The organism is Nostoc sp. DedQUE08 (genome assembly GCF_034530895.1).
GTDB lineage: Bacteria > Cyanobacteriota > Cyanobacteriia > Cyanobacteriales > Nostocaceae > Nostoc.
Genome location: NZ_JAVRCD010000013.1, coordinates 1 through 57,671, shown reverse-complemented (window position 1 = coordinate 57,671; position 57,671 = coordinate 1). Strand labels below are relative to the sequence as shown.

Annotated in this window: 46 protein-coding genes; 28 read left to right on the top strand and 18 right to left on the bottom strand. The window is 40.9% G+C overall.

Translation table 11 applies throughout. The annotated features are described in order from the left end of the window. Window positions 1-378 precede the first annotated feature (378 nt). Window positions 379-3,903 (top strand): plasmid replication protein, CyRepA1 family, encoded by a 3,525-nt coding sequence (locus RMY64_RS11300; protein ID WP_322700080.1) that lies wholly within the window; start codon window positions 379-381, stop codon window positions 3,901-3,903. A 195-nt stretch (window positions 3,904-4,098) separates the two neighbouring features. On the opposite strand, the gene RMY64_RS11295 is transcribed toward RMY64_RS11300, so the two are convergent. Continuing rightward, window positions 4,099-4,746 (bottom strand): tyrosine-type recombinase/integrase, encoded by a 648-nt coding sequence (locus tag RMY64_RS11295; RefSeq protein ID WP_416212140.1) that lies wholly within the window; start codon window positions 4,744-4,746, stop codon window positions 4,099-4,101. Between the two features lie 1,600 nt (window positions 4,747-6,346). On the opposite strand from RMY64_RS11295, the gene RMY64_RS11290 reads away from it, so the two are divergent. Further along, window positions 6,347-6,523, top strand: coding sequence for a hypothetical protein (locus RMY64_RS11290; RefSeq protein WP_322700078.1), 177 nt, complete (start codon window positions 6,347-6,349; stop codon window positions 6,521-6,523). Window positions 6,524-6,552: 29 nt separating this feature from the next. Here RMY64_RS11290 and RMY64_RS11285 read toward each other — a convergent pair whose 3' ends face one another. Continuing rightward, window positions 6,553-7,230, bottom strand: a complete 678-nt coding sequence (locus RMY64_RS11285; RefSeq protein ID WP_322700077.1) for a hypothetical protein — start codon at window positions 7,228-7,230, stop codon at window positions 6,553-6,555. An 803-nt stretch (window positions 7,231-8,033) separates the two neighbouring features. On the opposite strand from RMY64_RS11285, the gene RMY64_RS11280 reads away from it, so the two are divergent. From RMY64_RS11280 to RMY64_RS11220, 13 genes are all read left to right on the top strand, one after another. Further along, window positions 8,034-8,621 carry a hypothetical protein gene (locus RMY64_RS11280; RefSeq protein ID WP_322700076.1) on the top strand — a complete coding sequence of 196 codons (588 nt, stop codon included), beginning with the start codon at window positions 8,034-8,036 and terminating at the stop codon, window positions 8,619-8,621. 281 nt (window positions 8,622-8,902) lie between these two features. Further along, the gene (locus tag RMY64_RS11275) at window positions 8,903-9,226 is read left to right on the top strand and encodes a hypothetical protein (RefSeq protein ID WP_322700075.1); all 324 of its coding nucleotides are present in this window, start codon (window positions 8,903-8,905) and stop codon (window positions 9,224-9,226) included. Window positions 9,227-9,265: 39 nt separating this feature from the next. Then, entirely contained in the window at window positions 9,266-12,085 is a 2,820-nt protein-coding gene (locus RMY64_RS11270; protein ID WP_322700074.1) for a hypothetical protein, read from the top strand. After that, the gene (locus RMY64_RS11265) at window positions 12,086-12,796 is read left to right on the top strand and encodes a hypothetical protein (protein ID WP_322700073.1); all 711 of its coding nucleotides are present in this window, start codon (window positions 12,086-12,088) and stop codon (window positions 12,794-12,796) included. Between the two features lie 332 nt (window positions 12,797-13,128). Further along, window positions 13,129-14,232 carry a hypothetical protein gene (locus tag RMY64_RS11260; RefSeq protein ID WP_322700072.1) on the top strand — a complete coding sequence of 368 codons (1,104 nt, stop codon included), beginning with the start codon at window positions 13,129-13,131 and terminating at the stop codon, window positions 14,230-14,232. 147 nt (window positions 14,233-14,379) lie between these two features. Further along, window positions 14,380-15,171, top strand: a complete 792-nt coding sequence (locus RMY64_RS11255) for a hypothetical protein (protein WP_322700071.1) — start codon at window positions 14,380-14,382, stop codon at window positions 15,169-15,171. Further along, entirely contained in the window at window positions 15,168-16,727 is a 1,560-nt protein-coding gene (locus tag RMY64_RS11250) for a TrbI/VirB10 family protein (RefSeq protein ID WP_322700070.1), read from the top strand. Before RMY64_RS11255 ends, RMY64_RS11250 begins: the two co-directional genes overlap by 4 nt. Then, entirely contained in the window at window positions 16,724-17,458 is a 735-nt protein-coding gene (locus RMY64_RS11245) for a hypothetical protein (RefSeq protein ID WP_322700069.1), read from the top strand. The genes RMY64_RS11250 and RMY64_RS11245 overlap by 4 nt, the downstream gene beginning before the upstream one ends. A 17-nt stretch (window positions 17,459-17,475) precedes the next feature. Beyond that, on the top strand, window positions 17,476-18,666 hold the full coding sequence (locus RMY64_RS11240; RefSeq protein ID WP_322700068.1) for a hypothetical protein: 1,191 nt from the start codon (window positions 17,476-17,478) through the stop codon (window positions 18,664-18,666). Between the two features lie 149 nt (window positions 18,667-18,815). After that, window positions 18,816-20,591 (top strand): type IV secretory system conjugative DNA transfer family protein, encoded by a 1,776-nt coding sequence (locus RMY64_RS11235; protein WP_322700067.1) that lies wholly within the window; start codon window positions 18,816-18,818, stop codon window positions 20,589-20,591. 4 nt (window positions 20,592-20,595) lie between these two features. Then, complete coding sequence (locus RMY64_RS11230) at window positions 20,596-21,084, top strand: relaxase/mobilization nuclease domain-containing protein (RefSeq protein ID WP_322700066.1); 489 nt, start codon at window positions 20,596-20,598, stop codon at window positions 21,082-21,084. 47 nt (window positions 21,085-21,131) lie between these two features. Next, window positions 21,132-25,100: a DUF3854 domain-containing protein gene (locus RMY64_RS11225; protein WP_322700065.1), complete on the top strand. Its 3,969-nt coding sequence runs from the start codon at window positions 21,132-21,134 to the stop codon at window positions 25,098-25,100. Between the two features lie 5 nt (window positions 25,101-25,105). After that, the gene (locus RMY64_RS11220; RefSeq protein ID WP_322700064.1) at window positions 25,106-25,888 is read left to right on the top strand and encodes a hypothetical protein; all 783 of its coding nucleotides are present in this window, start codon (window positions 25,106-25,108) and stop codon (window positions 25,886-25,888) included. On the opposite strand, the gene RMY64_RS11215 is transcribed toward RMY64_RS11220, so the two are convergent. Both RMY64_RS11215 and RMY64_RS11210 read right to left on the bottom strand, forming a co-directional pair. Further along, window positions 25,885-26,127, bottom strand: a complete 243-nt coding sequence (locus RMY64_RS11215) for a hypothetical protein (protein WP_322700063.1) — start codon at window positions 26,125-26,127, stop codon at window positions 25,885-25,887. The two genes, RMY64_RS11220 and RMY64_RS11215, sit on opposite strands and share 4 nt — an antisense overlap. Before the next feature lie 166 nt (window positions 26,128-26,293). Continuing rightward, window positions 26,294-27,064 (bottom strand): sensor histidine kinase, encoded by a 771-nt coding sequence (locus RMY64_RS11210; protein ID WP_322700062.1) that lies wholly within the window; start codon window positions 27,062-27,064, stop codon window positions 26,294-26,296. Between the two features lie 257 nt (window positions 27,065-27,321). Here RMY64_RS11210 and RMY64_RS11205 point away from each other — a divergent pair, with 257 nt between their 5' ends. Next, window positions 27,322-27,975 (top strand): response regulator transcription factor, encoded by a 654-nt coding sequence (locus tag RMY64_RS11205; RefSeq protein ID WP_322700061.1) that lies wholly within the window; start codon window positions 27,322-27,324, stop codon window positions 27,973-27,975. Window positions 27,976-27,979: 4 nt separating this feature from the next. On the opposite strand, the gene RMY64_RS11200 is transcribed toward RMY64_RS11205, so the two are convergent. The 7 genes from RMY64_RS11200 to mobV all read right to left on the bottom strand — a co-directional run bounded on the left by RMY64_RS11200 (window position 27,980) and on the right by mobV (window position 35,272). Next, window positions 27,980-28,573: a DUF6753 family protein gene (locus RMY64_RS11200; RefSeq protein WP_190936547.1), complete on the bottom strand. Its 594-nt coding sequence runs from the start codon at window positions 28,571-28,573 to the stop codon at window positions 27,980-27,982. Window positions 28,574-28,790: 217 nt separating this feature from the next. Beyond that, window positions 28,791-29,489, bottom strand: coding sequence for a hypothetical protein (locus tag RMY64_RS11195; protein WP_322700060.1), 699 nt, complete (start codon window positions 29,487-29,489; stop codon window positions 28,791-28,793). Between the two features lie 8 nt (window positions 29,490-29,497). Next, the gene (locus RMY64_RS11190; protein WP_322700059.1) at window positions 29,498-30,598 is read right to left on the bottom strand and encodes a hypothetical protein; all 1,101 of its coding nucleotides are present in this window, start codon (window positions 30,596-30,598) and stop codon (window positions 29,498-29,500) included. A gap of 238 nt (window positions 30,599-30,836) precedes the next feature. Continuing rightward, the gene (locus tag RMY64_RS11185; RefSeq protein ID WP_322700058.1) at window positions 30,837-31,163 is read right to left on the bottom strand and encodes a hypothetical protein; all 327 of its coding nucleotides are present in this window, start codon (window positions 31,161-31,163) and stop codon (window positions 30,837-30,839) included. 100 nt (window positions 31,164-31,263) lie between these two features. Further along, the gene (locus tag RMY64_RS11180) at window positions 31,264-31,833 is read right to left on the bottom strand and encodes a DUF192 domain-containing protein (protein WP_322700057.1); all 570 of its coding nucleotides are present in this window, start codon (window positions 31,831-31,833) and stop codon (window positions 31,264-31,266) included. Beyond that, the gene (locus tag RMY64_RS11175) at window positions 31,830-33,458 is read right to left on the bottom strand and encodes an ATP-binding protein (protein WP_322700056.1); all 1,629 of its coding nucleotides are present in this window, start codon (window positions 33,456-33,458) and stop codon (window positions 31,830-31,832) included. Before RMY64_RS11175 ends, RMY64_RS11180 begins: the two co-directional genes overlap by 4 nt. A 107-nt stretch (window positions 33,459-33,565) precedes the next feature. Beyond that, window positions 33,566-35,272 carry a MobV family relaxase gene (mobV, locus tag RMY64_RS11170; protein WP_322700055.1) on the bottom strand — a complete coding sequence of 569 codons (1,707 nt, stop codon included), beginning with the start codon at window positions 35,270-35,272 and terminating at the stop codon, window positions 33,566-33,568. Window positions 35,273-36,359: 1,087 nt separating this feature from the next. Between mobV and RMY64_RS11165 the strand changes: the two genes are divergently transcribed. The 4 genes from RMY64_RS11165 (at window position 36,360) to RMY64_RS11150 (ending at window position 39,468) form a co-directional block, all read left to right on the top strand. Then, window positions 36,360-36,851 carry a hypothetical protein gene (locus RMY64_RS11165; protein WP_322700054.1) on the top strand — a complete coding sequence of 164 codons (492 nt, stop codon included), beginning with the start codon at window positions 36,360-36,362 and terminating at the stop codon, window positions 36,849-36,851. 12 nt (window positions 36,852-36,863) lie between these two features. Continuing rightward, complete coding sequence (locus RMY64_RS11160; protein ID WP_322700053.1) at window positions 36,864-38,093, top strand: ParM/StbA family protein; 1,230 nt, start codon at window positions 36,864-36,866, stop codon at window positions 38,091-38,093. A 391-nt stretch (window positions 38,094-38,484) separates the two neighbouring features. Beyond that, a complete protein-coding gene (locus RMY64_RS11155) occupies window positions 38,485-38,895 on the top strand; it encodes a hypothetical protein (RefSeq protein ID WP_322700052.1) in 411 nt (136 codons plus the stop codon). 198 nt (window positions 38,896-39,093) lie between these two features. Beyond that, complete coding sequence (locus tag RMY64_RS11150; RefSeq protein ID WP_322700051.1) at window positions 39,094-39,468, top strand: hypothetical protein; 375 nt, start codon at window positions 39,094-39,096, stop codon at window positions 39,466-39,468. A gap of 155 nt (window positions 39,469-39,623) precedes the next feature. On the opposite strand, the gene RMY64_RS11145 is transcribed toward RMY64_RS11150, so the two are convergent. Beyond that, a complete protein-coding gene (locus RMY64_RS11145; RefSeq protein ID WP_322700050.1) occupies window positions 39,624-40,154 on the bottom strand; it encodes a hypothetical protein in 531 nt (176 codons plus the stop codon). 47 nt (window positions 40,155-40,201) lie between these two features. On the opposite strand from RMY64_RS11145, the gene RMY64_RS11140 reads away from it, so the two are divergent. Next, window positions 40,202-44,986 (top strand): hypothetical protein, encoded by a 4,785-nt coding sequence (locus RMY64_RS11140; RefSeq protein ID WP_322700049.1) that lies wholly within the window; start codon window positions 40,202-40,204, stop codon window positions 44,984-44,986. An 82-nt stretch (window positions 44,987-45,068) separates the two neighbouring features. After that, window positions 45,069-45,698 (top strand): Uma2 family endonuclease, encoded by a 630-nt coding sequence (locus RMY64_RS11135; protein ID WP_322691395.1) that lies wholly within the window; start codon window positions 45,069-45,071, stop codon window positions 45,696-45,698. Window positions 45,699-45,878: 180 nt separating this feature from the next. On the opposite strand, the gene RMY64_RS11130 is transcribed toward RMY64_RS11135, so the two are convergent. Further along, window positions 45,879-46,796, bottom strand: a complete 918-nt coding sequence (locus tag RMY64_RS11130) for a LysR family transcriptional regulator (protein ID WP_229474989.1) — start codon at window positions 46,794-46,796, stop codon at window positions 45,879-45,881. 84 nt (window positions 46,797-46,880) lie between these two features. Between RMY64_RS11130 and RMY64_RS11125 the strand changes: the two genes are divergently transcribed. Further along, window positions 46,881-47,243, top strand: a complete 363-nt coding sequence (locus RMY64_RS11125; RefSeq protein ID WP_322700048.1) for an SDR family NAD(P)-dependent oxidoreductase — start codon at window positions 46,881-46,883, stop codon at window positions 47,241-47,243. A 22-nt stretch (window positions 47,244-47,265) separates the two neighbouring features. Then, a complete protein-coding gene (locus tag RMY64_RS11120; RefSeq protein WP_322691393.1) occupies window positions 47,266-47,925 on the top strand; it encodes an NADPH-dependent F420 reductase in 660 nt (219 codons plus the stop codon). 522 nt (window positions 47,926-48,447) lie between these two features. Here RMY64_RS11120 and RMY64_RS11115 read toward each other — a convergent pair. The 3 genes from RMY64_RS11115 to RMY64_RS11105 form a co-directional block, all read right to left on the bottom strand. Then, window positions 48,448-48,738: a hypothetical protein gene (locus RMY64_RS11115; RefSeq protein WP_322700047.1), complete on the bottom strand. Its 291-nt coding sequence runs from the start codon at window positions 48,736-48,738 to the stop codon at window positions 48,448-48,450. Window positions 48,739-48,746: 8 nt separating this feature from the next. Beyond that, complete coding sequence (locus RMY64_RS11110) at window positions 48,747-49,706, bottom strand: ParM/StbA family protein (RefSeq protein ID WP_322700046.1); 960 nt, start codon at window positions 49,704-49,706, stop codon at window positions 48,747-48,749. Window positions 49,707-50,376: 670 nt separating this feature from the next. Then, the gene (locus tag RMY64_RS11105) at window positions 50,377-51,207 is read right to left on the bottom strand and encodes an RRXRR domain-containing protein (protein WP_416212139.1); all 831 of its coding nucleotides are present in this window, start codon (window positions 51,205-51,207) and stop codon (window positions 50,377-50,379) included. A 344-nt stretch (window positions 51,208-51,551) separates the two neighbouring features. On the opposite strand from RMY64_RS11105, the gene RMY64_RS11100 reads away from it, so the two are divergent. Further along, window positions 51,552-51,767: a hypothetical protein gene (locus RMY64_RS11100; RefSeq protein ID WP_322700130.1), complete on the top strand. Its 216-nt coding sequence runs from the start codon at window positions 51,552-51,554 to the stop codon at window positions 51,765-51,767. A 63-nt stretch (window positions 51,768-51,830) separates the two neighbouring features. Here the strand turns inward: RMY64_RS11100 and RMY64_RS11095 are convergent, their stop codons facing one another. Further along, window positions 51,831-52,784, bottom strand: coding sequence for a ParB/RepB/Spo0J family partition protein (locus RMY64_RS11095; RefSeq protein ID WP_322700044.1), 954 nt, complete (start codon window positions 52,782-52,784; stop codon window positions 51,831-51,833). Further along, a complete protein-coding gene (locus tag RMY64_RS11090) occupies window positions 52,781-53,536 on the bottom strand; it encodes a ParA family protein (protein ID WP_322700043.1) in 756 nt (251 codons plus the stop codon). Before RMY64_RS11090 ends, RMY64_RS11095 begins: the two co-directional genes overlap by 4 nt. A 313-nt stretch (window positions 53,537-53,849) precedes the next feature. Between RMY64_RS11090 and RMY64_RS11085 the strand changes: the two genes are divergently transcribed. From RMY64_RS11085 to RMY64_RS11075, 3 genes are all read left to right on the top strand, one after another. Further along, window positions 53,850-56,099: an ATP-dependent RecD-like DNA helicase gene (locus RMY64_RS11085; RefSeq protein WP_322700042.1), complete on the top strand. Its 2,250-nt coding sequence runs from the start codon at window positions 53,850-53,852 to the stop codon at window positions 56,097-56,099. A 199-nt stretch (window positions 56,100-56,298) separates the two neighbouring features. Further along, a complete protein-coding gene (locus RMY64_RS11080) occupies window positions 56,299-57,249 on the top strand; it encodes an RpoD/SigA family RNA polymerase sigma factor (RefSeq protein ID WP_322700041.1) in 951 nt (316 codons plus the stop codon). Between the two features lie 86 nt (window positions 57,250-57,335). Next, complete coding sequence (locus tag RMY64_RS11075) at window positions 57,336-57,584, top strand: hypothetical protein (protein ID WP_322700040.1); 249 nt, start codon at window positions 57,336-57,338, stop codon at window positions 57,582-57,584. Window positions 57,585-57,671: the final 87 nt, after the last annotated feature.

Sequence of the window (57,671 nt, the reverse complement as noted above, 5' to 3'; positions counted from 1 at the left end):
TGGCAATTTTTGTTGTTGAAATTCATAAGTTTCTGTAAAGTTAAGTTTGATTAAGAAATATCCCGAATTTTGTAGCAAAAAATAGTAGCAGCGTGAATAACAGTTATCAGTTGGAATTCACAGTCCTTGATAATTGTCAACTGTTGACTGATAACTGATACAACCCCCTCTGAGCTTGTCAACCAAGTTATCAGGGGAAAATATCATGACAAACAGAGAACACCCCAAGAGCGCAGTGTTAAAGCGCATGGGGTCGAGTACAACTTTCGTATGGCAATTTTGTGCTGTGACGAAGGGAAATTTTCGGAATATCCAGGCTAGAGCAAGAGTTTCGCAGCTTGAAAGAGTTCTCCCCAAAAAATTCCTTGGAGAGAACCGATGAACGCAGCGACAACTGAATATCCAAACAATCTCACGGCAGCGGAATACCATGAGTTGTTAGCTGGTAGCGCCATTCATCCGGCGTTGATTAAGCGCAACTTCTTTCACGTTGAGGGAGAATCAGTTTATGATTTCCTGTTCATATCTGATAAAATCCCACGCAAGAATGCGGGTCGGGTAACAGATGGATACATAAAAATGTATCAGCATCTATTACTAGGTGGGACGTGGATTCAGTCACTTGACCCCTTTAAAAACTGGCAACCAATGGAGTGGGGGCGGATTAAGCCCAACTTCCCTCGCATTGATTGGCAAAAAGGGAAACCCGTCAAATACGAGTCACCCCCCAAAACCCCCAACCGCGTTACCTACTTTGATGTCGCTAACCCCATCTGGGACAAAGTTGCAAAGCGTTATTTAATTAAGCGCTATCATTCGCTTTTAGCATTGCGCTTGCTGGATAAGCTTAATCCGCTAATATTTTGGGAGTGGATAAAGCAACATCCAGAGATTCCAATTATCTTATGCGAGGGCGAGAAAAAAGCCGCTTGCTTGCTTAGTTTAGGGTTTGTAGCGATCGCACTTCCGGGAATTTGGAACGGGCGGGTCGGAAGACGGGATTTTGATGAACGATTGCATCCTGACTTAGTACCGATGGCTCAGGCGGGACGCAAGTTCATTATTTTATTCGACTACGAAACTTCTTCTAAAACTAGGTGGTCGGTGTTTCAAGCCACTGTTCGCACTGCAAAAGCAATCGAATCGGCTGGTTGTGAATGTGAAGTTGCATTACTGCCGGGGACAGAAAAAGGCGTTGATGATTTTGTGGTTGGTCGCGGTGAAAATGCTGATGCTCTACTGACTGCGATCGTAGACGATGCCAAATCACTTGCCGATTACCAGCGCTCGTATCGGGCGAAAAAATGGGGACTAAGTAAGTACAAACCAGATGTCACTATTAATATCAAGTATCTCTCTGAGGCTTTGTGCATTCCTGAACTTGAAGAAAAATGCTTGAGAGTGCCTGAGCTTTATGAGCTTGAAAAGGAACAACTTTTCACGCCATCTATAAAAGGACATCCTCCAAACAAGGAGTCTACCGATTCTGGCGGAGTTGATTCATCCAAATCGAAGAAATCCCCTACCTTCAATTTCCCAAAATCAGGACTAGTCGTACTCTGGAGCGATATGGGCACTGGTAAAACCCAACTCATGCGCTGGTGGCGTGACCAAAACCCCGACGCGCGGTTCCTCAACAATGGGCATCGGGTTAACTTGCTGAAAAATCTTGCCGAACGACTCAAAACTGCCATGTACTCCGACTTGGGTTACACAGGTTTAGCCCAGGCCCAAGCCCTTAGTATTACTATTGACAGTTTGCATAAGCTGAATACCCAGTCTCTCACCTACGGCTGCATATTTATAGATGAAGCCTGCCAATACCTCACCCACCTACTACACAGTAATACTTGCAAACAACATCGCGCCGCCATCTTGGAGGTACTGGAATATATAGTATACAACGCGCCGTTAGTGGTGATTGCCGATGCACACATGGATGATTTAACGGTAAACTTCTTTCTTGCAATGCGACCAAAAGGTGAAGTACCTTACATCATTAAAAACGAATGGCGAAACGGTTCACGCACAATTTATTGGTACGAGGGGGATAATTCAAGCGCCATAGTCGCCCAAATCTCGGCAGCGCTGATGCTTGGTGAGAAAGTCATGGTTGCAAGTGACAGTAAGCGTTTCATCAAAAAACTCGACAAATCCTTTACTATCAAGTACGAAAAGGCAGGAGAAGGGGTGCATGGTAAAGGGGAAGGGGTAAAGGAAGAATTAACAGATTCCTCCACCCTTTCCCCCTTACCCCTTACCCCTTGCCCAGTCCGTAGGACTTCATACCGCATTTGGTCGGTTCATTCCGATAATTCTGGCAGTGATGAGAATGTCGCTTTCATCAAAGATATCACCAACGCCGTCAAAAACTTTGATGCCTTGTTCACCTCTCCCAGTCTCGGTACTGGGGTTGATATTTCTGAGTATCATTTTGATTTAGTGTTCGGTGTGTTTCACGGCGTTTCCCAAACTGCTACCGAATGTGCCCAACAGCTTTACCGTTATCGTCCAAAAGTCCCGTTTCATATTTGGGTGGCCCCGCGTCCTCCCTTTGGCTACCAAGATACAAACGCATCCAAGATTAAAGAGCGCTTGCTCCAAACCAATGAAATGACCGCTTTTCTGTTGCGGATTGACCGTCAAACAGGCAAACGCGGAGCAGAGAAAGATTGGGCGCTTGAGGCTTACTGCCAAATTATGGCTAACCGCCACTATTCTCTTAATAATCTGCGTGATGATTTGCGATCGCTCCTCACCGAAATGGGCAATACCTTTATATATGTGGGCAGTGATTCAGATCCTCAATCTCTTGAAAGTCTTAAAGCAGCAGCACAAGCTTTAGATAGTGCCCACAATTCGGCTGTTGCCAAGGCCAAGAATATTACTTTGAGCGAGTACCGTGCCCGTCAGAGCAAAGATTACCTTGACCCTAATGAAATTTTTGAATGTGAAAAGTTCCGCATTTCTGATTCTTACGGCATCGAAGTAACCGAATCACTCGTAGAAATGGATAAAGGTGGTCGCTTAATTAGAGCAATTGCTGGACTTGAGGCCATTTTAGCCCCACCCGAAGAATCTTTTACTGACCCCAAAACTGGGCGAAGTTATCCCACGCCACCAACAATTGTCACCCAAAAAGACCGCGCCGAACGGGACAATTTACCTTTGTGTATCGACTGGGGTAATTATTCCGCACGGTGGCTGGCTAGATTTAACCTGGGGCTGCATCAGATTCTCTTAAGTTTAATGAAGGGTGATGAAGTTACCGCCGACGATTCCACCTTGCTCAAGATGACGGCGATCGCCAAAAATTGTGCTGCTCACGTCAAAGCAATTCTTGGGTTTACTATTCCCCTAGACTGTAAACCTATTTGGTTGCTAGCGACTCTTATAGAACAGCTAGGGTTAAAACTGACTTTCCGTAAGCAGGGTAAACGGGGTCAACAGGTGAAACTTTTCTCTTTATCTAAAGAGGAATTAGAATTTGCAATGCATGTAATTGCTCATCGCGTGGAAAAGCGTAATCAAAAAGAAAATCGAACCTATTATGCCCCCCAAACTCCTGCTGTGTATAGTGTAAACCCCAATCAGCAGCCCGTATCCACACCCCCCCCTGATGCTATAGGGAACTCCCATTGCCAGGGAGAGGATACTACCGAATTTGAGTCGCCTCCGACCGATCGCATTACGCTACTCCATTGTGTGGAAATGCTACGCTCTGGCATTAAGCAGGGGGTGGAGACGATTAAGGGCATCCTTAAGCGATGGGTTGAGGATTTGCGCTGGGATACGGTGCTGGAACTTGAAGCGATCGCTCCTGATGAATTGCGACTTGTCGAGGCTCAAATCCCGGAATTTTACGCCTTGCTGAATGAAGAGGTGTTGCCTGTGGAAGGATAAAGTCGGCGATGTCGAAGGTGGGCAAAGCCTTGACTCAGCTACGTAAATAAAGAGCAATCTGTGCCTCATTTTTATCATTGGCTATGGCTTGAGGTGTTGCCGATAAAATTGTCAATGGCTTTTTGGGAAAAATCACTTTAAGCTTTATTAGTGAATGATCCTGTCTAGATCAACTAAATCATATTTCCTGATCTATCACTCCGATGATAACTTCGTGTTATCCGCATTTTGCATGTCTTGATTGTTGCTGCTAATTGATGGCGGTGATAGCATCGATAACGCCGCGATCGCACCCCGGACTTGGGATGGTTCCACCTCCAAATAATTTTGCAGTTGCTCCAAATTGCGATGTCCACTGATTTCTTGGATGACTCTCAGAGGGATTTGGGCATTGCTCATGAAAGTAAGTGCAGTTCTGCGGCAACTGTGTGTGCTTGCTCCTTCGATGTCCGCACGTTCGCAAGCTTGTCGGAAGATCAGGCTTGCATATTCTGAGTGCAAGTGACCGCGCCCCCATCGACCAGGAAACAAAAAACCGTCACGGGAGTTTGTCGGTTTGTAAGTAGCTAAGAAGTTCCTTAGTTCTGACAAAATCGGAATGCTGCGGGTAGCTAACTTTCCCTTTGTATTCCCTTTACGGATGATCAGCTCTGCTCTGATCCGTCCCTTGCTGTTATAAACATCTTTAATTTTTAGGGTAACTGCCTCATTGACGCGGCAACCCGTGTACAGCATCACGCCTATTAGGGTTCTGTCTCGCTCTGTGGTTAACCCCAAAGTAAACAGACGCTGGATTTCTTCTGCCGACAAAACCTTTGCCTTCCCGTGACGGTCAATTTTCACAGCCCCGAACCCCCGATAGTTAATCATTATCGCCGATGCTCCCGTCCCAGGATTTATTTCGATGAAAAAAGTGTGGAACTGTACTGCAATGTGTACTAGTTTCTCTACCGTTTCCGTTTCCCTTTCCCTGTTCACGGACAAAGTGAAAATTGTGGCAGTTTGTCAGCAACAGAATACCCCCGTCACCTGTAGCCAGAACTGTGTACTAATGCTGTACTATTCCCCTGCCATTTAAGCGCACTGGAGAAAAAGCCGATTGCCATTTGGGACTGCCATCGCTCGTGCTGCACAAGCAATAATCACCTTTACATGATGCGGTCTAGTGATTATCAAGACAAGTGATGCGCTGACTCAATCACTTTTCGTTTCAGTTTACCTAGTAGTTCGCCAAGTGAACTTGGCGGGGTAAAGGGTAAAGGGGAAGGTGGGGCCCCCTCTGGGGATAAGGGGCGGGGGGAAAGGTTTCAAATCCCTTACCCCTTACCCTTTCCCCAGCCATCACGCAGCATTTTTGGGTTGGCAGACTACTAGACACTACCTTTGTTCGATGCAGGCTGGGATCTTTTTTTTGTGGTTCCCCCTAAAAATACACCTCTAAAAGAAAAACCTAAAATAGGTGAAAAAAATAAACTAATAATGACTTTATAGTTAATAAGTGATGTATTAGGTCAAAGAGTATACTCTAGCATTTGAGTATACAAATATTACAGGTGTAGGTTTGGGTTAAAGAAAATGGGCAAAGGTGCTTATATTAAGAAACTTGTACAAAATTCTTCCCTGCTTCTGTTGCTTTCATGCCAAATCAAGCTTATCGGAATAGCCCGTTTTTTAATCGCTATCACGCCATAAAACTATAGAGTCATTTTTAGTTTATTTTTGAGAGTGGTGTGATTGCTTATAAAAAATTCTTCAAGAAATGGGTAAAACTTGCGTGCCAAAAACTCAAACTGTTCTGCAATTGATTCCGAACTTGTCCTGAATCAATTTTCAGGGTGAACGCCAAGATGCTCCCTGATGGCCGAAGGGACTTTAGCTGATTGCGAGTTAGTTTATGAGGTCGTAAATTATACAGTTAAAAATACAACTTTAACATCGAACGAAATCCCCGTGCTGTATCATGATGCTTGTCTAGGTAAATAAATATGTTGTTGTTAGGCTTATTTAGCCTGTTTACCTAGATGAGTATAATGCAGAAAGCTTTACTGCATAGCGATGCCTACAGTAATTATAATTGCGTAAAGCAAAGTACTTTAAATTACAAAAAATACAGTAATACAGAGGGCATAAGGGAAGGCACAGACATCGTATGGCATGGTGTTCTGCAAATTCCCGCTCCTTTTAACACCCTCGATCTTGGCTCATATAAAGGATTAGTTTTTCAGAATCATAATTAAGTTTTTGCCGACCAATGGTCGGCAAATTGCGATTTTCATAGAGCGATCAGCTACGCTCTTGCGGTTATGCCATCCCTTAGTATAAGCATGAAGTAATCAATGACTGCAAAAATTAAGTATAAAAAACTACAAAATTTTGCGAAATAACTGATGTGCGTGAGCAAAACTATTTACTGGCTGAACTAACTTAGAAACGGCGATCGCTGTTGACTGCGCTGCTCACATCAAAAATTTTGGGTTTCACTGTTTCCTCTGACCCCAAACCGATTTGGCTGGTGGTGCTGCAATGGGAAGCGATCGCTGCGCTGGACTATGCTGGACTATTTAGATATCTGTGGCTGGTGGTGCTGGAATGGGAAGTAATTGCGGAGGTTGAATTGTGATCTCTCTAACAACTAGTGCCTGATTTTTACTACGATTGCGTTTTCTTCCATTCGTCTACTGTTAAGCAAGTTTTCCCAGTGGGTATTAATCCTGTAGTTGCTGACACACCAAAATTTTTCAGCGCATAATTTTCTACTTCTGCATCCTTAAAAGCCTGTTCCACGACCTTTTGCTTCTCTTCTTTTGACAAAACTTCAACTTTTACATTCTCTGGCGTAGGAGTAGTGCCTGTTTTCTTGAGCATGAAATTTTTCACATTGTACAAGCCTTCTTCTCGCGGCTTCCCTAAATTTAAGCACCCTCTTGATTTGACGAATAATCCTGTAGTCCAAAAATTTCTTACAAAGTCCTGTTTGTTAACAAATTGGACTCCATTCGCTCCCCACACATAGACAGGCTGGAAATATCCCTTAGTTGGAGGGATTTTGGTTTCGTTGCACCTTGTTCCGTTTTTGTACGGAGCGTTCCCGTCTCCGCATACCTTCCAAGTTATTCTATATAAGTTAGGTGTCTCTTCTACATATTGCCTTATTTGCTCCTGTACTTCCTTATCTTTTTGGCTTTGCTCATCATCACTTGCCGCCGCATAAGCCTGTTTTAAGTCATTCTCTGCCTGAGCAACCTTGTCCGCATTAGACTGGCAAGCTCCTAAGTATAGTCCTACACCTATTGAAACAAGTGCTGCCAATATTTTTCTTTTATTCATAAATACTCCAACAAATGATGCGTGAAAATTAATTCCCAATTTCCTTGCTTGACCAAATATCTACTTCTAACAAATGCTGAAGTACAAGCTGCAAGTATTATCAAAACAGAATTCAGGAGTCAGTTGTCAGGAGTCAGTATGAATTGTGTACGAGTGGCGAATGAATAAATGGGTTTAAAACCCCCACAAAACTAGAATTTTTGGTGGTCTTAAATCAATGGTGGGTCTGAATCCCCCATACTCTTTATTCTGACTCCTGACTCCTGAATTCTGAATTCTTATTCAAACATATTTGTTCTATACATGCAATCAAGTTTTAACAGTTTTTAGTTATGATGCAAAACATAGTGAGGTATCGAAGGTAAAGTTCAATTTATGGAGAGCAGGGATACTTAAACAAGTCGGAAGTCGGAATGGGCTAACGCCCCGCTCCGCTAACGGAAGTACAGTTTTGTAACGGGGATTTTAATTAGGCTCTTAACTTAAACCCCCAAACTTTATTAAAGCTAATTTTGACGTTTTACACCATAAAAATAGTCAATAGTCAATCCCCCATATTTGGCACTTACTGAAGATGTTGCACAAAGATTTATACTAATTAATGATTAAGGATGTGAGTATATCAAGCACAAAGACTGATAATACAAGAAAGAGATTTTTATCTACGTAGATGATTGCTGTTAGAAATGTTTATACAGTACTACAGTTCTGTTTTTTTCCGTACCAGAGTACGTGGATTTTGGGGTTGACTTATTTAAGAATGTGCCTATCCCTCAAGAGATCGTTCAGGAGAACGAAAGCAGATGCGTACTGACTACGGATACCCAGATTTTGCTGCTTCACCAATAGGAACACTTTTACCTGACCCAAAGGATGACAGGGCGAAAAAAGGCACACTCACACTCATGGGTGTGACTGGTGTGTTGATGATAGCAGAGATGTCCGTCCACAATATATTGATGGGTGGATTTATGATTGCGTCTGCCATCATCATTGCCTTGCCGAAACAGTCACAAGCATTATTTACTAACTTCGATAAAGTACAACGAAAGTATGGAGTTAATCTCTATGCTGTGTTGTTTGCGCTGTTAGCAGTAATTTGCCTAATTGATTTTGCGGCGGCTCCAGCTAATGCTCAGTTCTTCAATAATGCTCAAACTTGGATGACCACCACTTTTGGTAATGCCGGCAATGGACAAACAGCAGCAGTTATCGCGCTTTTTTTCAATGTATTGAGAGCTTTATTCCTATTATATGTTGGGATCAGTCTAGTTAGGATTATTCAATCTGCACGGAATGATGAAGACTGGCAGACACTAGCAAGAACTCCATTAATCATAGTTATGGCAGTTTTTGTTGGAGATTTAATTACTGGCTTGATTGTTCAGTAAAAAAGCTTTTTCAGTTATCAGTTATTGATAAATACGTATTTGCATTAATAGCTGATAACGAAGGCAGGAGGCAGAGGGCAGAAGGAAGGTTCGCCTCAGTTGGAGATTCAAACCCCTCTTGATTTGGAGCCACCAAAAACTCTAGTTTTGTACGGGTCTTAAACCCTTGCTCATTCTAATCGTGCAGACAGATCGGACAATCAGAGAAGGAATAAATTCCTTCTGCCTCCTGCCTCCTGCCCTCTGCCTTCTTTTGATAACTTTTTATTAAATCAATAAGTATGTCAACGAAACATGATTTTCGGACAGTAAATAGGATTTTAGGAGAAAGACCAAGGCTAGGGCCATTCCCTGCTGACCAAATATTTGCCTGGACATTAATAGCAGTAGTCAATGTATTTATCTTTAATTATCTACTGAAAACAAGTTGGCTAGGTACAGGATTAAGTATTGCTTGGGGATGGGCAACATGGTGGACAATTTCTACAAATAAAGACTTTTTCGGTAAGTTCGTCAGCGTTCCTCGGATTAGTAGGGGATATATGAGATTTCAATCAATACAACAGAATTCGGAAGTCGGAAGTCAGAAGTCGTCAGAAAAATAAGTTCTAAGCTCTAGTTAAATTTCAGTGATTGGTAAAGTTATGCCAAATTCTTCTAAGAAAGTTAAAGATAAATTAGGTAAAGTCGCATTAGAAAAGGAGCAGATTAGTGTTGTGAAAATGCTCACTCCCTTTGAAGATATTATCCATTTAGCGGGTATTTGCGACCTAAACTTAGGAGGTAGGCAGGGCGTAGGCGCATTAATTCTCAAAAAAGGTGAAAACATTCAAATCAAATTCTGCTTTGATTGTTTAGGGATTCATCCAAATTTAGAATCATCGCAAATGCTACCGATCTTTGAGGGCATAGAAGCGGGACTAAAAGAAATTCCCGAAGGCGAAAGTCTTACAATACACTTAGGGTCTTTTACCTCGGATTATTATAGACAAAAGGAACTATCTTCTTTAGAGTCAACTTGCTCTCAAGATCAGTTAAAGCTATTGATTCGCAGTGAAAGATTGCGAGTTAAAGAATTAACTCAAAGTGGTACTAGAAAAAATAAGTTTCTCAGATTGTGGTGTACGTACACTGTTATTGATGACGATGAACGTTCTGATGATTTTATCGAATCGATTATCAGAAAATTAGAAAAAGGTTGGTTTTCTTTTACTGGGGAAATTCATGCCCATAATAATACCAGAATTGAAAATATCCTCCAAAATTCCTTTAGCAATGGTTTTTTGCAATGGTCAGCCATACTAAGTAATAAAATGAAACTTGGTATTAGGGTGCTGAGTGCCCAAGAAATATGGGAAATAAATTGGCAGCAATTAAATCTGTCATCGCCACCAGCAATTCCTAATCCTCTAAAGATAGATTCTGCCGATGGACTAGTAGAAACTCAAACTAGTGATTTTCATATCCGCCACCATCTGTTAGAGAATGAGGAGTCTATGCCATTCTTTGATAGGAAATGGGTAAAAATCCAAAATAAATATATTGGGGCGCTCAACTTCAGCCAAAAGCCAGGGGGGTGGTATGACGAACAAGCCCAACTGCGATATCTATGGGAATTAATCTCTAGAGATAGTATTTCTGATACAGAAATTATTTGTCAGGTAACAAAGGCAAATCAAACTATCTCTAAAACTAACTTACAAAGGATCACCAAGCAATCAATTACCAGCACTTCTTTATCTACAGGAAAAGGGAACATTGATGTCAAGTCAGGCATGAATATTGAAGAAGCGGTAGAGGCGCAGAAGACAATATATAAAGGTAGTGTAGTAGTGCATACCGCAGTTGCTTTTCTCGTCCACCGCCCAACCCCACGGGAATTAGACGAAGCTTGCCGATATCTTGCCAGCTATTTCTTGCGTCCGGCGGTAGTTGACCGGGAGATTGAATACGCCTGGAAGACATGGTTGCAGTGTTGCCCATTTGTTTGGGAGCCGTTGTTAACCAAGCCTTTTAACCGCCGACTGCCATATTTTAGTTCGGAAGCACCAGGGCTGATGCCATTGATCAGGACTGCTACAGGCGATCGCGCTGGCTTTGAGTTAATTGCAGAAGAAGGCGGCACACCAGTACATTTAGACTTGTACCAAAACCACAAGAATTTGGCAGTCTTCGGCGCAACTCGTTCAGGTAAATCTGTTCTGGTGGCAGGTATTCTTACCCCGGCACTTGCACAAGATATTCCGGTAGTGGCACTAGACTATCCCAAGCCAGATGGGACATCCACTTTCACCGACTACACCAATCTGCTGGGTGAAGATGGGGCATACTTTGACATCTCCAAAGAATCAAACAATCTTTTTGAACTACCTGATTTGCGCTCTCTAGATGCAGAACGTCAAAATGAGCGATTGAACGATTTTAAGGAATTTCTGAAATCAGTGCTGATTACAATGGTGATGGGGACGAGCATGATTGGTGTGAGCCCAACGATTACCACCAATATTGAGTCAATCATTGCTTTAGCTTTGAAAACATTTTTTAATGATGATGAAATTAAATCACGCTACAAGTCAGCAATACATTTTGGATTTGGGACTCAATATTGGAACGAGACTCCGACACTCAAAGATTTTTATAATTTTTGTTCTCCAGCTTTCATACAATTAGATTCTATTGCTAGTAAGAGTCAAGAGATTTCCGAAGCCTTAGAGCAAATCAGGCTGAGAATAAATTATTGGTTAAGTACCAGGGTAGGACAATCAATCTCACGCCCATCCAGTTTTAGAACTAATGCCAAATTGTTAGTATTCGCTTTACGTAATTTATCGAGTGAAGCTGATGCTGCCATACTCGCTCTTAGTGCTTATGCTGCTGCATTACGTCGCGCATTATCATCAAAAGCTTCGATCTTCTTCCTTGATGAAGCACCAATCTTATTCCAATTTGATGCGATGGCTTCGTTGATTGGGCGATTGTGTGCCAATGGTGCGAAGTCTGGTATCCGCGTCATCATCTCTGCCCAAGAACCAGAGACTATATATCAGAGCGCATCTGCACAGAAGATATTTGCCAATATTACTACACGTTTAGTAGGCAGGATTCAATCATCAGCCGTTGACCCGTTCATTGTTCGCTTTAAATATCCTACCGAGATCATCAGGGTCAACAGTACAGAAGCTTTTTATCCAAAAAAGTCGGGGATTTACTCACAATGGTTGCTTGATGATAACGGCAAACTCACATTCTGTCGCTATTATCCTGCGTATTGTTTATTAGCCTCAGTTGCTAATAATCCAAACGAACAAGAATTACGCAGTTTGTTTCTCAAGCACTATCAAGATAATCCTCTACTTGGGTTAGTCAAATTTAGTGAGGATTATATCAGAATGATTCGGGGGGAAGAGTTATCAGAATTAGCGAAGAATTTACTTTCAAAATCACATACAAGACAGGTAGCTTAAATGAATTTGCGGACAATTGGGGTAATACTTTCTGCTACAGTTGGCAGTTTATTGATAGCAGCACCTAGCTATGGCGTCAGCATCAACGATTTTTTTAGTTCTATCGTATCGGATCTTCAAGGAGAAGTTTCGGAAATTCAAGCATGGGCCAAGGGTGAGATTAACAGTGCTTGGGGTGACATCAAAGAAAATGCGTCAGCTGCAATTGATAGTTCTATTGGACAATTGGGTGCGCCTGACCCAATTGCTTCGGCTGAACAATTGAAAAATACGCTCAAGGATGATTATTCTTATCCTGTCGCCCAAGAAAAAGCACAGAAGCTAGAGCGTGAATTGACGCTTGGCTCGATTGCCAGCGTGATTGGAAAAAAAGGACAGCAGCAAACTCAAGAGAAAATTGATACTACTGCACAAATCGCTAAACTTGCAAAAGGTATTGCTGATGAGGCGCAGAATATGGACGCTTCTCAGAATGTTCTCAAAGCGATGGCTGCTCAAAACGGCTTAATTGTGTCAATGTTGGCACAGCAGCGTACTGATTCTTTATTAGCCCGACAGGACAATGCTTACTCTAACTTGATGCTAACGCAAGTAGCGGAGCATCTTGATTCCCAAAGGCAAAAGGAGAACTCCCAAGAAGATGGCAGATTGTCTCTAGTGCATGAAGTCGTACTTAATGCACGGTTAAATGCGACATCTGCTGACGACTAAAGGTTTATGAAGAAGAATTCAGAACTCAGGAGCAAAGCAGGAGTTGCTCCGCCAAGGCGTCAGAATTGAGCATTAATTCTGTACGAGTGGTTGATAAAAGGGTGTAGGGGGTAGGGTGTAGGGTGTAGGGGAAACAAGCCACCCACAAGGGGTGGGGTCTTAACCTACCTTCGGATACAAGGATTTTTTCGCCCACGTTCGCGCAGCGTCTCGTAGAGAGGGGCGAGGTTTTAAACCTATCTTCGGGGCTATTTTTTCACTACACCCCATACCCCACACCCTACACCCGCCCCGAAGGGTTGATAAATATTGGTCAAAAAAGGATATTAACTATGTACTATTTACTAGCCAAATTAGATGGTGGCGATTTAGCTGATTTAGCAAAAGAAAATTCAGCTTCAGTAGCGAAAGGATTTGACGAATTGTGGGTTAATACTCTTGATGGAGGCGTATACTGGGCAGTTTGTGACGTTGGTGCTTTATTCGCTATAGCAACACTAACTTTCTTTGTCGTTGAATGGACAAAAAAAATGATGGCGGGGGAAGAACAAAGAGCTTATACAGATTTTATTTGGCCGTTAATAGTAATTGTTTTGCTATCTAATAACGGAAAAGTTTTAGGTAATTCAACATTAGGAATTAGGAACTATATTAATAATGTAAACAATATAGTTCTTAGTAAGGCGGCGGCAGGAATTGATCTCAAGAAAGCATACGAAAGTGCATTAGGCACTGAAGCTGCACGTAGCGCTATCGGACTAGCTGTTAGTAAGTGCAAAAATTCATCCTTAAGTCAACAAGAGCAGATCAACTGTTTAACAAAAGCGAAGGAAGATTTAACGAAGACATATCCCGATAAATTTAATAAAAATAATGGGGTATTTTCTTGGTTTATCGATGCGATTGATGGCGCTATCGATTCTTACAAGGACGTAGCTCAAGGAAAAGCTACAGTTACAGATGTAATTATGTCTCCCATTAATGCCTTTGTCGGGTCGGCGATAACAGACGTAATTACTATCATTTTAGTCGGGATGAATGGGGCTTATCAATGGGGAATTGAACTGACTATGCTCGTAACAGCACTGCTGGGGCCTGTAGCTGTTGGTGGTTCTCTGCTACCTTACGGAGCTAAATCAATCTACAGTTGGTTAGTCGGATATTTCAGTATAGGTTTTGGCAAGCTCTGCTTCAATATCATTGTTGGCTTCGCTGGGCAATTAGTCGCTGATTCTAAATCTTATCAGCCAATGTTCTTCCTATTTACAATTGGTATAATTGCGCCATTCTTAGCTACAGGTTTAGCGGCTGGTGGTGGCATTTCTGTTTTAGTTCAAATTAATAAAGCTGCTGAAACTTATAGTTCAATTGCCATTGAGGTTGCTAAAGGTGTTGCTACTAAAGGTGGTAGTTTAGTCGGAAAATTAGCTAAATAAAACGTAAGAATTCAGCACTCAGGATTCAGAAGCCAGAATTTAAAAGCAATGAGTGCATAACTCTTCCATTGATTGAAAAGAATTCACTCTTCTTCTCCAACATTCTGATTCCTGAATTCTGACTCCTGAATTCTGACAATAAAACCTATGCTGAATCAAAAAAGTAAAACTCAACCCAGAGAACCATTGCAACTACTTAGTTACAACAAATACGTGACAACACGAGTAGGAATAATCTCTTTAGTTGGGTTTTCAATGGCGGGATTTTCCCTCTTATTACAATTTCTCAATTATGGGGCAATCAGCATACTAAATCAAAAGCAATTAGCCTTGGTACAATTATCATCAGGTGAGACGATTTCCGCTAGGGCAGTAGACCCAGAGCAACGCTCTGATGAAGTTATTAGAAAGTTTATTTCTGATACCTTCATTAAGATGTTTAATTGGGATGGGATAGTACAAGTTTTCAATGAAAAAGGCGAACCTATTACTAAACAAGATACTGGGGTAGAAGTAGGCAAGATTAATAATAAATCTAATAGTCGAGTCACAAGTAAAGCTTATGATGCTGCCTTTGCTTTGAGTGAAAATGGAGGATTTAGAGCCGCATTTCTGAAAAAATTAGCCTCAATTACTCCCACGGGCATATTCAATGGTGATACGCAAGTATCTTTAATCCCTAGATTTATTTCACAGCCACGGCAACTCAGAGATGGAAAATGGGAAATAGATTTTATTGGGACGCTCGTAACTTTTGAACGTAGTGATAATTCCGGCAAAGGGATTACTTTTAATAAAACCATTACACTTTCATCAATTTCTAATCCAGAGTATATCCCAGCTAATACTAGCGAATTAGCTAAGAAAATCTATACCACCCGGAGAGCCGGATTAGAAATTACCGAAATTGTCGATTTAGATTTGGGCAAAAGAAAATGAGTAAAGAGAATAATAAAAATGGGTCTGTATCGACTTTAGAGGATTTGCTTGAAATAGATGATGTTAATAAAACTAATGGTAAAAAAGCACCAGAACCGGAAAGTTTATTAGTAGCGACTAAGCACACATTTGTCACTTCTCCTTGGTCAAGACTAGCAATAATTGCTGTGCCTTTTGGAGTTGGGTTTTTAGCGATATTTTTGATGCTCAATGGCGTTTTCAATCCCGCACCAGCACCAAAGATTGCTCAAAAGCCAGGGGAAACTATTACTGCTACAGAACAAACACAAGATGATGAGGGGGATGGTGATGCGCGTGCAAAACTTGCTTTGTCGGATCAAGAAGATGAGTTAGGTCGCATTAACAAAAATAAATTTGACCAACCAGCGCCAGTACCAGTTTCAGTAGACCAAAAAGTTGTGCCATCTAACCCACCATCTCCACGACCTGCGCCATATCCGGTTCAAAATACACAATCACGTCGCGTAACTCAGACTGCACCACAACCTAGAAGAACCTACACTCAGCCACCAACACGCACGAGTTTTTCTCCAAGATCCTCTATATCTGCACGGACAGTAACGCCCCTAGATCCTCTTGAACAATTGAACAAACTCCGAGGCATCGGTTCTTACGGCAAAATCGCATACACCGAAATTAGCACCAGCAAACAATCTTCATTAGATCCGGATCTTTCTCAAGCTCAAGCAATTCAAAATCAACCGAATGAACAAACAGATACAAATAATTTTGACCAAACCACGCCGCAAAACTCAAGCGAATCGATTGAAAAGATCCGCCCCAAGTGGCAAGCGACTTCTAAAGTTAACAAGATTACTTTAGTTAACAATTATTTACCTCAAGAAAGCCAAATTCTCCAAGGTAAACAAACTCGTTATTTGACAGTTGGCACTTTTGCTAGTGGTGTGATTGTTACCCCATTAGTTCAAACCACAGTTAATAATTCAGGGCAGACACAGACACAAACACCAACCTCTAATAATATTAAGTCTATTGCTCTCCTGCAAGAGGATTTACGCGATAACTATGGGCAAGTGGCAATCCCTTCGGGAACAATGTTTGCAGTCGAGTTAGCTTCAGTTGATGGCGGCAGTTATGCGATCGCTTCTGTTCGGGGCATCATCAAAGATAATACAGAATATCCGATTTCTGCGGGTGCGATTTCCGTGACAGGAGTTGGTGGTAGACCCCTAATAGCTCGGAGATTCCAAGACAGGGGTGGCGAGATTGCACGAAATGACTTGTTTGGCGGTGCTGTGTCTGCACTCTCGAAGGTTGGGGAGATTATGAACCAACCGGATAGTGAAGAAGAAATTTCTGATGAATCCACAGGTAGAATTCGTAGACGTAGTAGTGGCAATCAGCGCAATCTCACTGGTGCGTTCATGTCAGGGTTTTTTGGTCAAGTTAGTCAAAATCTTAGTCAACGCAATCAACTTGCTACTAAAGAAATTACTTCTCGCCCTAATACTTGGTTTATTCCACAGGGAACCAAAGTAACCTTTAATGTAAATCGCTCTTTGGAGTTGCCATGAAAAGCGTAATTAAGATAGTTACAAGCGGCACTCTAGCGTTGGCTCTGGCGCTGACTCCAATATCCACAATTGCCGCCCCAGTTGTGCGTACCATCTTTCAATCAATGGCTAGTGGGGAGCAGGCCAAACTACAAACTATCAACGTTTGGAATGGTCACGGTGTAGCAATTTCATTTTACGAGATTGGCGAAACTATCAAAAAAGTCTGGTTAGACGACCCATCGCAAATTCTGCTTGACACAGATGGTTGCTTATCGGGACTGGATCAGAATTGCTCTAGCCCCGGTGCAGGGCTGATTCATCTGCGGCGGATCTTGAGAGTAAACATTCCTGGAATACCGCAAACATCTACCACTTTGTTAACAGTAGTTACGCAGTCATCCTCTGGTGAACGCAAGACTTACAGTTTTCGGCTAGCAACAAGTAATGGCACTCCTAAATATAGTCAAGTGGCGATCAAGGCTGATGTGCCACGAGAACAAACAGTCCCGAAGCCTCAATTGCAATCATTAGTTAAAACACAGCAAACAATTAACCAAATTCGAGGCGGGATTGTTATAGCTATTAAAAGTGGATGGATTCTTCAGCAAGATGAACTACACCAGCGCTTGCAAAAGTTAATCGGTTATTTACAAGCAGGTGATGACATTTCTACTGCTGCTAATAAGGCTTATATCTCTCAAGAGTTAGTTAATAAATTAATTGCTTTGAACAAGACTTCTGATAATTGAACACAAGGTAATGGCTTATGAAATCATCTTTTCGCCTCAATGATAACGCCTTACGTTACTTAATCTTTTTTAGTTTAGTAGGTAGCTTATTGATTCATAGTTTCATAAGATATGGGCTATTGAACTCTTTTGTAGGCTTTTTGCTGCCCAAGGCTTCAGCACAAGTACCCGTTATCAATTCTCCTAATGGGTTTACTCCTGATTGGTCGCGTTTGAAATTCAGCGACATGATTATTTCTGTAAGTAGCAGTGTTACCTACCCAGGCACAAGAGGTACAGAAACTAGAACTTGGACGGCAGGACAAAGCATTAGCGAGTTTATGGAACTGGGAGATTTTGAAACACCTCAATTAGCAATAGAAAATTTAAATCTCTCAACCGTAGCTTCAGTACAAGGAATCAATTTAAGTAGGTTAACATTAGATGATTTTCAATTAACAAGATGGCAAACTTTACCATCTTTAACCGAAGCGATTCCTGGCTTAGGTAATAGAAATGTTACAAGTGTTAAACCTGTGAGCGATTTTTTGAGAAGATTTGGAATTACTGGGGGCACAATAGGTAACGCCAGCCGAGATTCTCGTTTACGTGACGTTCCATTAGGAAGAGTAATAAATTTAAAAAATTACTCACTAACATCTATTTCCGACATTGAAAACACATCTATTAATAGATTTGAGAATTGGCAAGACTCCAAAATTAATGGAGTACCTGGACTATCAACTTTGACATGGGATAACCTACCAGGACTGCGAACACTTGACCTTTCATTTGTTGCCAAAGTTGATCTGCCATTGGGAGATATTGAAGCTAACCGTACCCGTTCCATATCTGGTAGCTACCAAGATGGCTTTAATGTTCCCTGTCTACAAAATAATTGCGCTCATACGGAAATGTCAGGCATTGGTAAGACTACTGGAACACAGTGGATATCTGGGAAATTCCAAAAAGTTAATGGTGGATTTGGTATTTTAAAAGCTCTTAATGATGGTAAAGAGCCTACTGGTCGAAACCCCTTTGGCTCCAGCTTTAAGCAAGTTGTTTGGAATATTGATGAAGGCAGTGGAAAGGTGGAGACTACTATGTTTTTCCGCATCTGTAAAACTATACCCTTCATTGGTCGCACTTGCAGTCCATACTTTATAGGGCCTGTACCTTTTATTGAGTACCAGGAGAAAGACCCTATCGTTCTTGGTCAACCAGAATAGGGTGTAGGGTGTAGGGTGTTGGGTGTAGGGAAGACGGTATTGGTGGGGGCAAGTGACCCACTGGTTATTGAGACTAATTCTTCCCCTAGACCCCACACCCCACACCCTGCCCCTTTGGGGCTTGGTCAACCTAATTCTCTACCTTAAATATGAGCAAATCTTTCAAAGTAAATAGCGCTAATCCTCAAGGATTTCGATTTGAGCAATTACAAAATCATAATGACGCAATTGGCAAATACACTCATCATTTATTTACCCCCAATGGGCTAACAGTTTTGTCTTTACTTGGTGCTTATATTTTGATGAGGGTATTTTTTGGTGATGGTAACAAGAAGAAAATTGCTACCTCTTATTGGGGTGGAGCTAAAGAAACTGCAACTGCTCAGAAAAAAGCCATCTTGCAAATCGTCAATCCCCAATGTGATAGTGCGGCACTTTACATTGGTAAGCATCAGGGAAAAGGTGGTGGCACTACTTTCTATATACCTGATGTGCAAAGAGGTACGGCAGTTATCGGCGCTCCCGGTAGTGGAAAAACATTCAGCGCCATTAACCCGATGATTTACTCGGCAATTGATCAGGAATTTCCATGTATAGTTTATGACTTCAAATACCCATCTCAAGCGAAAGTTGCTGCCTATGCTAAATATAAGGGCTATGATGTTCATATCTTTGCACCGGGATTCCCTGAATCTGAAGTCTGCAATCCTTTAGATTTTCTCCGGGATAGTAGTGATGCCGAATCATCCCGACAAATTTCAACCGTCATCAATAAGAATTTTCGACTTTTGGGCAATTCAACTGAAGATGGGTTCTTTGGCCCTTCGGGGGATCAGCTGACTCAGGCAATTCTAATGTTAGCTAAAGAGTTCGGTCAATTCGCAGATGTTATGACTTGCGCCGCGATCCTTTCTAGCGAACAAATGGTCAAACGCCTGATGGCTGCTTCTCTCAATCCTTGGGTGAAAATTGCTTTTGGGCAACTGTTCAGTTCTGCTGCATCTGAAAAAACTGTTGCCGGGATTGTTGCAACTGCCAGTATTATGTTTACGCGATTCATGGCGAAAAACACATTAGGATGCTTCATCGGTAAGACAACTTTACCTTTGGAAATTAAAGGAAAGCAGATGATTATTTTCGGGTTGGACAGAGAACGCCGGGATGCAGTAGGGCCTCTCATGACCAGCATTTTACACATGACCATCGCCCGTAACATTGCCAAAAAGCGACTTGATCCACTCATCGTTGCACTGGATGAATTACCCTCGATTTACTTACCTGACCTGTATAGATGGCTCAACGAATCTCGTTCTGAGGGCTTCTGTGGTATTATCGGCTTCCAAAATATGGGGCAGCTTGAGAAGAACTACGGTAAAGATATCGCTAAGGCTATCCTTGGCGCTTGCAGCACTAAGTTTATATTCAATCCTGGTGAGAACGAGTCGGCGCAATTATTCTCCAACTTCTTGGGTGATGAAGAGATTAAGTACAAGCAAAAAAGCCGTTCTACTGGGGGTAAAAATAATAGCACGAGCATCAGCGACCAAGAGAAAACGAGAAAGCTTTTTGAATCGGCTCAATTTCTGAAGTTAATTGCTGGTAAATGCGTTTTCATTAACCCTACTTATGCTAATAAAAAGGAAGGTTCAGTTCCACTGTTGAAAACTATTAAAATTTCTCAGACTCTCAAAAATATTGAGAAATACAATCAACTTAAATGGGCGAGAATTGTTAGTTTACTAGCTAGAAGAAGTACGCAGAAATTTCCCTCACAGCAAGATTTAGCTTTACGAGTTAAGCAAGTTGAGTTACGCTTTCCCATTCCCCAAAATCCTCAAGCTGTTTCTAGTAATCCCGGTCTGACATCAAAAAATGTTGGCAGTATGGTTAATCAAGACCAAGTTCCTTCTGATATCGGGTTTTAATATTATGAAAATGACTATTGAGGAATTGAAGATTGATAATTTTGAATTAATTAAAACTTTATCTCAACAGTATATTCTCGCTAATGGTAGTTTCATTGACATTAATCTGACTCCAACTCAAATCATTGATGATTTTAATACTTTGTCTGGAACTAGACCAAGACTTAAAAGTTTGGGAATATATATTGTTATTAGTTTAAAAAATATTTATATTAACCTAAATCAACAACTATGTATTCAAATTGTTAATCAATATATTCACGGTATTGGCTGGCATGATTTGCAGTACATTTGTTTTTTTGATATTAATCCAAGTAATGTTTACATTCATATTGTTTTTAATCGGGTTACTCCAAAAGGTAAGCTCATTGATATCAAATACTTGGGGGCTAACTGGCAACAATATGAGGTTTTACGTCAATCTTGTTCTCGGATATTAGAAAACCCTGCTAATAATAAATATTTGCAGATCCGCTGCAACTGTTGCTCTTAAACAAGAGTACAGCACAAGGCACAGTATATAAATAACTAACAAAAAATATGTTTGATGAACGACATTTGCAACTCACTTCTGCTTACGCTAGAGCTAGTCAGCATTTTATTAGAGCTTTTATTTATCCTTTAGGAGAGTTTATTTATAAATCAATCGAATCAGCTATTGATCTAAAATGTCGAATCGAAATAGGAGAAGAAACTTATTTTCTTACTCCTGACGAGGATGGTGGGTGGAAATGGTCTAAAAATAACTTTGAAGGTGTAACAGATGAGTCAATAGAACAAGTAGAAGAGATGATGGCATATTTATTGCCTAAACTTCTCCCCGGTAGTAATGATATAACACCATCTAATTTCCCTCCAGATCCTGATTTACCTCCAGTTTTACCCAACCCGAATTTTCCCAAAAACCTTCCTCCTTCGGGTACAGTTGTTGACTTTTTAAATATACAAGTTGAAAGCAATAACACTCTGGAATATCAATATTTTACAAACAGAAATGATTACGTCACGGATGCAAGTGAAATCAAAGATATGTCATTTGTGGGGATTGTAGATAATTCCTCCATTTTAGAAGAAGATGTTGTGCAAACGAATGACATTCGTGAAGACTATGAGCAGAGTGAAGTGATTAATTCTCATGAAATTGGCGATAAGCATTTAACAGTAGAGTTGATTAGCGACCAGAAAATCCCAATCAGTAGTGAAAAACTTAACCCACAAAATACTCAACATATCCCTCATCACCCAGAACATATTGATCCGCAACATTGGCACGAACTCGTAGTAGGCAGCGCGATCGCACCAGATATTGCACATCTCAACTTCTCTAGTCTTCATTTTAGCTATGTCGGTGGCGAACATGAAGCTTGGGAACGACTCATGATCAGCGACAAACTCTCACGTACAAATACAGGTAGCCTCTCTATTAGGCTTTTAGAACTCTATTCCCACCTAGATGCAGGTGGCTGGTGGTGTAATTCAGGAGTAGATCCGCGCACATTTGCTAATCTTACCCCTGGTGAGCAACCTCAAGTTAAAGAATGGGGATGCTATAAGCCAAACCGCCCCAGACCCAAAACCGTAAAAAAAGATGGGTTCACTGTTGCGGTTGAAGGCAAATTCATTAAATATGAGCATCCACCATCGGTAGAATTGAGTATTTTCCTGCTAGATGTCCCAGGCGTAATTGCCCAAAATATTTACTCAAAAGCTGGAGTAAACCCCAGCGATAGCGATCGCAGCAGTGGTTTTTGGTATTGTGTGTGCAAACACAATATCCCACTTGTCATTACAGAGGGTGCGAAGAAGGCGGCTAGTCTACTATCGCATGGTCACGCAGCCATCGGACTACCGGGAATTTCCTCCGGCTATCGCTCACCTAAAAACGAGTGGGGCAAGAAAATTGGTGATTCCTATCTGGCTGATGAGTTAGCTGTTTTCGCAACTTCGAGTAGAGAAATCAAAATCTGCTTTGATTATGAAACTAAGCCTGAAACTAAGCTCAATATCCAAAGAGATATTTGGAAAACAGGAAGCTTATTACAAGAATTTGGTGCTGTCGTTAAAGTAGTAACGCTGCCAGGGCCAGATAAGGGTGTAGATGATTTTATAGTCACGCAGGGAGGAGAAAGTTTTGAAAAGCTATCTGCCGGGGCTATAGCTCTAGAAGAATGGCATCAAAATCAACTTGATAGCTTACGTTTTACTATCAAGCTCAAAGATGGCACAGTCAAAACAATTGATGAGGAGGCAGGAGGCAGGAGGCAGGAGGCAGAAGGGAAGAATTTGGTGGGGGATTTAGACCCCCACTTTAGGAGTGCCACTGAATCAGAGATAACAGTTAGGGACTCAAACCCAAGCTCACTCCGGTCGCGGCAGGAGGCAGAAAGCAGTTTTCCTTCTGCCGACGCTCGCGGACTCGCTAACGCTGCGCTATCCTGCCCTCTGCCTCCTGCCTCCCTTGTTGATCAACAAAAAGGAGATTCTACTGTGACAGATGCTCCCGAATTAGAACCAAACATGAATGTATTTCACAAGAATCGTCGTCAACCATTTATTGACCCTGGTTCACAGATTATAGATATAAAAGTTATTGATTCAGACATTATTCATTTAGATGTTGCTCTTGAGCCAGCCCAGCCAACTGAAACTCCTGTAATTCCACAAAACACAAAAAGCATTACTTCCTGGGCTAAAAAAGAAAATGTTACAGTTTATGAGCCTAATTTTTTTAGAAAGCGCCTAGAAGCTAGCGAGAATAAACAAATAGCTTTTGCTGCTTATACTTTGTTAAAAAAATATGGTGTTGAGGCGAAAGATGAACAACAGCAGACCAGTGGCAAAATCTACCATGCTGATGCTTTTGTAATCAAGAATCATGGTGCTGATAAATACAGTATCTATCGTCGTCATGATGATGTAGAGTTAATGACTTTTCAAGCTGATAAATGGGGACACGTAGGCAATATTAAACTTTCCTACACAGAAATAGAGTCTGAACAAAAAATTTGGAGAGAAAAACAAAGTAAAGAAGGCAGGAGGCAGAAGGCAGAAGGCAGAAGGGAAGAAATTGACCCTAACTCTAACCCCGCTCAATTCTTGTCCACCAAACCAGAGATTAGGGTGGGGGACTCAGACCCATGTTCCCTCTGGTCACGGGCAGAGAGCGAAAACAGTATTCCTTCTGCCTCCTGCCCTCTGCCCTCTGCCTTTCTTGTTAACATTCTGCCTATTGAAAGGCAGGAGTTTTTGTTAGTGGCTGACTACCTGAAAGCTGGTAAAGAATTGCCCTCTGTTGATGAAGACCCTCGCAAAATAGCCTCTGTCGTTGGTTCAGTCTCTCCTAAAGGCACACACAATATTTTAGAAAGTTTCAAAGAAAACGAGGTATTAAAAATTCTCACACAAAGTATTACTAGCTTCGAGAAAGACGATTTAACCTTGGGCAATTACCGGATTCTTTTTCGGCAAACCAGTGACAATACATCTACTCTGCAATTACTCAAAACTGAACACAATGGTACAAATCGGGAAGCTGTTCGCTTTCAGTTTGAGAAAACTGACACTGGTATGACTCATCAAGTCCAAGCTTTGGCTATCACTGAAGCTGATTTGGAGAAGTTAAGACTGTTGGCTCAAAAACTGCATATTAATTACAAAGCATTATTTGGCAACCCGACAGATACCCGTGACATTGATTTGCCTGTTCATCCCGAAATTACCCGTAATTTAGACGAGGAGCAATCATATCAATCTACTCAATCTACGCCTAACGTACCAGATCGCAAGACACAATCAAACCCACAAGGAGCAAGCTCTAATTCTCCAAAACAAGACAACGCTGTGCTACCACTACATCCAGTTTTGAAACAATATTGGGAGCAGTTAGAAAAAGATGGTTCAAGTCATGAGACTGTAGCGCAAGGACATTTAGAATTTCAATCTAAAATTCAGCAAACTGGAAAATTAACTGTTGGTGAACAGCGTGAACTCTACCAGCAGATTCAAAATCTTGCCTGGAGCGAGATAAATCACTTTCGGCGTACTGATATTGTACTTCCACCATTAGCTCACATTGTTAATGATTTGCGATCGCAGGTTCAAAAAGAAGCACAGCCACAGTTTTCTTCTGACCCAAAGCGTGATACACCCGTGTCTCTCCATCCTGACATCGCCTCTCATTGGCACGATTTAGAAACGAATAAAACTTGGTCTAGTGTTGCCAATCAGTACAACAACCCTTTACGGGAAAAACTTGTCACTACTGGCAAGCTGACTATTGGAGAGCAACGTGAACTTTACCAGAAAATTCTCCTTCAAAGTCAATTCGAGCAGCAGAACATTGGGCAAACGAACATCTCACTTCCTCCTTTGAGTGATATTATTCAGGATTTGCTCAATACTCGTAGCCAGATTATTAACAATACTTATACGCCCAAGGTTGAAGTACATTCCCAAAAAGCTCACACTCCACAACGACCTACTACTAATTCACAGGAATTAGAATTGTAATACTTATGCAATCTAGCTCAGTAGCCGAAACCATCACTATCATCAACCGCAACAGTGGCTTTTCTGACAACCAATTGGCCTACAGACTGGCGCTGATGATGGAGAAACACCCACCTTCACCGTCAATAACCCCCGCACTAGACCCCACACAGCGCGAAAATATTATTGGTGAGGTGAGAAATACTTTATCTGTGTCCCGAAATGCTCAAAGTACTGAAGATTACAGGCAATCCCTTAAGGAAAAATACTACCAAGAGTACGCCCAAAAATTTGGTTTAAATAAATCTGAGGAAACACCTGATACAGATAACTCAACAAGAGTTGAAGATTTAATCAATGAAAAGAAAAAGACATTCTTACAGCAGATATTAGAAACTAAAGGGCGCAAACTGCCTTTTGTTGACAGTCAACAGTCAAAATCGGTTGAAACTGAAAATAATCAGGTTATTAAAAAGTCTCTTATTCCTGCACTAATGAATATTATCGTTACAAAGGGACAAGATACTATTGGCGGTCGAGTCTATGAAGGTATGGCTTATCAATTAAATTTGTTGATGAGAGAAGGTATGCAGCGTCTGACTGTTTGGCGCAAAAGTGATAATCAAAGTGCTTTTAGTGCTTATAAAGTAGATGATAAGGAAGAATACAAGGTAATACACAATCACCTTTCACCACAAGAAACACAAAAGCTGATCAACTTTGATATAAGAGTGCAACAGCAACAGCAACAGCGACCGCCACAGCAACAACAAAACGAGCGTTCTCCTGACGGCCCAGAGTTAGACTAAGTAAAATATCCGACAAACAACCCAAGAATATACGCACTTACTAAGACATATCGCTTAGTCACCCGCTCGAATTGTGACCAGGGTGAGATGATGACAGCTAATACTATGTAAAACAATGCTTGTAGAAAATCGTTGTATCCCAGTTTGATAATTGCCGCTATCATCAAAGCCACAAAAATTAGAAATTCCACTCCTGTTTCGATCCTGTCCCAAAGTTTCACATCATATAGGTAACGCATCTTGTAACCTCTTTTAGAAGTCGGAAGTCGGAAGTCAGAAGTCGGAAGTCAGAAATTAAACTCAAAACTTCCGACTTTCGATCTCACACTTCATACTTCTTCTTGTCTCACCATAATTCTGATCTTTCTCCATGATTAAAATTAGGAGCTTCAAACCTTTTTAAACTCAAAACTTCCGACTTCCGAACTCCGACTTCCGACTTGTTTTGGTGACGAATGGCAACATCCTACCATCAACCCCATAGATCCCGTCATCTTTGTAAGGAAATATAATGGTGAATTTAGTTCCTTGTCTAACTACCGAGTTTACGCTTATCGTCAAACCATGAGCATGAGCCACACATAAGGCGATGTACAGTCCTAATCCCATCCCTGATTGATGTAATAAATTGCTATTTGGCGCTCGCCATAATGGGATAAATATATTTGATAGTTGTTCTGCGGCAATTCCACAGCCAGTATCTTCAATCTCAATAATTAAATCATTTTCTTGATTGAGCAGCCTTAAAAAGATATCTCCGGCAAGAGTGTACTTAATAGCATTTGTCACCAGATTACACAGCATTCTGTCAATACTTATGCTGTCACCTCGTACTTGCGTTCCATGCTTGTATGATGATTGAGTTTCATAGTGGAGATTCAAGGAATGATACTGCGCTATTGGTTTGAATCGAGAATAATTATTTTGTAAAAAACTTAACATATCAAACGGCTGCGCTGTCACTGGATTTAGTTCAAAAAAAGCAGTTCTTTTAGATTGAATCAAACTCACCCCTCGCTCATGCGTTTGTTGTAAAGCTATCAGCAACGGTTTAATCTCTTCTAAAGACTGTCCATAAGCACCATCAATTATCTGATTCAAAACTAACGATGCTCCTTGATAGTTATTTGAAACATCGTGTAACAAACCTAATATGCTTAAAACTTCTTGTTGCATAACTATGTTTCCAATGACAGATGGTGATTTTGGCTACTTTTATCAATAAGTGCTAATTATGTCTACAAGATTTGAGAATACTTTTATTTTAGTTATAAAAAGAAATTATCCAATCCAACTTTAGTACTAAAGTTTATTTCATTTATCTGGAAAGATTTTTGATTACTTTTATTTTATATTACAGACATGAAAAGTAAAAGGCTTAACACCAACAACTATGCTATAAATATTGAGTCATCTTATAATCGAAGTGATCTATGATTCGATTAACGCTCATTGAGGATGAAGAACTCATTAGGTTGGGGATCACTACTGCTATCAATCAACAACCAGATATGGAAATGGTCGGCGTTGCTCGTACTGGTATTGAAGGGATTAATTTAGTTAAGGAATTAAATCCCGATGTGATTTTGGTGGATATTGGTTTACCCGACATATCGGGGCTAGAAGTGATCAAAGAGGTCAAAGTCAATAGCAAGACTAAAATTGTTGTCCTTTCTTCCCATTCTTCTCAAGGCACTGTTCAATCAGCTTTAAATGCCGGCGCTGATTCTTACATTCTCAAAAAGAATAATGTTCCTCTGATTTTAGAAGCAATTAAAACCACATTCTACGATAACAAGTCTTTTTTTGACCCTGATATTAGCCGAAATAATTTCTTCTTCCAGCAGAAAATTAAGGGTAAGACTTACCAAGATCATCTTAGTGCCACTGAAATGCAAATTATCTCTTTGATGGCAGATGGTTCTTCTAATAAGCTGATTGCCGAGCGGTTATTTATTACTGAAAGTACCGTTAAAGGCCATATTAACAAGATTTTTGCGAAGTTAGATGTCAAGGATCGCGTCAATGCTCTGATTGAAGCTAGTAAACTTGGATACATCGAACAAGATTACCTGAAGGTAGGTTAGCTACTTACTTACCTACTTGAATTAAACAATAGCCCTGGGTTTTACTCTGCTGTGTTTGACAGGCTTCAATTGCTGCTTGATTCTTCAAGATTATTTGATACATTTGCTTACCCTCTTGGGATTTTGCCCATTGGAGAATCTTTATCTCGTTACGTGAGACTACTACTGACTGATTCGTTCCTATATTTTGTACCAGATTCCATGTGGTCAGCGAACCCAGCAAGGTACTGCCAGCCGCGACTAATCCACACACAAGAGATACTGTCCCCAATCCCCAGCCTGCCTGCACTTTCATGCCTGTGCCGGTGGGCTTGCTTTTTTTGATCTCATCACGTACAGCATTTGACACAACTGTATAATGCATTGACTCGGCTTGTTTGCTTGTTTTCTCCAGTTTTTGGTCTATCAGTGCCGCCCATGCTTCTATCATTGCCTCCATTCTTGCCTGGAGGTCTATGATCGTTTCTTCATATCTGCCTAGTGTCGCCATCATCCTAAAAACTGGATCATCTGGTGTAATTCCTAGTTGATATGCCCCTTCAACTATGCGTTTTTGTTCTGATGGGGAGTAGCCTTGTAATGTGTCTTGTAGTGTCATAAGGTAGGGTGTAGGGGGTTGGGTGTAGGGTGTAGGGAAAATTAGTGGGGGAATGGCACGCTTGTTAAGCGTAAATCCCTGGTATTACTGGATGAAAGGGTGTGGGGTTGCAGGTATTGGGGAATCAAGAAAATATTCAACTCCTTGACGCAACTAAAATTTAATTATCTTAAACACTACACCCCACACCCTATACCCTACACCCTAATTTTGGTCATCAATCAAGCCCTAGATATTTAATAGCCAAATTGTTATTCATCACTGAATGATGAAACTTTTTAATCCACTGAAAAATGAAGCTTCTCCAAAATAAAATTATTGAGAAATCCTGGCAAACTTGTGAATATGGTTTATCAGCCTTTTCCATTGCTTGATAATGATTCCGATGTAGAGCCATTAATTCTACTTCTGTCCCTCCTATAATTAACAGCTTTTTCCGCATCTTCTCCTCATATTCTCTAAACTCTGGCGCAAAATGGTAATTTTTCACTACCACGTAGTTAGCGTTAGTGGTCGCGTTCTGGATGATTGCATTTAAGTAATATATACAGTCTTCCCTGTGAGAAATAGGTTGAAGAAATGTTAAATTCCAACCAAATTTTACTACAACCTCAAATAAGCTAGCACTCTCGATATATTGAATTACTTTTTCAATATCTTGTCCGGGCATATCAACAATCATCACATCTAAGTCATGATGATTTAAGTCATCTGCTATTGCATCAGCATCGTCATTTGATAAATTAAACTTCTTAATGGTTGCTATATGTTCATAAGCTTGAAATACAGGGAATGATTCTTGGTTATAAACCTTTATCCGTTTTCCTTGTTGGGCGAACATTTCTAGCAATAGCTTGATAACTGTAGACTTACCCACCCGCGCATCTCCTACAGTTATAATCATTCTTTTTGACATCTTTATTCCTATTCAGATAAAATCTTCTCTATGCCAAATAAATCTTTTTTTGGCTTTATTTGCCCTTTAAAATTGTTCAGCCAGCTTAAGACTCTACCAAATACAGATGGATATTCATCTTGTTCAAGTCCTTGTCTAAATGTCAAATTTTCCACATCTAAATAATCGTAGGATTTTTTCGCTAGTTTTGGCATATTTATACTTGTGAAATCATGCCCTGTTGCTTTTACTTGCTGTTCAATTACTTTTATTTCTTCGGAACTATTATAAAAAGTAAACTGTTCTGTCTCTCCATAAAACAAGTTTTTTACTATTACATAATCAACCCGATCGCCGCAGAAACTATATAGTTCTAGTAGTTGAGTTATACAATCAATTATTGTACTAATAACTATTACTATAGTTACCTGCATCTTACATTTATTATTTACTACATCTAAAAACCCCATCTCGGTTATTAAAATTTTTAAAGTTGGCAGAAATTGTGATGGCGTTTCTAGTAGTATCAAAGATTGTGAATCTCGATATTTCCCAGATTCTTTTGATTTGGGATAGACTAATTCTTTTAAATTATCTACAAATTCGTCTAATTTATCTGAATTAGATATATCTAAACGTTGAATATTTGCAGTTTTTTCATAAAATCTGATCAAGTGTGGATTAGAATTATCCGCGTCTAACCCAACAAATTTTACTGCATTATCTATGTAAGTTTGCGCTAAACCCCTGGCAAACGTTGACTTACCAACACCTCCTTTATCTCCTGTCACCATTACTAATTTTCTTAGCTTTTCTGGATTAGTTTTATTGTTGGTATTCTTATTATTCTTTTTGGATACTGGATTATTAGACTGTGTATTACCAGTGTTTTCTTTTGTCACGTTATTGAGTGCTAGACTGTCGGTATCTGTATTAATAATGTTCTGTTCTGCCACATTGTTGGGTGGTATATTGTCGGGCACTGGGCTGTCGGGATCTATATTACTAGTGTCTTTTTCTATCGCATTGTTGGGTGCTATATTGTTAAACTGTGTATTAGTAAAGGGTTGATCTGCCAGATTGTTGCTAGTATTTTGGTTATTATCGTTGGCTATCTTAATAGTCATCATTCTTCTTCCTTTTGATATTGACCGAGAAGATTGGAGATTGAATAGGGCAGATTGGAGATTGAATGTTTTTGGTACAAGCCCAGCAATAAAGTGGGCAGAATAAATCTAAAAGACGCTCCTACGTCGCTTTCCGTGTCGCTATCGTCAATTCTCTTATCTACAAGACGCTACGCACAGTCGCTCTAAGCGAAGCCATGCCGCAGGCTTTACGCTACGCTATCGGCAATTTGCAATTTTTTTACAGATACTGTTTTTGAAATATCGGTCGGATTGTAATTCGTACCCAATGCACAAATTTATTAATCAAGTCAGCTTTGACAATCGTCTTCAAGGTATTGATGGCTGTAAAATTTAAAGTTTTTATTTTTACTACCTCTTCTTCAATAACTACATAACGTTCTTGACTGTGAATATTCATCAGTACTATTTTTTCGTTATTTAATTCTGCTGCAACGACGTTGAACACATCTTCGGCAAATATCTCTAACCCTAGTGGGGTAGAGATTACTCGCACCGTGTTACCCAAAGGATGATCAAATTCCCAATATGTCCATACTCTTCCCATAAATAGATTGCCATATTTGATTCAACACACGAAGCTATTTAGGTACTGTTTTTTTCAGTACTATGGTTTCTTGATTTTTCAAAAATACGTTATACAATTACTAGCGATTATTTTTGATTCTCAAAGAATTGCCTCTGTCAACACTGATATTATTCTTAGGCAAAACTGATAACGGTTGGATGTTAAGCCGATCGCCAACCTTGATATTGGCAGTGCCTTTTACTAGCTCTAGCACTTGGGAGGCAACTTTCCCCTTGTAGATGGGACAAGGGGTTTTGTAACACGGTTGGGCATTGTAAACCGCAGTTGTCACCACATTGTCCTTAAGATAAAAGATGTCTAATGGAAAATTTACCTTGTACATCCAGAAAGGCACGTCGTAAATTTCTCTGCCCAGGTTGAATAACATCCCGTGGTCGCCGTTTAAGGATGCTCGAAATTTCAGCCCTTTCTCTAATTGCTCTGGTGTAGAGGCGACTGAGAGCTTAAATGTGCGATTGCCTTTCGTGAGAAGGTGCGTAACTGGTAAATCCTGGGGACGAGTTTGGACGTAACCGAGCGCCACAGTGCCAATGATAATTGATACTCCAGCTAGGGGGCCTAGTATGTTTAGTAACTTGGAAGCAGCAACGTATAAATCCTTTTCAGAATTAATTTTTAAAGTTTTCATGTTTCACCAAAAATATCAACGTTGCCGAGACTATATATAGATGAATCAATTGGACTAGATGGAAGGCCATGCAAAGCCGCAATGTTACGCATACTTTCAACTCGGTCAGCTTCGCGGATGGCCAGAGGATTCATACTCTGCCTTGCAGCCAACAATGCCGACAATGTAATCTCAAGTGATGGCAGTTCGCTAGCTGGTGCAACATCATCACCAAACATTTCACAGAAACTAAAGACGGCGGCACGTTCAACAATGGCTTGAATCTCCGCCCCCACACATCGCTGCGTGGCTTTGAGTAACCTTTTCCATTCTTGTTCACTGTAGCCATCGCCCCGATCACGGAAACGAGGATCGAAACGGGCTAAGTGAATCTTGAATATTTCGTGCCGTTCTCCATAATTGGGTAAATCCACCTTAAAAATCTCGTCAAAGCGTCCACTTCTGGTTAGCTCTGGTGGTAGCCATTGAATATTGTTAGCCGAAGCGATAATTAAAACCTCACTAGTACGTTCTTGCATCCAGGTCAAAAGCATACCAGCGAGGCGTTTAGATAAATCATCATCCCCGGCGAATCCCTTATCAAAGTCATCAAGGTATAAAATTACACGATTGATTCGGTCTACCAGTGCGAGTAAACTCTTGAGTTTATATTCAGCCAAATTACCGTAACTGCGGAAACTACTCCACTCTACTGAAATCAGAGGTAGCCCTAATTGTGCAGAACTTGCTTTAGCGGAGTAAGATTTTCCTGTTCCCGGTGGGCCGATTAGTAAAATCCCCTTGGGTAAACGAAGATTGTAAGCTTTAGCCAATGAGGATAGAAGGCGCTTATAAGTTTTAAACGCTTGCTGGATCAGTTCTAAACCACCAATGGGTGTGCTTGGAGGTTGGAGAAATTGAATATTATAAATCCGCTTGAACAGTTCGATTTTGTAAGCGGACAGTTTTTCTACTAACTCATCCGGTTTAATTTCACCAGGAGCGCTTGCCTGTCTGATTCCATAGTCAATGTCTGCCAAGTACATGCCTATTGAGGCGTTCGCCGTGGCATGAATATCGCCATGACTGTAATCCGGTAATACTTGGGATAAATAACTGCTTATTTCCTCTATAGCTGGCAGTTGTTGAATGACTGTCGGAACTTCGGGGGCAATGTCAGATGACACGGTGGCGTTTGACCCTAAGAGAATCGCTGTCTTATTAGTCTTATGATTGCAAAGCTTCAGGTTAATGAGGGCAGACTTAATCCACTCGGAAGTCAGGAAGAAATCGGGGTCAATGGTAGACTCTCCCAGCCAAGGGAATATACCTTCTAGTATCAGGATTCCTGATAAATCAGTAGTTTTCCAAAACCGCAGAATTTCAAAGTAATGTTCGTGCCTGTTTTTGGTGATCGCCTGATACTGGTTAACACTTTGTAAACTTAATACCTCCTCATTAGTAGATAACTGGTGTAGTTGGTCATCTTCCAGCGTCCACAGGTAACAGTTAATGTTGTATTGCTGGCATTCCAGGGCGAGATTTGTCAAAAGTTTGAGTCTTTCTTGTAATGGAGACTCGACAGCTATCAGCTTATTGTTAAGTTTGATTAGAGAGAATATTTGTTTTGTTAACTCATTATTCATTAGGGCTTTAGTTAAATTTCACCCCAATATTATTGATAGCTAAAACTCTTTCCTAGCTACTTTGGTACTGAAAAAATCGGTACTAGAGTAGCTTGACTTTTTTGCAACTATAGCTCTAATCCCTCGTGGTTTTGTTGTGAATAACGTTGTTGCAATTGATGGGAGAAATTAATTAACTGCGTATTCCAATCCCGACTTTCGCACTTGAGTTGAGTCGAGTGTGGCAGTAGTTCTTTAACAGCCCGTGCCACTGTTGATTGACTAAAAGCTACCTGTACATGAGTCACATTACGTAATCTTTCAACAGGTAAATTTGAAGTGTCATCTGCTGCCATGTAAACTGTTCTGTTTTCTGGTATTCCTTTAAAGAGATATTCCAGCATGGCTACTGAAATGGCATCAATGGGAGAAAAAGACAGCACGACAGTACTAGTTTGTTCGCTAGGCTTTTTCCCCAAAGTAAAGTAAAACCAGCTATCACGGCGAACTGTACCTAATTCATAACCAGAAAATTTATTGGTTGTACCTTCTAAGAAAGCCCCTTTGGTCTTTCCGTCGAGATCCCGCATCACAAACACAACATTTGCTTTTGAGTCGGCATAAACTAGCCCCTGGTTATGTAACATTTGTACGCAATCAGAAGGTATGCCTCGTTTCTGTTTGAGGTAATGTTCAACGACTGACCAATTAGCTTTATCTTCAACGGGTGGGGTGAATTGCGGTACTGGTTGAGTTTGGATAATATCAGCCGCAACTTTTTGAGCATGAGCGCTCGCTGCACGTTTTGCGCCGACTTCACCAAATCTCTCCCCTAACCATGCGATCGCTTGGACTTGGTTGCATTGATTAACGTGTTTCACTAAATCAATTGCATGATTACCTTCAAAATGAGAACCGGGAGCAAGGTCACTAAATTTAGAGCCATCTATATTAATGATGTGGCTTCCTCCTACCCATTCATTCCCTTTACGCCACAGCCCTAACTCCCAAGCAACATCATTTAAAGCTAAATCAGTTGACCACTCGATAAGCTTTTTTATTGATTGATTATCTTGTTCTAATTGTGCAATTTGTCGCCGTAACAGTTCATTTTCAAGTGAGAGAGCTTTGGCTGTAGCTTCCATCTCTTGCTTACGTTGATTCGCCCTGTCTCGGTCGGCAGCTTTGGCTAAAAGATGTTCTGCACTTAGCTCATCAACTTCTAAATCGCGCCCTTCCTCCACAATGCGGTAAAAATCCTTGATGTCCTGGTGCTTTGCTCTGCTTCCTTTAATGCCGCGCTCCAACCCAATTAACCGCATTGTCTGGTAGTAAGAATCTTGAAACTCATGAATTTTCTGCCGTCCGTCAAAGAAATAATTGCACCGTAGCTGTCCCTCATCATCCAAAGGCACAAAATAAGCGTGAATATGGGGTGTGGCTTCATCCAGGTGTAACTCGGCGCGGACAATGCGTGAACCATATTCATCCACTAACCACTGGTGAGTCGCTTCTAGCCATTCATCCAGTTTTTGGGGTTCATAGTAACCGGCTTGGGTGGGGCAGTCGGGACGGAAATAACTGGGCGATGCACTCAACAGTAACTCCACGCAGTACACCGCATCAGTGCGAATCTTCCGCTTCTGCTCCGAGTCCCCTATCTTGGCTAAGACTAAATCCTCTAGTCGTTCCTCTGGGTTGAGGCTACCGATGAACCGAATATTTTTTTGAGTGGGATCTGCATTAGGGGTTTCTCTTTCTCGTGCAGTGTGAGATGCACTCCCTGATATGTTACCCCGCTTTAATTTTTTTAATCGCGCGATCGCGTATGCCATTTTTTATCTACACTAAAATTTGGAAATACAAGTTTTTGGGCTAACTGACCCAGAAACAAATATTACTCAAGTTATTGCTGTTTTTTCTCGATTTCACGCCTATTTTAAAGCCAAATCGCTCAGATGCGAAAATGGGCAAATAACCGTAGTAAGTACGACTATCTTAAGCCACCCTACAGCAGTTCTGAGGCATTTCACAGGCAATTCTCCCGCTATTCCCAAGATTCCACTAGTAGCACAGTCACTCTTAACACAGATTCAGCCTAAGTAGATAACACCCGACTTTCTGTAATTTGTACTAAAAAACCACGCAATAGCAAGGCTTATGGGCTATTTTTTTTGTCAATAAGTCTTAATTAATGAGAATGAATGGGCTGCTCACAGAATTTTTCGAGAATTACTTGAGAGTGAAATGGTTGACAACGGAATTTTTTGGCAGTCGCTCGAAGTTAATCATCGCTAAATTGTAATTTTCAGTAGTGTTTCGTAGCAAAAACAGAAAAAAACTGTTTTTTGAAGTACAAAAACAATATTTTTGTAGTACGAATTCTCAATAATTTCAAGCCTATTGAGAATAGAAGAAACTGGACAAATCGCCTCAAAGCTTTTTGGAGTAAGTGCTAGAGGGCAATTTTTCAAAAAAGCGATGTGCAAAATAGCAGACATTTTGTACCTGATTATGAACATTTGATGACAGCTATAGCAGTTAAAGGCGTGTATAAGCGGTGCAAAATAGCAGACATTTTGTATATAAATAGGGGTTTTAGGTGCAAAATGTCTGCTATTTGTAACTGTGATTAGTAATACATTTTGACCACGTAAAAGCAAATAAAACCCCGGTAAATTAGTAGGGATTTAAAAATGAGGGACTAAGTGAAGGATTAGAAGAAAAAATGCGGCGTTGTATCTGCATCCATTATTAAGTAAATCCTTTATTTAGGCAGACAACATAAATTTCAGAAGCAAAAATATTAAATTTAGTTAAGTTAGGCAGTATCAAAATAAAAATAAAAAAACTGGGCGATAAAAATTAGTGTAATAATTTTAAGAAAGCGCGTTACGCTAATCAGAATTTTAGTCAAAAAAAATGAATGATTCTAGATATAGAGTAGTGTCATTTAGAAGACCGAGTGACAGTGCAGATGCAGAAGTAATTGATTACTTGAGGTCAAAGCCTTTAAATTTGAAGGAAGATTATTCGGAAACAATTACATCGACACTAAAAAAACACTGGCTACCTCTAGCCTTGTTTTCTTCGGGGCTGAGGGGAGAAGAATTAAGACAGATTGGCATTTGGGCAATTAGTCAACTAGAAGCACAAATTAGTATGATTCGGAGAACTTGCGGGATAGCACCAGACCCACTAGTGGTGACATCAAATATATCAATGCAAGCATCAAACATAGTGGCATCAGATAGTCTATCTGTCTTAGGGATTACTTCAGGAGATGGGCAAATAAGTTCTACTGATGAGGAACATGAAGACCATGAAGATGACGATGACGATGAATTTCTTTCCTCACAAAACTATCAAGAGATGACCGACATTAAGCGGATGTTTGGCTGGGACAAACCTTGAGGGGGGCTGAAGATGAATAAAAAGAATAATTCTAAAGACTACACAAAAGTTGCGATAACTATTGATTTAGGGACAAGTTTTCAGAAGGGGATAGCACAGATTTATCCAGATGGGGTTCCAATAGTTTTAGCAATGGAACCAGAAATAGCGGATTTAGGGATAGAGTCAATAGAATATTTGTCAAATCAACTCGTACAAGATACGACGGTATGGATAGGAATTGGCGAAGAATATTATGTCCTGGGAGCATTAGCCAAAAGTATGTTCGCGGGGACATCAGCTATTAGAGATTTGAAGTATCAATATGCCTTACCGAAAGTAGCAGCTATGTTATGGTTGGCAATTCGGCGGCTGGGAGTGAAAAACCCAGATATAGAGCTATATGTACATTTGCTGTTGCCAGTGGGAGAAGCGTCGGATGGGCAAACGCTCAGAGCAAAACTAGCACAGAACTTAAAAACAGGAATAATCATGCCAACAGGGAGGTTAAAAGCGAAATTACGTAGCTTTGATGTCAGTCCAGAAGGGGCGGGTATCATGGCATATCGCAGTCGCAACGTCAACATAAACTATTTCCAAAAGAGTATAGGAATGCTGATGTTAGGCTATCGTAATGCCAGTTTTATTTTGTCGCACAAGGGGAATGCAATAAAAGCTGAATCTACAGATTTAGGGATGAACTGGGTGGTACATCAGTTTGTAGAACGTACTGCCGTCGGTTTATCAAAAGATGACTTACGCCTAATTTCAGCCTTAGCCGAAACCACGAATAACAATTTTGATGCACTGCGGTTTCTATCACGCAAAACCAGAACCGAAGAAATCAATGCTGATGTAGAGTTGTTTTGTCGGATTTTACCGATAGTTCGCAAAGAGTACTGCCGTGCTTTATGGCGCTGGTTGAGAAATATTGCCCAAATGGATGAAATCTTAGTTTGTGGTGGGACAGCATCCTTTGTACGCCAAGAGCTAACCGAACATTTTGATGGTGAAGGCATCCCCATTTGTTGGAATGGCGGAATGGAACTACCTAAATATTTAGACACAATGGGACTAGGTGATAGGATAGCCGATGCTTGGGCATCCCATATTAGCCATATCAAGTTTTTGGATCATGAATTGAGCTATGACCGCCAAGACAAACCCCTAGTTCCTGATTATTATGTTCAACCATTCAAGAGTTCTAAAACAGACATGGAGATTTGGCAAAGGAACGGTTATATCACTACAAGCCAAAAATAGGGTGTTGGATTTAGATTAGTTTGCATTTGTACGACAACTGTTGCGACTAATGCTGTCTGATGTTAGACAGAATGTCTGTCTAACATCGCCAAAGCTAACAAATGCAAGGGTTTGGCTTTGAATGGAGTTTCCCTCCGCTTAATCAACAATTGCTCAAGATGGTTGAGTCAAACAATAAACGCGAACAATTGAAGAAGAATTCAGAAGTCAGAATTCAGGAGTCAGAATTAATGAGTGGGGGATTCAGACCCACCGCTTGATTATTGCACCACTGAATCTCCGATTTAGTGGGGGTCTTAAACGCCGTTTATTTATCCGCTACTCGCTTAACCTTCTTCTGAATTCTGGCTCCTGGCTCCTGACTCCTGTTCATTAACCTTAGTCAATTGATATGTCAGAGACGACACAATTACAAGTACAAGAATTAGCCCGTTTCGCCCAAGAGCAAGACTTCAATCAGCAATATCGTCAGTATTTTGGCGATGTCTGGGAAGAAGCGGGTGTAACAAATATTTCTCAGATGACCGTCCAAGATGCCGAACAGACCTTAAAGATTCTGGCTGATAGTGAGGCATCCCCGCAATTCATTAAAAGCTTATTGGCACAAGCGGCTCGTGATGGTGCTACACCACAGGTTTTGGAGTATTTCTTGAGCAGTGACATTGACGGCGATGGGCGGACTCTGGCACAAGAAATATTTCAGGATGGGACGAACCCATTGCAGCCGGATACACCCCAGCCACCACCCAAGGCACAGATTTTATCTCCATCTCCAACTGAAGATTTGGACTGGGAAATTTAGCATACATTCTCAAACTTTACTAGCAACCTGAGTTTTGATTTTTTCAGTACTCAAGTTGCTAGTTCTTTTTTGAAAGCATATCTAAACTTCTTAAGTTAGATATGAGTTCCATTTTTCAAAAAGCACACTAGGGTGTAATCGATAAGCCAATTACACCTGTCCCCTCAACTAACCCAACAATTAAATGAGGACATATTTATGACTTTATTAGGTATTGATAGACCTTTAGATACAACCCAAGTAAAACTGTGGGACGAGCGCGATTTATCTACAAGCGATCGCCGCCGGGAGCATCTAGAAATTCTCTTGTGCCAGAAAGTACAGAGAGGTGAAGACCCTACCTTGTGTGAGAAAGTGTTGAATTATTTATATTTCTCGGCATTTCAACAGAATCTCAATCGCATTACTGTCCAAAAGGAGAAAGAAAAGTCGGTCTTTGCATCCGTACAGCAAGTGATTATTACGTCCTTTGCTATTTTAGGAATATTTGCGTTCCTTGCTGCCGCTTCCAACAAGTCAGTTGTGCGATCTCCTGCGGTAATCCCTCCAGCTATAGAACGGCAAGCCAATTAACCAAACAATTCGCTTTTTCGCACAGTTGCAATACTTTGGCTACGCTCAGTACAAGGGGAGCAATTGCGGATGTAAAAGGATGCCACTAAAAAGCTGAGAGCGTTGTTTGATAATGCTTTCAGCTTATATTATCACTCGCTCTGCATAGCTCCCGCCTAGTATGCTGTGTCTCTGTCGAAAGGCAAACTGTCAACATCCTCAAAGTTACGCAGGTCTTGCTCCATCTGCTGTCGGCGTTGAACGTAAGTTCTGCTATCTTCAATCCTTTCTTTCATCCGTTCTTCACCAAAGTTAATACCTTGTTCTGCGTGTTTAGCAGACACTTTGTTGAAATTATCAACTTCTATTTTCTTACGCCACTCAAGCTGTTCCAGCGCACCTTCACTGATGCCAATTTTTCGAGCGTATTCTAAATATTCAGGTCTGAGAGAACCATCAGGGTTAAATTCCCTTTTCTCTTGTTCAGTGAAGAAATCGTAGGCTGTGTAGATTGGCCACGGCTCTGGGTCAGTCTCGTCCAGGTGCTTCCACTCGTCGTACTCTTCTTTTAATCTACGAGCATAATCATCGATTGCTTCTGGATGTGCGCCAAGAGATAGCTTTTGTTGTCTTACTTCATCTCTTAGATTTCCATCTGTATTGAACTCTTTTTTATTCATATTTATCCAACGCTTAATTCTTGACATAAAAACCTCCCAAAATATTAACCAAGTTCCATTAATTTTTTAAAATCATGACTCTGGAACTAAAACATTTTGATCCCAGGCTTAATCAATGGATTTATACAGATGACCGTAAAACTATTTTAACCGAAAAGCTCAGTAATACTTTACTAGAATCTTACTTCGCTGATAAAGAATTTTCATTTGGACATTCAGATGAATACAGTACACACGAAGATTTGAAAAATCATCCAGATGGACACATATTGTTATTGTCTTCTAAAACTCGCTTACTTTATGGAGAAAAAGAATGCTTAGAAACAATTCAAAAAATTTGTCCAGATAGTAAAGACCGTGGGGCTTATGGTTCGATATTCCTTGGAGCTTGTAAAAATGCGATTCACCAAAAGCTAAACATTCTGGTAGTAGATGATTCTACTGATAATAGGGGTGAAAACGGAGGAATATTATCAAATGATTTAGCATATAAACTAGTTGGCGATTGTTATGGACAGATTTCAACCCAACTTTATGACAAGCTCACTTTAAGAGAATCACAGCAAGATAAAAGCTACCGTGTTATCCAGCATCGATTTGGTTGGAAGGAAGGAAATGGAGAAGATACTACTAAATACCGCTTTGGCAAAGGAACCCTCCGACCATACAAACTGGATAAAATAGAATATGCAGATCCAAATAACAAACCCAAAATCGATATAATTCTTCCCATAAGTAGTTTTAAGGGAACAGATAAGGATAGACCAGAAGGCCCTACTAAACCTCAAATTCAACCAGGATTATATCAACAAAAGATTTGGTTAGCCGAAAAAGGACAATCTCAGCAAGGCCAGATGTCTATCTCCCAACTATTGGCATCTTTTCCCCAAGGAATTAAAGATTTTGCCGAAGAATTAGAGCTACAAGCTGAGAAACTAACTTCTATTCAAGATGACCCTAGAATTGTTGCTGCTTACTATTGTGAAAAATACGAAAAACGCAAAGAATCATTGAACCCAAGTAAATTAAAAGTAGGAGAAGTCACAAACCTTGAAAGTGATGTCAAAAACTTAGGAGCAAATGACGATTTAGATACAGATGAGGAATTAGATGACGAGAGTACTAAAGATGACTTGTTCATGTACAAAGTCATCAAAACTGACTTACTTGGTCATCAACAACTTTTAGAAACGGAAAAAGTTAAACAGGAATTAAGTCGGTTTTTACAGAGCCAATGGCGAGATATCGCTCTGGGGAAAACGCTTACTTTTGACCGAGGGATGATTATTCCATCCAAGGAACTCAAAAATGGTGAAATTTGTGTCCCTTGGCTTGATGAGCAAGAAAAAGTTCTTAACTTCCGTTCTCCTTTTCTCAATTCTAATGGTTTGTGTGTTTCTAATAATAAATATGTTGAGGATCGACTCGGGCCAGATGGTAAAGACCTCAAAGGCATAATCGTAGTTAGTGACGAAGATCATAAACGCATACAGCAAAGAATTGCACAGTTAGAAACGCAAGGTATTGATGTTGGGGAAGTTGACCCAGCAGAAACCGAATCTGAACGCCAAGCACGAGATTTTGATGGTGACTGCATTGGTGTGGCACGAGCCAGCTTGTATCCCAATTTAACAGCCGAAGCCGAGTACAGAAACCAACCCCAGAATGCTTATGCTCCGACAGTTAAGCTCAAAAAGCAATCATTCTACGATCCCACCGATGGAAGCCAGCCCCCATTTGAAAAAATCGCTATCCACATGAGTGATAGCATCAGCGTGGGAGTAATCAATAATCAAGTTACTGCGCTAGAAGCTCTAGAATCAGAAATAGAAATACTAAAGACTTACGGTACTTTTGAGCAGAAATCAAATTATTTAGACCAAGTTTCTAGTCATTACGAAACCCTGTTTGAGCAAGAACGCCAGAAAGAGCCAAAGTTAATTCGAGAAGAATACAAGCCTTATATGCAAAGGTTTGTTGAACTTGCTTTGGATCAAAGAACCCCAGAAAATATTCAACAGGCGATGGATGTTAACCGCCTGATGTACCGAGAAATGATTGGTGAGGGGTGTTATCAAAACCAAATAGCGGTGGATTTATTCAAAAGTGCTAAAAAACCTGAAATGGATAAAATCCGGGAAAACAGCCGCTACTTGTATCGTGATGTTAATTATATTAAAGATAAAAAGTCGCGTTTAGCTTATTTAAACTCTGGTATTACTCCCACTGGTTACTCCCCTGTAGAATTATTAATTAATCAAACTAACAAATATTTCCAAGAATCACAGTTAGAATCGCGTCCCATTGTCCAGTTTAAAGAATTATTCAAAGGAGTAGAATTTTCACCACAGCAAAAATTTGCAGCGATCGCCGCGAAGTACGAGTTCGATCTGAAATTCAACGCTGCGGTTCGGATGTCCCAACGGCGTGAAACTGAGAAAGGGCCATCTGCAATTATCCAAACTCCACAGGGAGCGAAACTCGAAATTACCAACCTCACCCGCTACGGGCATCCCCTAATCTGGAAAGCCCAGACGTTGAATATTCGCCTAGATGAGATTAAATTAACAAACAGTGAACGCCTCCATAAATTATTAGCAGTTGCACAGATAGATAACGAGGTTGGGGAAAATGGAAAACCCGCTTACCGCAACCTGGGGACAGTTAGCCAACAATCTGTGACTGACTACAATCTCAAGGCGGGGACGACCATGCAGGGAGCTAAACTCCTAGAACTAAAACCAGAACTTACTAGAAGCCAAACTAAATTACTTTTCGACAAGGCACAAGAGGCGGCTCTCGCATTTTATACCTCTATCCCAGAGTCAGAAAAACTTGCATCCGCCGCCGCCGCTTGGAACATCTGTGCATCCCGCCAAGATGAACTTGAAGTTGCAAGAAAAGAAAACGCAAATCCCCAAGCGATCGCTAAAAAAGTCTCTAATTTTGCTTTCGCTGCTTTCCCCAATGAGATTATCTCCCGCTTGGAGAAACTGCAATTTACCGAACCGAAGTTAGTCACACTTAATAATGAAGCAAATCAATTTTTGGGTCGAGACTGGAATCCAACCGAAAAACACCCGATAGAAATCAGAGCCTCTCATCACCCACCGGGACACGAACGCCACGTTTCCAGACTAATGTTTGTCCAGGATGCTGACGGGGAATATAAGGAATTCGCCATGCTCGAAACCAGGGCTGGAATGTTACCAATTGGCACAAAGGCGCAAGCTAATTTCATTGGGGTAGAACCTGCTACCGCCAAAGCAACTATTGGGCTACCAGGAAACGAACCGGTTGAAATTACTATCCGTGAACTCAAGAACTTCTCTTATGCAGGACTTGTTTTTAACGCCGAATCGGTCAACTTAGAATTTGGCACTGTGTCGGTGACTGACAAAACAGTAAAAATCAAACTTGATGGCAAAACTTTAGGGGAGTTAGACAGTGATTCTACCCAACAGTTAAAAGAAATTAATTATCTCAAAAATGGTAATCCTCTAAAGTTAAAACTTACTTCTATCTCCGAAACTGGAGATCAAGCTTTTGTGCTGGGTGCGTCTCCTAATGGGAATCTCCTCAAAATTAATAAAATTAACTTTTATGATTTTTCTGGTCAGACATTCAACGATCAAGATTACCGCAAACTGACTATCGAAACCTCAGCTTCTAAAACTAGAGATGCTGTATTTCTCAATGGTGAATCCCTGGGAGTATTACATTTCAAGAAAGACAAAGACGCGCTCAGACAGCTTGGATTGCTCAAAACCGGACAACTTACACCTGCACCCGCGATCCTTCAAAGTAATTTTTCCGTGATTTGCGCTCAAATTGAGCCTAAGACCGTTGAATATCCTACTATTTGGACGAAGGAATTTCAGACTTTTGGGACTCAATCAGTTAACCCTCAACATCAGCAGATGATTGATAGTAGTGAGCCAATTCTACATCATATTAAAGAGCGCCCTACTTTCTTATTTTCGACAGAATCAAACAAAAAGCTTGGAGTCATGGGCTTGGCTGTTGACAACCAGAAAGCTGAGACTGTGACTAAATGGTTAGCTGCTCAAAAAGTTGAATGTCAGCAAGTAGCAATAGATGATGTTATCAGGGAAACTCAAAAAGGTTTAACGGTCTTTAACTTAGTCAGCAGTTCAATTCCCCCCAAAACTTTGGAGAACATGACCAAGAAATTTGGGTCAATTATTGAATCGGATAGTGACTATCAACAAAGAGTTAATTCCCTCGCCACACGACCACAGTTTTTGAAACCACCAGAACAAACAGCACAATCCCCACTTAACCAATCTATAACTCCATTACTCCCCACTACTCCTTCTACACCAGACATTAGTAATTATGTGAAAACCGAACCTCTAGGTGTAGAGAAGCTTTCGACAGTTACTATTGATGACTTGAGAAATTGGTATAATGCCGCAGATAAGTTAGGGAAGTCGGAAAATTACAAAAAACGCATTGTAGAAGTTGCAAATGGATTTAAAGCTGGTGAGCAATTATCAACCGAAGCGTTGACAGTAATGAATAAAGATAAATTTGAGATTGAAGCCATCACTCGGTTGACTCAAATTGCTCAGAGAATTGGGATGGTTTTGGGACAATCTCGGCAAGATGGTTTCACTGAAGTTAAAGGCAAGGTTTATGACCTCAGCTTTAACACCGAGCGCAAAGATTTGACTATCCAACAGAAAAATGGAGATGTAGTTTTAGGTGTTCAATCAGGCAAAGTGCATACCTCACGAGTCACGCCTGAAATTATAAAAACTTTTGAAGGAGCTAACTCTCTTCTTGACAAGACTTACTCATCTTATCAAGCCCAGTCAAGAGAAATTCATAGATAATATAGGAGCAACACGATTTTGTGAGAATTATGCATTATAGGCAGTTCTTACAGTCGGAGTAAAAATAAATCCAGTAACTTTTATGAGTCAAACACAATCGGAACTGAAGCTACTGACCTTCGATGAATTTATCGAATGGTATCCAGAAAACTCAGAAGTACGTTACGAATTACATGATGGGGTGATTGTGGAGATGCCAAAGCCTAAAGGAGAGCATTCTGATTTAGCTGGTTTTTTGATTGAAGAATTACTGATCACAATTAGAGAGATGGGTAAACGCGGTATCTGGACTATACCCAAAGAATGCATTATTAAACCATACCGAGACAAATCAGGGTACGAACCGGATATTATTGTTTTAAATCAAGAAACTATCGATACTGAAACGCGCTGGAAAAAAGAATCAGTTATCCATAATGCTAGTTCGGTCAAACTAATAGTTGAAGTAGTGTCAACCAACTGGCAGGATGATTATTACGATAAGCTTCGTGACTATGAAGCTATGGGTATACCTGAATATTGGATTGTGGATTATGCAGCTTTGGGTGGACGTGTATTTATTGGTAGTCCCAAAGTTCCAACTATTTTTGTCTGTGAACTTATTGATGGTGAATATCAAATGACACCTTTTAGAGAAACAAACCTTATAGTGTCTCCTACTTTTTTGCAGTTGAATCTAACCGCACAACAAGTTTTTGACTCGGTGATTTAAACTTTTTAGAGTTCAAAAAATTGTCAATGCAAGATTTTTAAATCTTACAGCGCTTTCGGCTATTATGCAATATAGTTTTCTCCTTGCCCCTCTCCTATCATCGCTTTCAGCTTTTAGAATGAACCTCATAGCTGCCGGAAGTGCTGTATGTAATTAATGTTAAAAGACTTCTCTGATGTATTAAATTTCCTCACAAACGCTTATGAGCATCTGTCGTAACCAGCAATTGGCTTGATCCTGCTCTGTAAGTTTGCTCCATAGCATTGAAATCATCCACGGTTGAGTTTGTACTGGAAGTTCAAAAATTTCTAATGCATCTTGATATGCCAAGGGTGCTAGCAATCGTGATGGAACAGCAGCAATTAAATCAGTTGATGAAATGATTGCTGGTAGCACTAGTAAGTGAGGAGTTGTCAAAGCAACTCGACGCTGGAGGTTGTACTGGGCGAGCGCATTATCGATTTCACCAACTTCATCTTGCCTAAGAGTAAAAAGAGCATGAAGAAAATTAGCGAAGATTTCTGGTGTGATAACGTCCTCCAAGAGAATGGGATGTCCAACACGACAGATGCCGACAAAGTGTTCTGGAAATAATGGCATTTGTATTGTTTGTCTGGGTGGGTCTTGAAAAACACCCAAAGCTAGATCAATCTCTCGTCGCTCTAATAGTTCTCCAACAAAGTTTTTTGCAAAACTAATTAATCGAAAATTAATGCTTGGTGCAATTTGACGACAAATTTTTAGAAGCTTGGGCATGACAACATAGCTAGTGTAATCTGAACTGCCAATTGTAAAAGTACTTTTAGAAGTAGTAGAGTCAAATGTTTGGCTCGTTTCCAATGTCTGCCGAATTTGTTGCAGGGCAACTCTTATACCTTGAGCAACTTCCAGAGCCTTTGCTGTGGGTTGCATTTGCCTGCCAATTCGGATAAATAATTCATCTTGGAATAGTATGCGTAACCTAGCGAGTGCCGCACTCATCGCTGGTTGGCCTAAATACAATCGTGTTGCTGCTGCTGTAACACTCCTTTCTTCAAAAAGTGCTTCAAAGGCGACCAGAAGGTTCAGATCAATGGCAGACAAGTCTATTAATCCCATCGATTAAATATATTATTTCAATCAATTTGATTAATTTAAAACATTTCAGTAAAGTAAAACTGAAAGTTGTGAAAAGTTATTAAAATGACAAACCAGAAAAAGATTGCTGTAGTAACAGGTAGCAATCGTGGGTTAGGATATGCTATAGCTCGTAAATTGTCCCAAATTGGCATCCATGTTGTTCTAACAAGTCGTAACCAAACAGATGGTCTTGCTGTTAAAGAACAATTATCTAGTGAAGGACTTGATGTGAACTATCACACACTAGAAGTTACGAGTGATTTGAATGTGGCAGAGTTTGTTCAATGGCTAAGAGAAGCCTACAGCAGGGTAGATATTTTGGTGAACAATGCCGGCATCAATCCTACAACCAAGCCAGAGGAATCTAGTTTATTGACAGTTCAACTAGAAACGATGCGCTCTACATTTGACATTTATTTCCATTGAACTGTATTAGGGAGAAATAGCAATGAAGGTCAGCTTTATCGGTTATGGCAGCATGGCAGAGTCTTTAAGCTCACGTTGGGTAGGAAAACACGAGCTATTTGTTGCAGGTCGAGATTCTAGCAAAGCACAGAGTTTGGCACATGAACTTGCTCAGGGGACAAAAGCTGGTTCCCCTGTAGAGGCAGCAGAGTTTGGTGAAGTCATTGTTTTAGCGACTCCTCACCAAGCAGTATTTGAAGCTATGGAAGCAGCTGGAGGAAGTGAAGCTTTTGCAAACAAGATTCTATTAGACATAAATAATCCTGTTGACCCCTCTAACGGTAATTACTTAACGCAAACTTATGATGGAGTATCACTATCAGAAGCGATCGCTGCTTATTCTCCCAAGGCTAAGGTAGTGAAGGCGTTCAATATGTGTCAGGCAAAAGTTTGGCAGATGGAGCAGCCTAATTTCGATGGTCGGCGGTTAGTAACGCTCTATTGCGGTGACGATACTGATGCGAAACGTCAAGTGGCTTCGCTGATTGAAGATGTTGGGAGTGAGCCAGTCGATTTGGGGGAGTTGAAGTATGCTCGATTGTTAGAGTCTGCGGCAGCAATTGTGATTAAGCTGCTATTTTCTGGTCGCGATCCTTACACTGTTCTTAACCTGATTCAACCAGAAGTCAAACCGATTTCTTGAAAAAAGCATATACAATTGCATGAAAGCACACACTTGCTGCGATATTTACCTACTTTTTGGGGCTGTTGAGTGACGCACTCCGACAATAGCCCAATTACAACAAGCTACTAGGGTTGAATGCAATACTTGTCGGGTTTTGGGGAAAAGGGGAAGGGGAAAGGGTAAAGAAAAAACCTTTAACCTTTACCCAATAACTTTTCCCAAAACCCAATTCCGACTTAAAAATGCAAAACCCGAGCAGTATTGGGGTTGAATGGCAGGCTTGAAAAGCGCAAATCCTTAATGTTGCAGGATGAGAGGGTGTAGGAGTTGCACGGTCAAGAATTAAAATCAAAGTAAAACATTTACTGGTGAATGTTTGCCCATGCCAAATACGTGCAACTACTGTTCCTACATCCCAATACCTGCAACCCCATACCCTTTCATCCAGGAAGATAGGAATTTCCGCAAAACAAGTGTAAATTCCACTTACCACCCTTAAAGCTAATTCCCCTTCTTTACCGTTCCAACTTCCTTTGACGGTTACAAATCAAAATCAAGGCTGAATGTTTCCCCTGAAGAATCCTCTTCTTTCTCCTCTGGAAATGGAGTTTGAGTCCAAGACATGAGTTGGTTTGATTCAGTATTAATAGGTGAGTCAGGTAAAAGTTGTGCAGGTAATCCAGCCTTGATGAAAACAAAATAGCAATCAACTATAAAGTAAAGCGTGTCCAGGTAACTTTTATCTAGTTTTTGCGATTCTGCAAATATGCGCTCTCGGTAATTATCTTTAAGGCGAACTTTTTCCGGTGCTAAGTCTTTTTTATCTGCCATAGTTATATTCACTTAATAGATGTAGATGCTGAATTCTTGGCAGAAATGTTCTTTGCCATCTCTAAAAGCCCAGAGACATTGGCTTCTACCGGATTGTCCAGGATTTTGAAGCCGTTTTTCTCCAACAGCTTCTTAAATCCTGGTAAGAGACAGCCTCCACCAATCGCCCAGATTTCATCTCCCTGGTGCTTGGCATCAAGTGTCAAATTCACCACTTTCTTCAAGTATTTTTCATACCAATCTTTCAAACAAGCGCTGTATATATCTTTGATATCGATGTCACGACTGTATCGAGTATGCCCCATTTCCAGACAGAACCGAATCTTGGAAGCATCCCCAATTTTTCCACCATTTAAATGTTTCATTTTTTGGGAAATATCATCGATGAGAACTTCTACACCTATAGGGTAGGCAGTGTGAACTTCTCGCTGACCCCGGTTATAACGAGAATACAGGGTTGTTCCATTGCCAAAGTCTAAAATGGTTAATTTTTTTGGTAGTGGATGCCCAAATAATGCACCCATACCCTCTAGTACAACTTTCAGTACTTCTACTTTTACTTCTGATTGTTTGCCAGCAAGTATTGCCTGATATTCTCCATTGAGTACTTTTTGTAGTTCATTAGCCAGAGCAACATCATGTAAACTGACGACTAATTTTAAGTGCCAAGCCTTACGGTGTGGCAGATGTGCCAATGCACCCAATAAAGTCAATAATGCGTTGTTGACTTTATTTTCATTATTGTCGGTGTTGCGGTCAAAATAATTTCCTGTCCGGTAAGCTGATTCTCCGACTGTGTAAGCAGTACCGTTGAAAACTACACGCCCTGGAACATCTTCCATCTCGGCATTAGTTATATAGCTGGGGACACGAACTACTTCAAAGCCATCGACTAAAAGTTTGAGACTTCCGTAACCGTTATCGAAACCCGCAGGAAAAATTTTTTGTAAGGTGTGAATGTTTGACATAGGCTCCAAGTAATGCACTTTAAGTTGTGAAAATTATCTGTTTAAGCGATCTGCAAGAGCAAGAGAAAGAAGAATAAAATAACTTCACCCTTATTTTCCCAACTTAAGAGCTTATCATAACCCCTTGGGGGCTAAATGGGGTATAAAATATCAACCAATCAAATATACCCCACTTAGCACCTATATACACCCTATATAGGGGTCAAAATGTCACCAAAGTCTTGAGCTATTGTTGGGGTATATATAGCCCCCATATAACCCCCATGAAGAAATTTTAAAATCTTTTTTATCAACGCAGCAGAAATTAATTTAGATCGTTGTTGAGTCTTTGATTTATACTTTACTGTCAATTTTTTGTTGAAAAGCAATTCAGTTTTGATCTTTAACTTTTTGCTGACTATGTAACGAGTGCGCTATCAGTTGCTTACAGGTTCAGCTTTCTCAACTGAATTATCATTCACACCCAAAGTCAAAACAATTCAAAATTCAAAATTGAATAAATAATTAAAAATTATTTAATTAAAGCCTCGACTCTGCTCGGCTTTAACCCTGAGCGAACTTGTGCTGAGTGTGGTCGAAGTAGCGTCTCGTAGACAAGTCGAAGCAGCCGAAGGGTTAAGGTACAAGCCCTTGTTTTTAAACATGGGAAAAAAAGTGCAATATCCTTAATTCAACCTCCAAGATGCGACAGACATGGGGTATTAATTTTGAATTTTGAATTTTGAATTTTGAATCGATGTGACTCTTCTTGAGGTTTTTTGTGTTGTTCAACTTCATCATGCCAGTGATGACCGCGCCCATTGCTAGATTGAAACGACTGGTATGACATAAAGTGACTAGCCGCCAGTGCGATGCCGTCATTGGCATGAGTTTCAGGAATCTGCTTTGACTTGTCACCCTTGTCTTTAGCCAGCCCTAATTGCTGCCTGAGCGTCGAAGTTTGCCACCCTTCCTGAGAAACAGTCGGGCAGAGTTCTTCTAACCACTGAAACATGAATTTCTGTCCGACCATCACCGGAGAAAAGCCGCGTCCTTTACCCTTTTCAGTTCTGGCTTTGACGACCTCATAGCGGATGTCAGAGACGGGGAAGAGTTTGATTAGCTCTTTCGTAACCCGCAATTCCATCTGCCTGTTGGCTCGAATCGAAGGCGGCAATTTACCCTGCCTTCGATTCGAGAAGCGCTTCTGGCGATGCGCTCTGAGATGGAATGCTACTTTGCGGTTGATACGTCTGGCACGTCTGGCACGACGCAGAATTCGGCGACCATTCATCTTCTTTGTAATTGCCTGGAAGGGCAGGATGAGATGCGCGGTGAACAGCGTAAACCTGGATGACTGAACTCCAATACCCGTGAACATCTTGCCGAGTGCGATGTCTTGAACCTCGTAGCCTGATGGCTCGCAGATTAGCTGAACGCAAAACAGATTCAGGTCGTTGTGAACGACTTTTGCCTTGCCCGCTTTGAGCCAGCGACGAGCGCGGCTGGGTTTGGTGGGCATAGCAGGAGAACCGTCTGGATTGAGAACTGAAACGCGCATTTTGGAGATAATCCTTATCGCTAAGTAAGAAAGTCCCTTCGCCCACCATCAAGATAGATGTCCTTTCTAAAAGCACCGATAACCAGTCGGTTTAGAGGCAATCCAAGTTAGGGAAACGTTCGGAAGTCTGCGCTATCTCGTTGGCTCGTTGGGCTAGTGCAACGCTTTGTTAGAACCTGGCTGTTCCAAGCCCTATTCTCAAAACCCGTGGCGCGGAGCGCTAGGGTTTAGGGTAGGGTAGTTGACTGCGTGGCTGTGGTTAATTAGTTAGATCATTGGCATACTTGACTTGCCAGGAGTAACTGGTGAGTGCTGTAGCTTCATACTGTTCAGCAGTAGTAGTGCTGCAACTAGTTAGTGTCAGTGCCGTTAGTACAGTTATTATTGAGGGTAAAAATCTCATTTGCATTATCAATCATAAATATCTTTCACCAATCACTCTTGAAGAGAGAGTGTGCCATCATTGCTGCCAAGGTGAAGATATCGCCGTAATCGAAAGCACTTCTCCCATAACAATCTAATCGCCATTTGCCTATTCTGAAGGAATGACTTTAGGAATGCTGATTGCCATACTAAATGTAGTTTCAGTTATCATCACTGCTTTCAACTAATAAAGCTTCAAGCTCTACTAATATTTTTTGTAATCGCTTGTGCTGATTAGGATTATCCCAAACCTTTGATTTTTTTACTTTACTGTAGGCTTCATCTATCTTCTTTTTTAAAGAAGATGATTTTTTATCTGTATTTCCAGGCGTGTTTGCTTGAATTTCAGCAAGACGCTCTTTAATTTGACTCAAAGATAAATTATTTTGAATTGCATCAGACAGTAATGATTTACGTAGGGCTTCATCCCTAATTCGCGCAATCACTTTGGCTTTAGTATACTCGATTACTCCTGACCGGAGAGCTTCCATAACATCTATAGGAAGTTTTAATAATGGGAGACGATTGGTTCTAAAACTTTCGGGGGAAAACTTTCCGATTGTGTTAAATACCTCAAGTAGAGACTGCCATTCTTGGCTGTGGATAACGTTATCCACAGCCTCTCGTTCTGGATGAGCTGCTGATTGAAGTAAAGCAACTATTGATTCTGTGGTTTGATTAAGTTTTAATCCTAAGAGAGCAACAATACTCTCTGTTTCCTCAATTGGGTTTAAGTCCTCTCTTTGGAGATTTTCCGAGAGTGCTAGTTCAAGTGCTTCAGCATCTGTCATTTCCCTAATAACAGCAGGTACAAACTTTAATTGAGCAGTTTTAGCCCCTCGGAAACGACGTTCTCCTGCAACTAGTTCATATTTTCCATCCTTTTGAGGACGGACGAGAAGGGGCTGAAGAATTCCATGCTGTTTAATTGACTCTACTAACTCATGCATGGCTTGAGGAGCAAAGTAGCGACGAGGTTGTTGATGTGGTAAAACTATTTGTTCTATTGGGATAAGGAAAGCAGCGCTACTATTGTCTACTGCTTCTTCAACTCCAAATAAAGCATCTACTCCTTTAATTTCATAAGGTTGACTAACACGCTTCTTCAGACTCATGGCAACGTCTCCAAACTTTGAGCAATCTGCTTGAGAATAGTGACAGATGGATGCTTAGAATTGTAAAGTGCTAACGGTATATGCTCTTGGGCTGCATCAGCAAAAGCTACGGATCGAGGAATAGCTGGATAAATGGTACCAATCTTAGATAGAGAATTAGTAATTGACTGTAAGCTTTGGGAGCCTTGTCCAGTTCGATTATCGTACATGGTTGGAACTACTCCAGCAATCTGTAATTTTCGATTTGCCCGAGAACGGACACGCGCAATCGTTGTTAACAATAGTTCTGTTCCTTTTAGAGCTTTATATTCAGTTTGAATAGGAATGAGTACGTGTGTGGCTGCCACCAAGCTAATATAGCTAAGAATACCGAGACTTGGTGGACAATCAATTAAAATGAATTGGTATTGTGCGATAACTGGTTCAAGAGCCTCCTTTAGTCGAATATCTCGCATATCTGCGACAACAAGTTCTAATTCTGCGCCACTTAAGTTGATGTTCGCGGGGGCCATATCCATACCATGTATATTCTGATGAATTGGTAATGGTTCTTCTCCCAGAATAGCTTCATAAACTGTCTTATCTAGTTCAGATGGCTCTAATCCCATAAAAGTAGTTAGTGAAGCCTGGGGGTCCATATCCACTAATAAAACGCTTTGCTGACTTTGAGCCAAATGGTAGCCTAAATTCATTGTCAGAGTAGTTTTGCTGACACCACCCGACTGATTAAAAACTGCAATGACTTTGCTCATTAACTGAACAGAAATAATAAAGACATCAACTTAACAATATCGGTATCAGTCACATACTGGCAAAAGAAACTTACATTCAGTAGATAGACCGAACTTTAACATTTCAACTATGATTTTGCCCTTTCTATTATTGCTAACTTTTTCAGTCTCCAAGCAATGGTTTATCTGGTGTCAGCCCCACTGCCTCGGCTTTTAAGCTTGAACTAGGGTAAGCTTTCAATGACACTAATATTGAATATCTAATTTAGTATTTATGTACTAAAATAGCTAGACTCCCAGTATTATAATAATGTGCGGCCTATTCTAACAGGCAATGTCTACTCCCCCTAATCTTTCCCCTCAACAAGTAAGCGCCTTTCCTCAACACGAGACAATCACCGGAGTCGTAGAACGCCTAACTTTTTACTCTGCTGAATCGGGTTACACTGTGGCAAGGCTGACCCGTCTCCGTAGCACCGAACTGACAACAATTGTCGGCAGCTTTGCTAATATTCAGCCAGGTCAAACTCTACAACTAACTGGTTTCTGGCGTGACCATCCACAATTTGGCCCCCAGTTCCAAGTAGTCAACTACAAAGAAACCAAACCAGCTACTCTCACTGGAATTGAAAAATATTTGGGTAGTGGGCTGATTAAAGGTGTTGGCCCAGTAACAGCCAAGCGTATCATCGCTCACTTCGGTTTAGAAACCCTGGACATTATCGAAAACCAAATTGACCGACTCATTGAAGTTCAAGGTATTGCCAAAAAGCGGATTAAGTTAATTAAAAATGCCTGGGAGACACAGAAAGCCATAAAAGAAGTAATGGTATTTTTGCAAGGGCACGGTGTTTCAACAACATACGCAGTCAAAATTTACAAGCAATATAAGGATGAGGCGATCGCCACTGTTACCAAAAATCCGTACCAGTTAGCAGCCGACATCTACGGTATTGGCTTTCTGACTGCTGACAAGATTGCGAGAAATATAGGAATTGCCCCAGACTCAGAATTTCGTTATCGTGCGGGAATTATCTACTGTTTAAGTGAAGCTGCCGAAGATGGTCACTGTTATCTACCTCAACCAGAACTGATTGAGTCGGTAATCAAACTGCTGACTACTGAATCCCATCAACCAACAGAAGAAGCGATCGCACAAATCATCAAAGACATGGCTCTAGCAGACGACCTGATTAGAGAGCGAGATGAAGAGAAAAACCTACTTTGCTACAAGCCGACTTACTTTCATACTGAACAGAATTTAGCTCAACTGATCCGCCAACGTTTAGAAAAGCCTGTTGGTACTGACATTGAGCGTGTGCATGATTGGATTGATCGTTTTACCGCTAGCCGTAAAATTCAGCTTTCAGAACAGCAACGCTTGGCTGTAGAAACAGCAGCCTACTCCAAAATCATGATTTTGACTGGTGGGCCTGGCGTTGGAAAAACTTTCACTACCCACACCATTGTTAGCCTGTGGAAAGCAATGGGGAAATCTATTGCCCTCGCTGCACCAACTGGACGGGCTGCTCAACGTTTGGGTGAAATGACTGGACTTGAAGCAAAGACTATTCATCGCTTGTTGGAATTTGACCCCAAGACAAGAGGATTTAAATGCGACAGTGAAAACCCTTTGCCCCATACAGCAATTATCGTTGATGAAGCTTCGATGCTTGATTTGTTTCTGGCTTACTCCTTGGTTAAAGCAGTATTAGCTGGCGCTCTACTATTGTTGGTGGGTGACATTGACCAGTTACCATCTGTAGGTCCAGGTCAAATACTCGCTGATTTGATTAATTCTGGTTGCGTGCCAGTAGTGCGGTTAACTCAGGTATTCCGCCAAGCTCAAACGAGTGCAATTATCACTGCTGCTCACCAAATCAACCGGGGCCAGTACCCAACAATCGAGCCAATTTCTGATAATCCCGTGTCTGATTGTATTTGGCACGGCGGAGGTCATCAGCCTGAACATGGAGTGCAAGCAATCTGCGAATTGATTACAGACTTGCTCCCCAGCTTAGGTTTTAATCCTGCTACTGATGTCCAAGTGCTTTGCCCGATGACACGGGGAGTAATCGGGACTCGTAACCTGAACACAGTATTGCAGCAGTTGATTAATCCACCCAGCCCTAGCAAGGTGGAGATTAACAGAGGTGGAAATTTATTACGCGAGGGCGATCGCATCATCCAGCTAATCAATGACTACAACCGTGAAGTTTTCAACGGCGACCTGGGGATTATTCAAAGCATTGATACGGAAGAGCAGGAAGTTACAATACTGTATGGTGAGCGGACTGTAGTTTACGATTACGCGGACTTGAATGAAATTGCGCTAGCGTGGTGCGTGACTATTCATAAAAGTCAGGGGTCAGAATATCCAGTGGTGATTCTGCCAATCTATATGCAGCATTATATGATGTTGACTCGGAATCTATTTTACACAGGATTGACCCGTGCCAAGAAGTTAGCAATCGTAGTTGGAGCAAAAAAAGCGATATCCCTGGCGGTGCGCTCTACAGATGGCCAACAGCGCTACACACGGTTACAGCAGAGGTTACTTCACCCGCATTTCTCACAAGGTTGAGGGTCAGAGGGGAAAGAACAAGGCACATTGAACTCTCCCCTGCTCACCTGCACAAGGCTTAATCGAGATGTGGTGATAAATCCGGGTTCAGGCAGGGCTGGATTGGTGATGTGTTTTGGTTCTTCAAAATAGAAAAATTTATTGAGCTATTTGATTTATACTTTTAAATCCCCTGGTTTAAAAAAGTCGAAAAGTTTGTATGTCCAGCCTGAGTTCCGACATGGTTCGCATCTATTTGCAAGAAATTGGTCAGTATCCTTTATTAAAGCCAGAGGAAGAAATCGCTTATGCAAGACTTGTACAACAAATGATTGCCATTGAGCAATCTAAAAATGAACTCACTCAACAGCTAGACCGCGAACCAACAATGACAGAATTAGCCAACGCTGTTGAGCAAACTGAAACACAAATCCGAGCAGCGCTACATATTGGTCAAAAAGCTAAACAGAAAATGGTGACAGCTAACTTGCGGTTGGTAGTTTCTGTTGCCAAGAAATACCAAAACCGCAATTTGGAATTTCTCGATTTGATCCAAGAAGGAGCAATTGGTTTGCAAAGGGGTATAGAAAAGTTTGACCCTAACCTGGGCTATAAGCTCTCGACCTACGCATACTGGTGGATTAGCCAAGCTATAACAAGAGCCATCGCAGAACAATCCCGCACTATTAGATTGCCTGTTCATTTAACCGAAATTCTTAATAAAATTAAGAAGGTGCAGCGAGAAAGCTTTCTAAAACTCGGTCGCCATGCCACTGCTGAAGAAATAGCTGCATCATTAAACATCAGCCCCGAAAAGCTTCGAGAATATCTCAGTGCCTCTCGTACAGCCATTTCTTTAAATAAAAAAGTCGGAGATGAGCAAGAAACAGAATTGGGCGAAATTTTAACAGACGTTGGTGTTTCACCAGAAAAACTCCTTACCCAAGAACTTTTATCCCAAGACGTGGCTAAATTATTAGAATCACTGACACCAATTCAACGTCAAGTGTTGACTTTAAGCTTTGGTCTGGAGAACGATCGGCATTTTAATCTCGCTCAAATTGGTAAAGAGCTAAACCTAAGTCGAGAGCGGATTCGTCAAATCCAAGTTAAGGCAATAAGTATTCTCCGTCGTCAGCACAATGACATCCAAGAGTATTTATTTGACTAAGAGGATGTTTTAGTCAGATGATGCACGGATCTTGTAGAACTAAGATGAAAAACTATTATTAAGAAGTAAGGATACTTTACTAATCAATGCCCAGCAAAACTATTGAAGTCCGAGAGTACACCGTCAGAGCGCACAAGCGGGAAATTCACACTCGCGTTTTTAACTTCGTATGCAAGCAGTGCGAACAACCCACACAAAGAGAGACTTTTGGTGTGCGACCTCTATATTGCGAGAAATGCCGTCCGCCACAAGCACCCAAGAAATCAGTAGTCCCTCTCAAGAAGAGAAAACCCAGAGCTATGACTTACAAGAGTGATGTCAATTTGGCAAAATAATCTGAGAACACTTTTAGAGCAAACAAGATGCCTTCTAAGCTCGACTTTATCCATTTTTGGCTACGGGTCATCACAAATGTAGGCGAT

Bases quoted from the DNA above. Each gene is read 5' to 3' on its own strand.
- RMY64_RS11120 (WP_322691393.1), top strand. From the start codon at position 47,266: ATGAAGGTCAGCTTTATCGGTTATGGCAGCATGGCAGAGTCTTTAAGC.
- RMY64_RS11210 (WP_322700062.1), bottom strand. From the start codon at position 27,064: ATGCAACAAGAAGTTTTAAGCATATTAGGTTTGTTACACGATGTTTCA.
- RMY64_RS11230 (WP_322700066.1), top strand. From the start codon at position 20,596: ATGAAAATGACTATTGAGGAATTGAAGATTGATAATTTTGAATTAATT.
- RMY64_RS11125 (WP_322700048.1), top strand. From the start codon at position 46,881: ATGACAAACCAGAAAAAGATTGCTGTAGTAACAGGTAGCAATCGTGGG.
- RMY64_RS11225 (WP_322700065.1), top strand. From the start codon at position 21,132: ATGTTTGATGAACGACATTTGCAACTCACTTCTGCTTACGCTAGAGCT.
- RMY64_RS11245 (WP_322700069.1), top strand. From the start codon at position 16,724: ATGAAAAGCGTAATTAAGATAGTTACAAGCGGCACTCTAGCGTTGGCT.
- RMY64_RS11285 (WP_322700077.1), bottom strand. From the start codon at position 7,230: ATGAATAAAAGAAAAATATTGGCAGCACTTGTTTCAATAGGTGTAGGA.
- RMY64_RS11105 (WP_416212139.1), bottom strand. From the start codon at position 51,207: ATGCCCACCAAACCCAGCCGCGCTCGTCGCTGGCTCAAAGCGGGCAAG.
- RMY64_RS11255 (WP_322700071.1), top strand. From the start codon at position 14,380: ATGCTGAATCAAAAAAGTAAAACTCAACCCAGAGAACCATTGCAACTA.
- RMY64_RS11110 (WP_322700046.1), bottom strand. From the start codon at position 49,706: ATGTCAAACATTCACACCTTACAAAAAATTTTTCCTGCGGGTTTCGAT.
- RMY64_RS11280 (WP_322700076.1), top strand. From the start codon at position 8,034: ATGCGTACTGACTACGGATACCCAGATTTTGCTGCTTCACCAATAGGA.
- RMY64_RS11260 (WP_322700072.1), top strand. From the start codon at position 13,129: ATGTACTATTTACTAGCCAAATTAGATGGTGGCGATTTAGCTGATTTA.
- RMY64_RS11190 (WP_322700059.1), bottom strand. From the start codon at position 30,598: ATGATGACTATTAAGATAGCCAACGATAATAACCAAAATACTAGCAAC.
- RMY64_RS11155 (WP_322700052.1), top strand. From the start codon at position 38,485: ATGTCAGAGACGACACAATTACAAGTACAAGAATTAGCCCGTTTCGCC.
- RMY64_RS11235 (WP_322700067.1), top strand. From the start codon at position 18,816: ATGAGCAAATCTTTCAAAGTAAATAGCGCTAATCCTCAAGGATTTCGA.
- RMY64_RS11135 (WP_322691395.1), top strand. From the start codon at position 45,069: ATGAGTCAAACACAATCGGAACTGAAGCTACTGACCTTCGATGAATTT.
- RMY64_RS11265 (WP_322700073.1), top strand. From the start codon at position 12,086: ATGAATTTGCGGACAATTGGGGTAATACTTTCTGCTACAGTTGGCAGT.
- RMY64_RS11205 (WP_322700061.1), top strand. From the start codon at position 27,322: ATGATTCGATTAACGCTCATTGAGGATGAAGAACTCATTAGGTTGGGG.
- RMY64_RS11160 (WP_322700053.1), top strand. From the start codon at position 36,864: ATGAATAAAAAGAATAATTCTAAAGACTACACAAAAGTTGCGATAACT.
- RMY64_RS11115 (WP_322700047.1), bottom strand. From the start codon at position 48,738: ATGGCAGATAAAAAAGACTTAGCACCGGAAAAAGTTCGCCTTAAAGAT.
- mobV (WP_322700055.1), bottom strand. From the start codon at position 35,272: ATGGCATACGCGATCGCGCGATTAAAAAAATTAAAGCGGGGTAACATA.
- RMY64_RS11165 (WP_322700054.1), top strand. From the start codon at position 36,360: ATGAATGATTCTAGATATAGAGTAGTGTCATTTAGAAGACCGAGTGAC.
- RMY64_RS11090 (WP_322700043.1), bottom strand. From the start codon at position 53,536: ATGAGCAAAGTCATTGCAGTTTTTAATCAGTCGGGTGGTGTCAGCAAA.
- RMY64_RS11270 (WP_322700074.1), top strand. From the start codon at position 9,266: ATGCCAAATTCTTCTAAGAAAGTTAAAGATAAATTAGGTAAAGTCGCA.
- RMY64_RS11175 (WP_322700056.1), bottom strand. From the start codon at position 33,458: ATGAATAATGAGTTAACAAAACAAATATTCTCTCTAATCAAACTTAAC.
- RMY64_RS11145 (WP_322700050.1), bottom strand. From the start codon at position 40,154: ATGTCAAGAATTAAGCGTTGGATAAATATGAATAAAAAAGAGTTCAAT.
- RMY64_RS11250 (WP_322700070.1), top strand. From the start codon at position 15,168: ATGAGTAAAGAGAATAATAAAAATGGGTCTGTATCGACTTTAGAGGAT.
- RMY64_RS11075 (WP_322700040.1), top strand. From the start codon at position 57,336: ATGCCCAGCAAAACTATTGAAGTCCGAGAGTACACCGTCAGAGCGCAC.
- RMY64_RS11150 (WP_322700051.1), top strand. From the start codon at position 39,094: ATGACTTTATTAGGTATTGATAGACCTTTAGATACAACCCAAGTAAAA.
- RMY64_RS11300 (WP_322700080.1), top strand. From the start codon at position 379: ATGAACGCAGCGACAACTGAATATCCAAACAATCTCACGGCAGCGGAA.
- RMY64_RS11240 (WP_322700068.1), top strand. From the start codon at position 17,476: ATGAAATCATCTTTTCGCCTCAATGATAACGCCTTACGTTACTTAATC.
- RMY64_RS11080 (WP_322700041.1), top strand. From the start codon at position 56,299: ATGTCCAGCCTGAGTTCCGACATGGTTCGCATCTATTTGCAAGAAATT.
- RMY64_RS11200 (WP_190936547.1), bottom strand. From the start codon at position 28,573: ATGACACTACAAGACACATTACAAGGCTACTCCCCATCAGAACAAAAA.
- RMY64_RS11215 (WP_322700063.1), bottom strand. From the start codon at position 26,127: ATGCGTTACCTATATGATGTGAAACTTTGGGACAGGATCGAAACAGGA.
- RMY64_RS11095 (WP_322700044.1), bottom strand. From the start codon at position 52,784: ATGAGTCTGAAGAAGCGTGTTAGTCAACCTTATGAAATTAAAGGAGTA.
- RMY64_RS11085 (WP_322700042.1), top strand. From the start codon at position 53,850: ATGTCTACTCCCCCTAATCTTTCCCCTCAACAAGTAAGCGCCTTTCCT.
- RMY64_RS11220 (WP_322700064.1), top strand. From the start codon at position 25,106: ATGCAATCTAGCTCAGTAGCCGAAACCATCACTATCATCAACCGCAAC.
- RMY64_RS11130 (WP_229474989.1), bottom strand. From the start codon at position 46,796: ATGGGATTAATAGACTTGTCTGCCATTGATCTGAACCTTCTGGTCGCC.
- RMY64_RS11180 (WP_322700057.1), bottom strand. From the start codon at position 31,833: ATGAAAACTTTAAAAATTAATTCTGAAAAGGATTTATACGTTGCTGCT.
- RMY64_RS11185 (WP_322700058.1), bottom strand. From the start codon at position 31,163: ATGGGAAGAGTATGGACATATTGGGAATTTGATCATCCTTTGGGTAAC.
- RMY64_RS11140 (WP_322700049.1), top strand. From the start codon at position 40,202: ATGACTCTGGAACTAAAACATTTTGATCCCAGGCTTAATCAATGGATT.
- RMY64_RS11275 (WP_322700075.1), top strand. From the start codon at position 8,903: ATGTCAACGAAACATGATTTTCGGACAGTAAATAGGATTTTAGGAGAA.
- RMY64_RS11195 (WP_322700060.1), bottom strand. From the start codon at position 29,489: ATGTCAAAAAGAATGATTATAACTGTAGGAGATGCGCGGGTGGGTAAG.